Origin of the sequence: Mesorhizobium sp. CA13 (assembly GCF_020165235.1) — a bacterium.
Lineage (GTDB): Bacteria > Pseudomonadota > Alphaproteobacteria > Rhizobiales > Rhizobiaceae > Mesorhizobium.
In genome coordinates, this window is sequence record NZ_JAIUHS010000004.1 from 54,672 (window position 1) to 110,957 (window position 56,286).

Sequence of the window (56,286 nt, forward strand, 5' to 3'; positions counted from 1 at the left end):
AGGGCTCCGCCCGCTCGATGGGTCTGGAAGTGGTGGGCTGAGATCATGGCAAAGATTGCAAAGCGTGTATCGAAGACCCGCGAAGGCATCGATCCCAACAAGGCTTATACCTTGGGTGACGCGCTGAAGCTGCTCAAGGATCGCTCTACGGTCAAGTTCGACGAGACGATCGAAGTCGCGATGAATCTCGGCGTTGATCCTCGCCATGCCGACCAGATGGTCCGCGGCGTGGTCAACCTGCCGAACGGCACCGGCCGCTCAGTCCGCGTCGCCGTGTTTGCCCGTGGCGACAAGGCCGAGGAAGCCAAGGCCGCCGGCGCCGACATCGTCGGCGCGGAGGACCTGGTCGACATCGTCCAGAAGGGCACGATCGATTTCGATCGCTGCATCGCCACGCCGGACATGATGCCGCTCGTCGGCCGTCTGGGCAAGGTGCTCGGCCCGCGCGGCATGATGCCGAACCCGAAGGTCGGTACCGTCACCACCGACGTTGCGGCCGCCGTCAAGGCATCGAAGGGCGGCGCTGTGGAGTTCCGCGTCGAGAAGGCCGGCATCGTTCACGCCGGCGTCGGCAAGGTTTCGTTCGATGTCAAGGCGCTGGAAGAAAACGTTCGCGCCTTCGCCGATGCGGTGACCAAGGCGAAGCCGGCTGGCGCCAAGGGCAACTACGTCAAGAAGGTGTCGGTCACCTCGACGATGGGCCCGGGCCTCAAGCTCGATGTCTCGACGCTCGCAGCGTCCTGATTAAGACGATCTGGATCGGCCGCTGAAAGGTCGATCCGCAAGTGAATTCCGGGCCCGGATCGTTCTGGGCCCGGTACCGGGAGCCGAAAGGCTTCCGGACATCCTGTCCGAGATTGCAGGCGGCCCGGCCTTTATTGAAAAGGGGGGCCTTAATTCATGTGGGCCTGCATGAGACGGGTGAAGACCTGACAGCGGAGCAAGTGCTCCAATGAAAGGTTCGAACCGTGTTTGCCTTTTGTCTGCGCATCGTCCGGCTTGCCGGCGATGTGGCGAAAGGGGGCAGGATCCTCGAGCGCTGTTCGGGAGATCCGTTACTGGATGGCCCGGCCGGCAAAAGGCAACCCGACGCCTGTCCTCGTGAATGGGAATGTTCCCGTTAGCAGGATGGGGGTCAACTGGAGATAGGCAGTGGACAGAGCGGAAAAACGCGAACTCGTCACGGGCCTGAACGATGCGTTCTCGAACGCGGGTTCAGTGGTCGTGGCCCACTATGCCGGTATCACCGTCGCGCAAATGAACGACCTCCGGTCGAAAATGCGCGCTGCCGGTGGCACCGTTAAAGTCGCGAAGAACCGTCTCGCCAAAATCGCTCTTCAGGGCACGGACTCCGCATCGATCATCGATCTGTTCAAGGGACAGACGCTGGTCGCCTATTCGGAGGATCCGATTGCGGCGCCGAAGGTCGCGTCCGATTTCGCCAAGGGGAATGACAAGCTGGTCATTCTCGGCGGCGCAATGGGCACCACCTCGCTCAACGCCGACGGTGTGAAGGCACTCGCCACACTTCCGTCGCTCGACGAGCTGCGCGCCAGGCTGGTTGGCATGATCGCCACGCCGGCAACCCGGATCGCCCAGATCGTCAATGCGCCCGCGGCTTCGGTCGCGCGTGTCATCGGCGCTTACGCCCGGAAGGACGAGGCGGCATGAGGCCGTTCCTCGCTATCACAAACACACGTTCGAACCTTATGAAGGAATACAACAATGGCTGATCTCGCAAAGATCGTAGACGACCTTTCGAAGCTGACCGTCCTCGAGGCGGCTGAGCTGTCGAAGCTTCTGGAAGAAAAGTGGGGCGTTTCGGCTGCTGCTCCGGTGGCGGTTGCCGCTGCCGGCGGCGCTGCCGCTGCTGCTGCTCCGGTCGAGGAAAAGACGGAATTCGACGTCGTCCTCACCGACGCCGGCGCCCAGAAGATCAACGTCATCAAGGAAGTCCGCGCCATCACCGGCCTTGGCCTCAAGGAAGCCAAGGACCTGGTCGAAGCGGCTCCGAAGCCGGTCAAGGAAGCCGTTTCCAAGGCCGACGCCGACAAGTTCAAGGCCCAGCTGGAAGCAGCCGGCGCCAAGGTCGAGCTGAAGTAAGCGTAACAAGCGGCGGACGGCCTCGCGCCGTCCGCCACTCCCCCGGGTGACCTTGGGGAGGCTGCGTAGCGCGAGATGTACGAAAACCTCTTTCCTGAGGGCCGGAAACCGGCTCTCAGGAAACGGGTTTTCTCCCGTTTTAGCCGGCCGCCGCCAAGTAGTTTGGTAATGGGGCCGGAGAACAGACAGAGAGCCGCTGCCCAGGCGGTTCGGATGCAAGGCGAGCCGCGGCGAGGCTCGCCCCGAGTTTAGAGCTAAGGAGCGACGATGGCCCAGACCCAGACTTTCAATGGCCGCAGACGCGTACGCAAGTTCTTCGGAAAGATCCCGGAAGTTGCGGAGATGCCGAACCTCATCGAGGTTCAGAAGGCATCCTATGACCAGTTCCTGATGGTGGACGAGCCCAAGGGTGGACGTCCGGACGAGGGACTGCAGGCTGTTTTCAAGTCGGTCTTCCCGATCTCCGATTTTTCCGGCTCCTCGATGCTGGAGTTCGTGAAGTACGAGTTCGAAGGACCGAAATTCGACGTTGACGAATGCCGTCAGCGCGACCTCACCTATGCCGCGCCGCTGAAGGTGACGCTGCGCCTGATCGTGTTCGATATCGACGAGGATACCGGCGCGAAGTCGATCAAGGACATCAAGGAGCAGGACGTCTACATGGGCGACATGCCGCTCATGACCTCGAACGGTACCTTCATCGTCAACGGCACCGAGCGCGTCATCGTCTCGCAGATGCACCGCTCGCCGGGCGTCTTCTTCGACCATGACAAGGGCAAGTCGCACTCGTCGGGCAAGCTCCTGTTTGCCGCGCGCGTCATCCCTTATCGCGGTTCGTGGCTCGACATCGAGTTCGATTCCAAGGACGTCGTGCACGCCCGCATCGACCGTCGCCGCAAGATTCCGGTGACGTCGCTGCTGATGGCGCTCGGCATGGACGGCGAAGAGATCCTGTCGACCTTCTACAACAAGATCACCTACAAGCGCGCCGGCGATCACTGGCGCATTCCGTTCAACGTCGATCGTTTCCGCGGCCTGAAGGCTGTCGGCGACCTGGTCGACGCCGATACGGGTGAGGTTGTTGTCGAGGCCGGCAAGAAGATCACCGCCCGCCAGGCTCGCCAGCTCGGCGAAAAGGGCCTGAAGGCGATCAAGGCGACCGACGAGGACCTGCTTGGCAACTATCTCGCCGAGGACATCGTCAACTACGCCACCGGCGAGATCTTCCTCGAAGCCGGCGACGAGATCGACGACAAGACGCTGAAGGTGCTGCTCGGCACCGGCGAGGACGAGATCCAGATCCTTGACATCGACCACGTCAATGTCGGCGCCTACATCAGAAACACGCTCGCCGTCGACAAGAACGAGAGCCGCCAGGACGCGCTGTTCGACATCTACCGTGTCATGCGCCCGGGCGAGCCGCCGACGCTCGAAACCGCCGAAGCCATGTTCAACTCGCTGTTCTTCGACAGCGAGCGCTACGACCTGTCCGCCGTTGGCCGCGTCAAGATGAACATGCGCCTCGAACTCAAGGCCGAGGATACCGTGCGCGTGCTGCGCAAGGACGACATCCTGGCCGTGGTCAAGACACTGGTCGAACTGCGTGACGGCAAGGGCGAGATCGACGACATCGACAATCTCGGCAATCGCCGCGTGCGTTCGGTCGGCGAGCTGATGGAAAACCAGTACCGCGTCGGCCTGCTGCGCATGGAGCGCGCGATCAAGGAGCGTATGTCCTCGATCGAGATCGACACGGTCATGCCGCAGGACCTGATCAACGCCAAGCCGGCGGCTGCCGCCGTGCGCGAGTTCTTCGGTTCCTCCCAGCTGTCGCAGTTCATGGACCAGACCAACCCGCTGTCGGAGATCACCCACAAGCGCCGTCTCTCCGCGCTTGGACCGGGCGGTCTGACCCGCGAGCGCGCCGGCTTCGAGGTGCGCGACGTGCACCCGACGCATTACGGCCGCATCTGCCCGATCGAGACGCCGGAAGGCCCGAATATCGGCCTGATCAACTCGCTCGCCACCTTCGCGCGCGTCAACAAGTACGGCTTCATCGAGAGCCCGTACCGCAAGATCGTCGACGGCAAGCTGACCAATGACGTCGTCTATCTGTCGGCGATGGAAGAGGCCAAGCACCATGTCGCGCAGGCCAATGCCGAGCTCGACAAGGATGGCCGCTTTGTCGACGAATTCGTCATTTGCCGCAGTGCCGGCGAAGTGATGATGGCGCCCCGCGAAAACGTCGACCTTATGGACGTTTCGCCCAAGCAGATGGTGTCGGTGGCCGCGGCCCTGATCCCGTTCCTTGAGAACGACGACGCCAACCGCGCGCTGATGGGCTCGAACATGCAGCGCCAGGCCGTGCCGCTGGTGCGCGCCGAAGCGCCGTTCGTCGGCACCGGCATGGAGCCGATCGTCGCCCGCGATTCGGGCGCCGCCATCGGCGCCCGCCGCGGCGGCATCGTCGACCAGGTGGACGCGACGCGTATCGTCATCCGCGCAACGGAAGATCTTGATCCGGGCAAGTCCGGCGTCGACATCTACCGGCTGATGAAGTTCCAGCGTTCGAACCAGAACACCTGCATCAACCAGCGTCCGCTGGTGCGCATGGGCGACCGGGTCAACAAGGGCGACATCATCGCGGACGGTCCTTCGACCGAGCTCGGCGATCTGGCTCTCGGCCGCAACGTGCTGGTCGCGTTCATGCCGTGGAACGGCTACAACTACGAGGACTCGATCCTCCTGTCCGAGCGCATCGTCGCCGACGACGTCTTCACCTCGATCCACATCGAGGAGTTCGAGGTCATGGCGCGCGACACCAAGCTCGGACCGGAGGAAATCACGCGCGACATTCCGAACGTCTCGGAAGAAGCGCTGAAGAACCTCGATGAAGCCGGCATCGTCTATATCGGTGCCGAAGTTCAGCCGGGCGATATCCTGGTCGGCAAGATCACGCCGAAGGGCGAAAGCCCGATGACGCCGGAAGAAAAGCTTCTGCGCGCCATCTTCGGCGAAAAGGCATCCGATGTGCGCGACACCTCGATGCGCATGCCTCCGGGCACCTTCGGCACCGTCGTCGAGGTGCGCGTGTTCAATCGCCACGGTGTGGAGAAGGACGAGCGCGCCATGGCGATCGAGCGCGAGGAGATCGAACGCCTCGCCAAGGACCGTGACGACGAGCAGGCGATCCTGGATCGCAACGTCTACGCGCGCCTTTCCGACGTGCTCGTCGGCAAGGAAGCGATCGCCGGACCGAAGGGCTTCAAGAAGGGCTCGACGCTGTCGAAGGACACGCTCGACGAGTATCCGCGTTCGCAGTGGTGGCAGTTCGCCGTGGAGAACGAAAAGCTCCAGAGCGAACTGGAAGCCCTGCGCGGCCAGTACGACGATTCCAAGAAGGCGCTCGAACAGCGCTTCATGGACAAGGTCGAGAAGGTGCAGCGCGGCGACGAAATGCCTCCGGGCGTCATGAAGATGGTCAAGGTCTTCGTGGCGGTGAAGCGCAAGATGCAGCCGGGCGACAAGATGGCCGGCCGTCACGGCAACAAGGGTGTCGTGTCGCGCATCGTTCCGGTCGAGGACATGCCTTTCCTCGAGGACGGCACGCATGCCGATATCGTGCTCAACCCGCTGGGTGTGCCGAGCCGCATGAATGTCGGCCAGATCCTGGAAACGCATCTGGGCTGGGCTTGCGCCGGAATGGGCAGGAAGATCGGCGAGATGATCGACGCCTACAAGTCTGCCGGCGACATCAAGCCGCTGCGCAAGACGCTGGAGAGCTTCATGCCCGCCAACGACCGCAACGAGCCGGTCCGCGAGTATGACGACGAGAGCATCGTTCGCCTGAGCGAGCAGATGCGCCGCGGCGTCTCGATCGCGACCCCGGTGTTCGACGGCGCGCACGAGGCCGACATCAACGTCATGCTGCAGCAGGCGGGCCTGCACACCAGCGGTCAGTCGCAGCTCTATGACGGACGCACCGGCGAGCCGTTCGATCGCAAGGTGACGATGGGCTACATCTACATGCTCAAGCTTCACCACCTCGTGGACGACAAGATCCACGCGCGCTCGATCGGTCCGTACTCGCTCGTCACCCAGCAGCCGCTGGGCGGCAAGGCGCAGTTCGGCGGCCAGCGCTTCGGCGAAATGGAGGTCTGGGCACTGGAAGCCTACGGCGCCGCCTACACGCTGCAGGAAATGCTGACGGTGAAGTCGGACGACGTCGCCGGCCGCACCAAGGTCTACGAGGCGATCGTCCGCGGTGACGACACCTTCGAGGCCGGCATTCCCGAGAGCTTCAACGTTCTCGTCAAGGAGATGCGGTCGCTCGGCCTCAACGTCGAATTGGAGAACACCAAGCTCGACGAAGCCCCGGTTCGGCTGCCCGACGCAGCGGAATAAACAAGACACCCGGTCGCGGGAGAGGCTTCCGCGACCGGGTGCGCCAAATTCTTCGGCCGGTGGGCCGACCACTCAGCGGGCATTCGCCCCGCATCAGATGCAAGGGGTTTTCGAGGACCCCGAAAGGAGAACGGCATGAACCAAGAGGTCATGAATCTCTTCAATCCCCAGGCGCCGGCGCAGGTGTTCGATTCCATCCGGATATCGCTTGCCAGCCCTGAGAAGATTCTGTCCTGGTCGTTCGGCGAGATCAAGAAGCCGGAGACCATCAACTACCGCACCTTCAAGCCGGAGCGTGACGGTCTGTTCTGCGCGCGCATTTTTGGCCCGATCAAGGACTACGAATGCCTGTGCGGCAAGTACAAGCGCATGAAGTACAAGGGCGTCATCTGCGAAAAGTGCGGCGTCGAAGTCACGCTGTCGCGCGTTCGCCGCGAGCGCATGGGCCATATCGAGCTGGCGGCGCCCGTCGCCCATATCTGGTTCCTGAAGTCGCTGCCCTCGCGCATCGGCACGCTGCTCGACATGACCTTGAAGGACATCGAGCGCGTTCTCTACTTCGAGAACTACATCGTCACCGAACCCGGCCTCACCGCGCTGAAGGAGCACCAGCTGCTCAGCGAGGAAGAGTACATGATCGCCGTCGACGAATATGGCGAGGATAGCTTCACCGCCATGATCGGCGCCGAGGCCATTCATGACCTTCTGGCCGGCATGGACCTGGAGAAGATCGCCGGCGACCTGCGTTCGGAGCTGGCTTCGACCACGTCCGAGCTGAAGCAGAAGAAGTATCTGAAGCGGCTCAAGGTCGTCGAGAACTTCATGGAGTCCGGCAACCGTCCGGAATGGATGATCATGAAGGTGGTTCCGGTGATCCCGCCGGACCTGCGCCCGCTCGTCCCGCTGGACGGCGGACGTTTCGCGACGTCGGACCTCAACGATCTCTATCGCCGCGTCATCAACCGCAACAACCGTCTGAAGCGGCTGATCGAGCTGCGTGCCCCCGGCATCATCGTGCGCAATGAAAAGCGCATGCTGCAGGAAGCCGTCGACGCGCTGTTCGACAACGGCCGCCGCGGCCGCGTCATCACCGGCGCCAACAAGCGTCCGCTGAAGTCGCTGTCGGACATGCTCAAGGGCAAGCAGGGCCGGTTCCGCCAGAACCTGCTCGGCAAGCGCGTCGACTATTCCGGCCGTTCGGTCATCGTCACCGGTCCGGAGCTCAAGCTGCACCAGTGCGGCCTGCCCAAGAAGATGGCGCTCGAACTGTTCAAGCCCTTCATCTACGCCCGCCTCGACGCCAAGGGTTACTCCTCGACCGTCAAGCAGGCCAAGAAGCTGGTCGAGAAGGAGCGTCCGGAAGTCTGGGATATCCTCGACGAGGTCATCCGCGAGCATCCGGTGCTCTTGAATCGCGCGCCGACGCTGCACCGCCTCGGCATCCAGGCGTTCGAGCCGATCCTGATCGAAGGCAAGGCGATCCAGCTGCATCCGCTGGTCTGCACGGCCTTCAACGCCGACTTCGACGGCGACCAGATGGCGGTTCACGTGCCGCTGTCGCTGGAAGCGCAGTTGGAAGCCCGCGTGCTGATGATGTCGACCAACAACATCCTGCACCCGGCTTCCGGCGCGCCGATCATCGTGCCGTCGCAGGACATGGTTCTGGGTCTCTACTATCTCTCGATCGTCAACCAGAACGAGCCGGGCGAGGGCATGGTGTTTGCCGACATGGGCGAACTCCAGCACGCGCTCGAGACCAAGGCGGTGACCCTGCACGCCAAGATCAAGGGCCGCTTCCGCTCGGTCGACGCCGAGGGCAAGGTCGTGTCGAAGATCTACGACACCACGCCTGGCCGCATGATCATCGGCGAGCTTCTGCCGAAGAACGTCAACGTGCCTTACGAGACCGCCAACCAGGAGATGACCAAGAAGAACATCTCCAAGATGATCGACACCGTCTACCGCCATTGCGGTCAGAAGGAGACGGTCATTTTCTGCGATCGCATCATGGCGCTCGGTTTCGCTCATGCCTGCCGCGCCGGCATTTCGTTCGGCAAAGACGACATGCTGATTCCGGACACCAAGATCAAGCTGGTGTCGGACACCGAGGCCTTGGCCAAGGAATACGAGCAGCAGTACAATGACGGACTGATCACGCAGGGCGAGAAGTACAACAAGGTCGTCGACGCCTGGGCCAAGTGCTCGGAAAAGGTCGCCGACGAAATGATGGCCCGCATCAAGGCGGTCGAGTTCGAGGACAATGGCCGTCAGAAGCCGATGAACTCGATCTACATGATGTCGCACTCCGGTGCGCGTGGCTCGCCCACCCAGATGCGCCAGCTCGCCGGCATGCGCGGCCTGATGGCCAAGCCGTCGGGTGAAATCATCGAGACGCCGATCATCTCGAACTTCAAGGAAGGCCTGACCGTGCTCGAGTACTTCAACTCGACCCACGGCGCCCGCAAGGGTCTGGCAGACACCGCCTTGAAGACGGCGAACTCGGGCTACCTCACTCGTCGTCTGGTCGACGTGGCGCAGGACTGCATCGTCAACTCCGTGGATTGCGGCACCGACAAGGGCCTCACCATGCAGCCGATCGTCGATGCCGGTCAGGTCGTCGCTTCGGTCGGCCAGCGCGTGCTGGGCCGCACCGCGCTCGACGACATCAACCATCCGGTGACCGGCGAATTGCTGGTCAAGGCCGGAACGCTGATGGACGAGCGCGACGTGGAACAGATCGAGAAGGCCGGCGTGCAGTCGGTCCGCATCCGCTCGGCGCTGACTTGCGAAGTCAGGGTCGGCGTCTGCGCGGTCTGCTACGGACGCGATCTGGCCCGGGGCACCCCGGTCAACCAGGGCGAGGCCGTCGGCGTCATCGCGGCGCAGTCGATCGGCGAGCCGGGCACCCAGCTCACCATGCGTACCTTCCACATGGGCGGTACGGCGCAGGTGGTGGATAGCTCGTTCCTTGAAGCCTCCTATGAGGGCAAGGTCGAGATCCGCAACCGCAACGTGGTGCGCAACTCGGACGGCCAGCAGATGGTCATGGGCCGTAACATGGCGGTGCTGATCCTCGACGAGGCCGGCAAGGAGCGCGCCACGCACCGCGTCACCTATGGTTCGCGCATCTTCGTGGACGATGGCGACAAGGTGAAGCGCGGCCAGCGCATCGCCGAGTGGGATCCTTACACCCGCCCGATCCTCACCGAAATCGAGGGCAAGGTGGCTTTCGAGGATCTGGTCGACGGCATTTCCGTCCAGGAAACGGCCGACGAGTCGACCGGCATCACCAAGCGCGAGGTCATCGACTGGCGTTCGACGCCGCGCGGCAACGACTTGAAGCCGGCGATCGTGGTTCAGGACGCCAAGGGCAAGGTCGGCAAGCTGTCGAAGGGCGGCGATGCCCGCTTCCTGCTCTCGGTCGAGGCCATTCTCTCGGTCGAGCCGGGTGCTCAGGTTCGCCCCGGCGACGTCCTGGCGCGTATCCCGATGGAAAGCGCCAAGACCAAGGACATCACCGGCGGTCTGCCGCGTGTTGCCGAGCTGTTCGAGGCTCGTCGTCCGAAGGATCACGCCATCATCGCAGAGATCGATGGCACGATCCGCTTCGGCCGCGACTACAAGAACAAGCGCCGCATCATCATCGAGCCGCATGACTCGACGCTTGAGCCGGTCGAATACCTGATCCCGAAGGGCAAGCCGTTCCATCTCCAGGACGGCGACGTCATCGAGAAGGGCGACTATATCCTCGACGGCAATCCGGCGCCGCACGACATCCTGGCGATCAAGGGCGTGGAGGCGCTTGCGTCCTACCTCGTCAACGAGATCCAGGAGGTCTACCGGCTGCAGGGCGTGTCGATCAACGACAAGCACATCGAGGTGATCGTTCGCCAGATGCTGCAGAAGGTCGAGATCACCACGCAGGGCGACTCGACCTATATTCCGGGCGACCACGTCGACGTGATCGAACTGGAAGAGGTCAACGAGCGCCTGATCGAGGACGGCAAGAAGCCGGCCGAAGGCCAGCCGGTGCTGCTCGGCATCACCAAGGCCTCGCTGCAGACGCCGTCCTTCATCTCGGCCGCCTCCTTCCAGGAGACGACCAGGGTGCTGACGGAAGCCGCGGTTGCCGGCAAGACCGACATGCTGCAGGGCCTGAAGGAAAACGTCATCGTCGGCCGGCTGATCCCGGCCGGTACCGGCGGCACGATGAGCCAGATCCGCCGCATCGCCACCTCGCGCGACGAACTGATCATCGACGAGCGCCGCAAGGCCTCCGGTGTCGAGGTCGCCGAGCCGATGCTGGCGGACATGACAACCGCCGCGCAATAAGCGCGGCGGCAAGAAATCTCAGGCAACAAGGCCGCCGGGGCAACCCGGCGGCTTTTTCGTTTCAACGAACGAGAGAGGAAGGCAGATGAACACGAAAACCTGGACGGCTGTCGACAACTACATCGTTTCCTCGCTCTTCGAGGCGGATCCCGTTCTCGACGCGGTCCTGGCGGCCAACCGCGACCATGGCCTGCCGGCGATCGACGTCTCGGCGGCGCAGGGAAAGCTGCTCTCGCTGCTGGTGCGCATCAGCAGTGCGAAAAAGGTGCTCGAGATTGGCACTCTGGGCGGCTATTCCACCATCTGGATGGCGCGGGGATTGCCAGCCGGCGGCAAGATCGTGACGCTCGAACTCGATCCGCACCATGCCAAGGTCGCGCGTTCGAATTTCGAGCGGGCAGGGGTTTCCGAACGGGTCGATCTGCGGGTCGGGCCGGCGCTGCAATCGCTCGCTGCGCTGGGTGCCCAGAATGCCGGGCCGTTCGACCTCGTTTTCATCGACGCCGACAAGCCGAACAACCCCAACTATCTCTCCTGGGCCATGCGGCTGTCGCGCTCGGGGACGGTCATCGTCTGCGACAACGTCATCCGTGACGGCGCGGTGCTCGATGAGGATGGCAACGACGCCAACGTCGAAGGTGCACGCGCGGCGTTCGCCTTCATCGGCGGCGACAAGCGCCTGGACGGCACCGCGATCCAGACCGTCGGTGCCAAGGGCTATGACGGGTTTGCCATAGCGATTGTCGATTGAGTTGTTGCGATGGCGGCCGGCTCCGAGATCGGGCGACGGCCGCCTTTTCAATCGAAGAACGCCTCGACCACATTGCGCTTGCCCAGCATGAAGGCGTCGGCGACATGCTGGAGCGGTGCCAGGTCGACATCGGAGATACCGGCGCGCACGATTTCGGCGAAACGCCTGTAGAGCATCGGATATTCCGCTTCCGGTTCTTCATGGACGACGCGGCCGTCGACGGCGAGTTTCGAGCCGCCGCCCGAAAGCACCATCTTGCCTGCATCCGTGTCGACGAGAATGTCCCAGCTCTGCGGTCCGGTCTGGAGCCAGTCGAGATCCATCGTCACCGCCGAACCGTTCGCCGCGCGGAAGGCGACCTGGGCTGCGATCGGCGCGTCGCGGTTCTCCGGGAAGTCGAGCGCGGCCGAGGTGATGTACATGGCGGGCAGGATGTAGGTCGCGATCGACAGCGCGTTGATGCCGGGATCGAAGACGCCGAAGCCGCCAGGCTGCCAGATCCAGTCCTGGTTCGGGTGCCAGCGGCGCACATCTTCCTTCCAGACGATTGCCGCTGATCTGATCTTCGTCGAGGCCAAGAATGTCCGCGCCGCTTCCACCGCCGGCGCATAGCGCGAATGCCAGCTGGCGAACAGCGAAACGCCCTGTTTCGTCGCCAGCACCTTCAGGTCCTCGACCTCGCTGACCGTGGCGCCGGGCGGCTTTTCCAGGAACACGTGCTTCTTCGCCTCGAGCGCGGCGCGCGCCGCAGCGTAGCGGAATTGCGGCGGCATGCAGAGCGAGACGGCGTCGAGCTCGGGAACCGCGCCAAGCATCGTCTCGATATCGGGAAAATTTGCGATGCCGTCCACCTTGCCGTGGCGGCTGGCCGCCGCGATCAGCCGGTAGTCCCGGTCCTTGGCGAGCGCCGGAAGGTGCTGGTCGCGCACGATCTTGCCGACACCGACAATGCCTATCTTGATGGGCTGGGACACGGCCGCTCCGTCTGTTGGATGATGGTGAGCGCTTCTTATCAGAACACTTGCCCCGGGCAAGCCGAAGTCGAAAGGTCAACTCCGGCTTTGCTGGAACCGCAACGCCGGCCTCTCACCGTTGGAGGGCTTCAGCGCCGATTCGAAAGGCGAGGGCCGGTACGATTTCAGATTGGCACGTCGAAGGTCACGATCGACACTTCGCCTTCGAGCGCGCCCTGGAAGGCCGAAAGATGCGGCTCCTCGTCGGGCTCGCCCTCCATGTCGCCGATCTGGTCGAGCTCGGCTTCGGCGTAACCCTCCGCCGCCAGCGATTCGAGCGCACGGCGCACCGCCGAATCGTCATCGGGCGCAACCAGCATGACGTGCACGCCTTCCGGCTTGCCGCCTTTTCTCTTCCACACCCGGCCGGTGATGATGGTGACCGGGCGTTCCTCGTTGTCGTTCACGGGCCGATTCCTTCGCGGCGAGGGGCTTTGACTGTTCATGCGGCTTTTTCGCATGAAGCCGCGCCGCGCAACAGCCAAAAGCCATTCACTTTGCTAAAGGCTTGGCATTTTCTTCCTCGCCCTTGCAAAATGACGAAAGAAAATTACATGCGGTTTACGCATGGCTGCCAAGCCCCGGCTTCATTGCAATATTTGCCGCTCCGGGGTTGACGGTACGCGGGCTTGCGAGTAGAAGCCGCCCAGTCAGAACCGATGTGAGGCTCTCCCTTCCGAAGCGACACGCTTTGGAGTTTGCCTCAAACAGGGTTCGTTTTACGAGCGAAAAGACATTTCCGGCGTGCACGAAGCGGTTTCCGCTTCCTCTGCGATTTGTTCGGGCAAGACCGCAAGGCGCGGTTTGTGGCCCGAATTTGCGTATGGAAATGACGCTTTGAGCGAGCCTTGACCGGCACGAGACACGGAATTGAGAGACAAGAGGGTTTAATGCCTACCGTCAACCAGCTGATCCGCAAGCCGCGCATTGCGCCGGTGAAGCGCAACAAGGTCCCGGCCATGCAGCAGAACCCGCAGAAGCGGGGCGTCTGCACGCGCGTCTACACAACGACGCCGAAGAAGCCGAACTCGGCGCTGCGCAAGGTGGCCAAGATCCGCCTGACCAATGGTTTCGAGGTGATCGGTTACATTCCCGGCGAAGGTCACAACCTTCAGGAGCACTCCGTGGTCATGATCCGCGGCGGCCGCGTCAAGGACCTTCCGGGTGTCCGCTACCACATCATCCGCGGCGTGCTCGACACGCAGGGTGTGAAGAACCGCAAGCAGCGCCGTTCGAAATACGGTGCCAAGCGTCCGAAGTAAGGTTTTCCGGCTTCGGCGCTTTTTGACTGCGCCGGGCTATGAGAGATTGAGAGACAAAAGCCATGTCCCGTCGTCACAGTGCAGAAAAGCGTGAGATCAATCCGGACCCCAAGTTCGGCGATCTGATCGTCACCAAGTTCATGAACGCCGTCATGTATGACGGCAAGAAGTCGGTTGCCGAGACCATCGTCTACGGCGCGCTCGACCAGGTCCAGTCGAAGACCAAGCAGGAGCCGGTCACCGTCTTCCATCAGGCGCTCGACAATGTCGCGCCGCATGTGGAAGTGCGTTCGCGTCGCGTCGGCGGCGCCACCTACCAGGTTCCGGTCGACGTGCGCCCCGAGCGCCGTCAGGCGTTGGCCATCCGCTGGCTGATCGCCGCGGCCCGCAACCGCAACGAGACCACCATGGTCGACCGCCTCTCCGGCGAACTGATGGACGCGGCCAACAACCGCGGCACCGCCGTGAAGAAGCGTGAAGACACCCACAAGATGGCTGAAGCCAACCGCGCCTTCGCGCACTACCGCTGGTAAAGCGCGAACGAGACTGAGAGGCAGTTACGATGGCCCGCGAATATAAAATCGAAGACTACCGCAATTTCGGTATCATGGCGCATATCGACGCCGGCAAGACGACGACCACCGAGCGCGTCCTCTATTATACGGGCAAGTCGCACAAGATCGGCGAAGTGCACGACGGCGCCGCGACCATGGACTGGATGGAGCAGGAGCAGGAGCGCGGCATCACGATCACGTCGGCCGCGACCACGACCTTCTGGAAGGGCCGTGACGGCAAGATGCACCGCTTCAACATCATCGACACGCCCGGACACGTCGACTTCACCATCGAGGTCGAGCGTTCGCTGCGCGTGCTCGACGGCGCCATCGCGCTGCTCGACGCCAATGCCGGTGTGGAGCCGCAGACGGAAACCGTCTGGCGCCAGGCCGACAAGTACCGCGTGCCGCGCATGATCTTCTGCAACAAGATGGACAAGACCGGCGCCGACTTCTATCGCTCGGTCGAGATGATCGGCTCGCGCCTCGGTGCGCAGGCTGTCGTCATGCAGCTGCCGATCGGCGCCGAGACCGAGTTCAAGGGCGTCGTCGACCTGGTCGAGATGAACGCGCTTGTCTGGCGCGACGAGACGCTGGGCGCTGCCTGGGACGTCGTCGAGATCCCGGCCGACCTCAAGGCCCGCGCCGAGGAATACCGCGAGAAGATGATCGAGGCCGCCGTCGAGATGGACGAGACGGCGCTCGAAAACTACCTCGAAGGCAAGATGCCTGACAATGACGAGATCCGCGCGCTGATCCGCAAGGGCACCATCGCGGTAAAGTTCTTCCCGATGTTCTGCGGCTCGGCATTCAAGAACAAGGGCGTGCAGCCTCTGCTCGACGCCGTCGTGGAATACCTGCCGTCGCCGGCCGATGTGCCCGCGATCAAGGGTGTCGATGCCAAGACCGACGCCGAGATCGAGCGTCACGCCGACGACAACGAGCCGCTGTCGATGCTGGCGTTCAAGATCATGAACGACCCGTTCGTCGGTTCGCTGACCTTTGCCCGCATCTATTCGGGCAAGCTCACCAAGGGCATCTCGGTCGACAACACCGTGAAGGGCAAGAAAGAGCGCATCGGCCGCATGCTGCAGATGCATGCTAATTCCCGTGCCGACGTTGAAGAGGCCTATGCTGGCGACATCGTCGCTCTCGCAGGTCTCAAGGACACGACCACCGGTGACACGTTGTGCGATCCGCTGCATCCGGTCATCCTCGAGCGTATGGAGTTCCCCGATCCGGTCATCCAGATCGCCATCGAGCCGAAGACCAAGAACGACCAGGAAAAGATGGGCCTCGCGCTGCATCGCCTGGCTGCCGAGGATCCGTCCTTCCGCGTCAAGACCGACGAGGAAAGCGGCCAGACCATCATCTCGGGCATGGGCGAGTTGCACCTCGACATCATCGTCGACCGCATGCGCCGCGAGTTCAAGGTCGAGGCCAATGTCGGTGCGCCGCAGGTGGCTTATCGCGAGACGATCACCCGCAGGCACGAGCAGGACTACACGCACAAGAAGCAGACCGGCGGTACCGGGCAGTTCGCCCGCGTGAAGATCGTGTTCGAGCCGAACCCCGAGGGCGAGGATTTTGTGTTCGAATCCAAGATCGTCGGCGGCGCTGTGCCGAAGGAATACATCCCGGGTGTCGAGAAGGGCCTGCTGAGCAAGATGGGTTCCGGCCCGTTTGCCGGTTTCCCGATGATCGGCGTCAAGGCTACCCTGATCGACGGCGCTTTCCACGACGTCGACTCTTCGGTGCTCGCATTCGAAATCGCTTCCCGCGCTTGCTTTATGGAAGCTTCGCCGAAGCTCGGCGTGCAGCTGCTCGAGCCGATCATGAAGGTCGAGGTCGTGACGCCGGAAGATTATGTCGGCGGTGTCATCGGTGACCTCAACGGCCGTCGTGGCCAGATCCAGGGCCAGGAAGCCCGCGGCGTGGCGGTCGTCATCAACGCGATGGTGCCGCTCGCCAACATGTTCAAGTACGTCGACAACCTGCGCTCGATGAGCCAGGGCCGCGCGGCCTACACGATGCAGTTCGATCATTACGAGCCGGTCCCGACCGCGGTCGCCCAGGAAGTCCAGAAGAAATACGCGTAACCCGGCAGGGTGCTGCGGCAACTTAATTAAGAGCCCGTACGGGCGAGCAGGAATGGAGACATCACATGGCAAAAGGTAAATTCGAGCGCACCAAGCCGCATGTGAACATCGGCACGATTGGCCACGTTGATCATGGCAAGACGTCTTTGACGGCAGCGATCACCAAGTATTTTGGCGAATACAAGCGCTATGACCAGATTGACGCGGCGCCGGAAGAGAAGGCGCGCGGCATCACCATTTCGACGGCTCACGTTGAGTACGAGACGGAGAACCGTCACTACGCCCACGTCGACTGCCCCGGCCACGCCGACTATGTGAAGAACATGATCACCGGTGCCGCGCAGATGGACGGCGCGATCCTGGTCGTGTCGGCCGCCGACGGCCCGATGCCGCAGACCCGCGAGCACATTCTTCTGGCCCGCCAGGTCGGCGTGCCGTCGATCGTGGTGTTCTTGAACAAGGTCGACCAGGTCGACGATGCCGAGCTGCTTGAGCTGGTCGAGCTCGAGGTTCGCGAATTGCTGACCAAGAACGAGTTCCCCGGCGACGACATTCCGATCGTCAAGGGTTCGGCGCTGGCGGCTTTGGAAGATTCGGACAAGAAGATCGGCGAGGACGCGATCCGCGAGCTGATGGCTCAGGTCGACGCCTACATCCCGACGCCTGTTCGTCCGCTCGACAAGCCGTTCCTGATGCCGATCGAGGACGTGTTCTCGATCTCGGGCCGCGGCACGGTTGTGACCGGGCGCGTCGAGCGCGGCGTGGTCAAGGTCGGCGAGGAGCTGGAGATCATCGGCATCCGTCCGACGACCAAGACGACCTGCACGGGCGTTGAGATGTTCCGCAAGCTGCTCGACCAGGGCCAGGCCGGCGACAACATCGGCGCGCTGCTGCGCGGCGTCGACCGTGAAGGTGTCGAGCGCGGCCAGGTTCTGGCCAAGCCCGGTTCGGTGAAGCCGCACAAGAAGTTCGTGGCCGAAGCCTACATCCTGACCAAGGACGAGGGTGGCCGTCACACGCCGTTCTTCACCAACTACCGTCCGCAGTTCTACTTCCGCACCACCGACGTGACCGGCATCGTGTCGCTGCCGGCCGGCACCGAGATGGTGATGCCTGGCGACAACATCACGGTCGACGTCGAGCTGATCGTGCCGATCGCCATGGAAGAGAAGCTGCGCTTCGCCATCCGTGAAGGCGGCCGCACCGTCGGTGCCGGCATCGTCGTCACCATCAAAGAGTAATTTGGACTTAAACCGATCTGTCGCGGGCGCGGGTGCCCGCGCCGCGCCAGAACAAGGAAGTGACGCATGAACGGACAGAATATCCGCATCCGCCTGAAGGCGTTTGATCACCGGGTGCTCGACGCCTCGACGCGCGAAATCGTGTCGACGGCCAAGCGCACCGGTGCCAACGTCCGCGGCCCCATTCCGCTGCCGACGCGGATCGAAAAGTTCACGGTCAACCGGTCGCCTCACGTCGACAAGAAGAGCCGCGAGCAGTTCGAGATGCGCACGCACAAGCGTCTGCTCGATATCGTCGATCCGACCCCGCAGACCGTCGATGCTTTGATGAAGCTCGATCTGGCCGCCGGTGTCGACGTCGAGATCAAGCTCTAAGGGAATGAGAGCGCGGTAAGGGGCGATGCCCCTGGCCCGGAACTCTAAAGGAATTGAACCGATGCGTTCAGGTGTGATTGCAAAGAAGGTGGGAATGACCCGCATCTACAACGATGCCGGGGAACATGTTCCCGTCACCGTTCTCCAGATGGAGAACTGCCAAGTCGTGGCGCAGCGCACGCAGGAGAAGAATGGCTACACCGCCGTTCAGCTCGGCGTTGGCCTTGCCAAGGTGAAGAACACGTCGAAGGCGATGCGCGGCCATTTCGCGACCGCTTCCGTCGAGCCGAAGGCCAAGCTTGCCGAGTTCCGCGTCTCCGCCGACAACATGATCGATGTCGGCGCCGAGATCACCGTCGAGCATTTCGTCGCCGGCCAGAAGGTCGACGTCACCGGCACGACGATCGGCAAGGGTTTCCAGGGCGTCATCAAGCGCCACCACATGGGTGGTGGCCGCGCGACCCACGGTAACTCGGTCTCGCACCGCACGCACGGCTCGACCGGCCAGCGCCAGGACCCCGGCAAGGTGTTCAAGGGCAAGAAGATGGCCGGCCACATGGGCGACACGCGCGTCACCACGCAGAACGTCGAGATCGTCTCGACCGATGCCGACCGCGGCCTGATCCTGATCCGCGGCGCGGTTCCCGGGTCGAAGGGCGCCTGGATCCTGGTTCGCGACGCCGCCAAGGTGGCGCTTCCGGCCAATGCGCCGAAGCCCGCCGCGATCCGCCCAGTTGCTGCCGACATGGGCACGAAGAATGAGGCTCCGGCCACAGAGGGAGCGGAATAATGGATCTCAAGATCACAACGCTGGGCGGCAAGGACGCCGGCAAGGTGAAACTCTCCGAGGAGATTTTCGGCCTTGATCCGCGCGAGGACATTTTGCAGCGCGTCGTGCGCTGGCAGCTCGCCAAGAAGCAGCAGGGCACGCACAAGGCCAAGGGCCGCGCCGAGATCGCGCGCACCGGCGCCAAGATGTACAAGCAGAAGGGTACGGGCCGCGCCCGTCACCATTCGGCACGCGCTCCGCAGTTCCGCGGCGGCGGCAAGGCTCACGGCCCGGTCGTCCGCAGTCACGAGCATGAGCTGCCGAAGAAGGTCCGGGCGCTCGGCCTCAAGCATGCTCTCTCGGCCAAGGCCAAGAGCGCGTCGATCATCGTCATCGACGAGCTGAAGCTGACCGAGGCAAAGACCAAGGCGCTGATCGCGAATTTCGCGACGCTGGGCCTGACGAACGCCCTGGTGATTGGTGGCGCCGAGCTCGACCGGAACTTCAAGCTGGCCGCGACCAACATCCCGAACATCGACGTGCTGCCCATCCAGGGCATCAACGTCTACGACATTCTGCGCCGCGGCACGCTGGTCCTTTCGAAGGCCGCCGTCGAGGCTCTCGAGGAGCGCTTTAAATGACCGACCTTCGTCACTACGACGTAATCGTCAGCCCGGCGATCACCGAAAAGTCGACCATGGCTTCCGAGCAGAACCAGGTCGTCTTCAACGTCGCCAAGAAGGCGTCGAAGCCGGAAATCAAGGCCGCCGTCGAAGCGCTGTTCGGCGTCAAGGTGATGGCCGTGAACACGCTTGTCCGCAAGGGCAAGATCAAGCGCTTCCGCGGCACGATCGGCCGCCAGAGCGACGTCAAGAAGGCGGTAGTGACGCTGGCCGATGGCCAGTCGATCGACGTCGCGACGGGTCTCTGAGCAAGGCCGCGAGGACAGGACAATGGCACTTAAAAAATTCAACCCGATAACGCCGAGCACCCGTCAGCTGGTCATCGTCGACCGCTCGGGCCTCTACAAGGGCAAGCCCGTCAAGGGCCTGACCGAGGGCCTGACCAAGTCGGGCGGCCGTAACAATTACGGCCGCATCACTGCCCGCTTCATCGGCGGCGGTCACAAGCGTTCGTACCGCATCATCGATTTCAAGCGCCGCAAGTTCGACGTCGTCGGCACGGTCGAGCGCATTGAATACGATCCGAACCGCACCGCCTTCATCGCGCTGATCAAGTATGACGATGGCGAGCTGTCCTACATCATCGCTCCGCAGCGCCTTGCCGCCGGCGACAAGATCGTGTCCGGCGAAGCGGTCGACGTGAAGCCGGGCAATGCGATGCCGCTGGCCTCGATGCCGGTCGGCACGATCGTCCACAACATCGAGCTGAAGCCGGGCAAAGGCGCCCAGGTCGCCCGTTCGGCTGGTGGTTACGCCCAGCTCGTCGGCCGCGACCAGGGCATGGCGATCCTGCGCCTCAACTCGGGCGAGCAGCGTGTCGTTCACGGCTCCTGCATGGCCACCGTCGGTGCCGTGTCCAACCCGGACCACGGCAACATCAACGACGGCAAGGCCGGCCGCACGGTTTGGCGCGGCAAGCGCCCGCACAATCGCGGCGTGACCATGAACCCGGTCGACCACCCGCATGGCGGTGGTGAAGGCCGCACCTCCGGTGGCCGCCATCCGGTCTCGCCGTGGGGCAAGCCGACCAAGGGAAAGAAGACGCGGTCCAACAAGGCGACCGACAAGTTCATCCTGCGCTCGCGCCATCAGCGCAAGAGCTAAGAAGAGGTAACGCCAAGTGACTCGTTCTATTTGGAAAGGCCCCTTCATCGACGGCTACCTTCTCAAGAAGGTGGACAAGGTTCGTGAAGGTGGTCGCAATGAGGTGATCAAGATGTGGAGCCGTCGCTCTACCATCCTGCCGCAGTTCGTCGGCTTCACCTTCGGTGTCTACAACGGCCAGAAGCATGTTCCCGTCTCGGTGAACGAGGACATGGTCGGTCACAAGTTCGGTGAATTCGCTCCGACGCGGACCTATTACGGTCACGGCGCGGATAAGAAGGCGAAGAGGAAATAATCATGGGCAAGGCCAAAGCTCCGCGCAGGCTTGCTGACAACGAAGCGCGCGCCGTTCTGCGCACGATCCGTATCAGCCCGCAGAAGCTGAACCTGGTTGCCGCGCTGATCCGCGGCAAGAAGGTCGCGACAGCGCTTTCCGACCTGGAATTCTCGGCCAAGCGGATTTCCGGCACGGTCAAGAAGACGCTGGAATCGGCGATCGCCAACGCGGAAAACAACCACGACCTTGACGTCGATGCGCTGATCGTGGCGGAAGCCTATGTCGGCAAGTCGATCGTCATGAAGCGGTTCCATGCCCGGGGCCGTGGTCGCGCCAGCCGTATCGAGAAGCCGTTCTCGCACCTCACGATCGTCGTTCGTGAAGTCGAAGAAAAAGGGGAGGCCGCATAATGGGCCAGAAAGTCAATCCGATCGGTCTTCGCCTCGGCATCAACCGCACCTGGGATTCGCGCTGGTTCGCGAACACCGGCGAGTACGGCAAGCTGCTGCATGAGGACATCAAGATCCGCAAGTACCTCGAGAAGGAGCTCAAGCAGGCTGCCATCTCCAAGGTCGTGATCGAGCGTCCGCACAAGAAGTGCCGCGTCACCATCCATGCCGCGCGCCCGGGTCTGATCATCGGCAAGAAGGGCGCCGACATCGAGAAGCTTCGCAAGAAGCTGATGGAGATGACCAAGTCCGAGACGCACCTCAACATCGTCGAAGTGCGCAAGCCGGAGATCGACGCGACCCTGGTCGCCCAGTCGATCGCCCAGCAGCTCGAGCGCCGCATCGCGTTCCGCCGCGCCATGAAGCGTGCCGTGCAGTCGGCGATGCGCCTCGGTGCCGAAGGCATCCGCATCAACTGCTCGGGCCGTCTCGGCGGCGCCGAAATCGCGCGCATGGAATGGTACCGCGAAGGCCGCGTGCCGCTGCACACGCTGCGCGCCGATGTCGACTACGGCACGGCCGAGGCGAATACGGCGTACGGCATTTGCGGCGTCAAGGTCTGGGTGTTCAAGGGCGAGATCCTCGAGCACGACCCGATGGCTTCGGAGCGCCGCGCGACCGAGGGCGATCATGCGCATGGCGGTGGTGGTGGTGATCGCGAACGCGGTCGTCGTCGCGAAAACGCCTGAGACATTTAGGAATTTGGAGTTAGAACGATGCTGCAGCCAAAGCGCACAAAGTTCCGTAAGCAGTTCAAGGGCCGCATCCACGGTACCGCCAAGGGCGGCACCAATCTGGATTTCGGTGGTTTCGGGCTGAAGGCGCTTGAGCCGAACCGCGTCACCGCGCGCGAGATCGAGGCGGCTCGCCGCGCGATCACCCGCGAGATGAAGCGCGCCGGCCGTGTCTGGATCCGTATTTTCCCGGATCTGCCGGTCACCTCGAAGCCGACCGAAGTCCGCATGGGCAAGGGCAAGGGCGCGGTCGACTATTGGGCGGCGCGCGTCAAGCCGGGCCGGATCATGTTCGAGATCGACGGCGTCAATGAAGAAACCGCCCGTGAGGCACTGCGTCTCGGCGCGGCCAAGCTCTCGGTCAGGACGCGCTTCGTACAGCGCATCGCAGAATAAGGACGGGCTGATCATGAAAGCCGAAGACATCCGGACCAAGACCCAGGACCAGCTGACCGACGACCTGGCCAGCCTGAAGAAGGAGCAGTTCAACCTACGCTTCCAGAAGGCGACCGGCCAGCTCGAAAAGACCGCGCGCGTGAGGCAGGTCCGCAAGGACATTGCGCGTATCAAGACCATCGCTGCGGAAAAGTCCGCGGCTAAGAAGGCTTAAGGACGAAAACCATGCCAAAGCGCATTCTGCAGGGCACCGTCGTCAGCGACAAGAACGAGAAGACGGTTGTCGTCAAGGTCGAACGGCGCTTCACGCATCCCGTGATGAAGAAGACCGTGCGCATGACCAAAAAGTACAAGGCGCACGACGAGAACAACGCCCACAAGGTCGGCGATCAGGTGTTCATCCAGGAATCGAAGCCGATTTCCAAGGACAAGCGCTGGATCGTCGTGTCTTCGGACCAAGCCTGATCTCTGGACGTAAACAAACGAATTTTGGACAGACCGGGGAAGGGTGAAGAACCCGTCCCGTTAGAAAAGAAGAAGGCGGCCAGTCATGATTCAGATGCAAACAAACCTCGACGTCGCGGACAATTCCGGCGCCCGTCGTGTCATGTGCATCAAGGTGCTGGGCGGCTCGAAGCGGAAATACGCTTCCGTAGGCGACATCATCGTGGTGTCGATCAAGGAAGCCATCCCGCGCGGCCGCGTGAAGAAGGGCGATGTGATGAAGGCGGTCGTGGTTCGCACGGCCAAGGACATCCGCCGCCCGGACGGCAGCGTGATCCGTTTCGACAAGAACGCGGCCGTTCTCGTCGACAACAAGAAAGAGCCGATCGGCACGCGTATCTTCGGACCGGTTCCGCGCGAACTCCGCGCCAAGAACCATATGAAGATCATCTCGCTCGCGCCTGAAGTGCTGTAAGGAGCCGGACCAATGCAGAAGATTAGAAAAGGCGACAAGGTCGTCGTGCTGGCTGGCAAGGACAAGGGCCGTTCGGGCGAAGTCCTGTCGGTTCAGCCGAAGGACGACACCGCGCTGGTGCGCGGCGTCAACATGATCCGTCGTCACCAGAAGCAGTCCCAGTCCCAAGAGGGCGGGATCATCACCAAGGAAGCGCCGATCCAGCTGTCGAACATCGCGCTGGCCGACCCCAAGGATGGCAAGCCGACCCGCGTCGGCTTCATCTTCCAGAAGGACGGCAAGAAGGTGCGCGTCGCCAAGCGCTCGGGAGAAGTCATCAATGGCTAAGGCTCAAACCAAGCAGGCGACCGCCCAGAACACGCCGCGCCTCAAGCAGGTCTACAACGAGACCATCCGCAAGGCCCTGCAGGAGCAGTTCGGCTACGAGAACGAGATGCAGGTTCCGCGCATCGACAAGATCGTGCTGAACATGGGTGTTGGTGAAGCGACCGGCGATTCGAAGAAGCCTTCGATCGCGGCCGAGGATCTGGCGATGATCGCCGGCCAGAAGGCCGTCGTCACCCGCGCCCGCAATTCGATCGCTGGCTTCAAGGTCCGCGAGAAGATGCCGATCGGCGCCAAGGTCACGCTGCGCAAGGAACGCATGTACGAGTTCCTCGACCGCCTCGTGAACATCGCGTTGCCGCGCGTCCGCGACTTCCGCGGCCTGAATCCGAAGAGCTTCGATGGCCGTGGCAACTACGCCATGGGCATCAAGGAACACATCGTGTTCCCGGAGATCAACTACGACAAGGTTGATCAGATCTGGGGCATGGACGTCATCGTTTGTACGACTGCGAAGACGGACGACGAAGCCAGGGCACTGCTCAAGGCCTTCAACTTCCCCTTCCGCCAGTAACGGCAGCGAGAAAAGGAAAAATCTGAAATGGCAAAGACCAGCTCAGTCGAAAAGAACAACAGGCGCCGCAAGCTTGCCGACCAGTACGGTCCCAAGCGCGCTGCCCTGAAGGCGATCATCATGGACCAGTCCAAGCCGATGGAAGAGCGCTTCCGCGCTCAGCTCAAGCTTGCTGCCCTGCCGCGCAACTCGGCCAAGATCCGCATCCGCAACCGCTGCGAAGTCACCGGCCGCCCGCGCGCCTACTATCGCAAGCTCAAAGTATCGCGCATCGCGCTTCGTGATCTCGGCAATAACGGCCAGATCCCGGGCCTGGTCAAGTCGAGCTGGTAAGGAGGACATAACATGTCATTGAGCGATCCTCTCGGCGATATGCTGACCCGCATCCGCAACGCCTACGGCCGCAAGAAGTCGAGCGTGTCCACGCCGGCCTCGCGTCTGCGCACCCGTGTCCTCGACGTTCTGAAGGCTGAAGGCTATATCCGCGACTACAGCCAGACTGATTTCGACAACGGCAAGTCCGAAATCGAGATCGAGTTGAAGTATTTCGACGGAGCGCCGGTGGTGCGCGAAATCGCCCGCGTCTCGAAGCCGGGCCGCCGCGTTTACGTTTCGGCAAAGTCGATCCCGCATGTCGCCAACGGCCTCGGTATCGCCATCCTTTCGACGCCCAAGGGCGTGATGGCCGACCACGAAGCGCGCGAACAGAACGTCGGTGGCGAGATCCTCTGCCAGATCTTCTGATCCGGCAGCGTGATCCCGAAAAAATGGAATCCGGTCTTCGGATCGTTCCGAAGACAGAGACCTGAAACAAGAGAAGTGACGAGGACAACAAAATGTCTCGTATTGGAAAGAAACCCGTTTCGCTGCCGCAGGGCGTGACCGCGACCGTCAACGGCCAGACCGTGACGGCGAAGGGCCCCAAGGGCGAGCTGAAGTTCGTGGTCAACGACGAAGTGCTGGTCAAGATGGAAGGCAGCGAGATCGCTGTCGAGCCGCGCGACCAGTCCAAGACCGCCCGCTCCAAGTGGGGCATGTCGCGCACGCAGATCGTCAACATCCTGCAGGGTGTGAAGGACGGCTTCGAGAAGAAGCTCGAGATCACCGGCGTCGGCTATCGCGCCGCCTTGCAGGGCAAGAACCTGCAGCTGGCGCTCGGCTTCAGCCACGATGTCGTTTACGAGACGCCGCAAGGCATCACCATCACCGTGCCGAAGCCGACCGAAATCACCGTGGCCGGCATCGACAAGCAGCAGGTTGGCCAGGTGGCCGCGGAGATCCGCGAATACCGTGGTCCCGAGCCCTACAAGGGCAAGGGCGTCCGCTATGCAGGCGAGAAGATCGTCCGCAAGGAAGGCAAGAAGAAGTAGTGGGTTTGGTCCCGAGAAGGTGCAGACTTTCGGAAGGGGGCCAAGCCAGGAAGTGTAACGCCGCGGGGAGCGGTCGCGGGAGGCGCTTTCGCCTGCCGCACAGGGCGGCCCCCGTTTTCTGAAGGCAAGGAAGACCGTCATGGGTACCAAGGAAGCAACTCAGCGCCGCGCGCAGCGCGTCCGCCGCCAGATCAGGAAGGTCGCCGGCGAGCGTCCGCGCCTGTCGGTTCACCGCACGTCGAAGAACATCTACGTCCAGGTCATCGACGACGCCAAGGGCCACACCATCGCTGCCGCCTCGACACTTGAGAAGGACCTCAAGGGTTCGCTCAAGACCGGTGCCGATACCGCTGCCGCTGCCGCGATCGGCAAGCTGATCGCCGAGCGCGCCGCCAAGGCGGGCGTCAAGGAAGTCGTCTTCGACCGCGGCCCGTACATCTATCACGGCCGGGTCAAGGCGCTGGCCGAGGCCGCTCGCGAAGGCGGCTTGAGCTTCTAAGCCTGATCCGGACCGAAGGTCGGCAGAAAGTTGCAGACTTTTCGGAAAGGATCATGCAAGGGAGTGATGATTTTCACCGTCGGCGACCCGCAATGAGGCGTCGGCATTCAGCAACCCGTGCTTCCGGAAAAGAACAAGGAACAGGATATGGCACAGGAACGTAGGGATGGCGGCCGCGGCCGCGATCGTGAAGAGCGCGATGACGGCATGGTGGACAAGCTCGTCCACATCAACCGTGTCGCCAAGGTCGTCAAGGGCGGCCGCCGCTTCGGTTTTGCAGCACTCGTCGTCGTCGGCGACCAGAAGGGCCGTGTCGGCTTCGGTCACGGCAAGGCGCGCGAAGTGCCGGAAGCCATCCGTAAGGCGACCGAATCGGCCAAGCGCGACATGATCTTCGTGCCGCTGCGCTCGGGCCGTACGCTGCACCACGACGTCGAGGGGCGCTGGGGCGCAGGCCGCGTTCTGCTGCGCGCCGCCAAGCAGGGTACCGGCATCATCGCCGGCGGCCCGATGCGCGCCGTCTTCGAGACGCTCGGCATGCATGACGTGGTCGCCAAGTCGATGGGTTCGTCGAACCCCTACAACATGGTTCGCGCCACCTTCGACGCGCTGAAGAGCCAGATGCATCCCAAGGATGTGGCTGCCGCGCGCGGCATCAAGTATTCGACCCTTCAGGCCCGCCGCGGCACCGCCGTCGCGGCTGAAGAATAGTCGATCTGACCAGGGATTTTGACCATGGCCAAGAAAGCAACCAAGACCATCACCGTTGAGCAGATCGGTTCGCCGATCCGCCGCCCGAAGGAGCAGCGCGCGACGCTGGTCGGCCTCGGCCTCAACAAGATGCACAAGCAGCGCACGCTGGAAGATACGCCTTCCGTGCGCGGCATGATCGCTGCCGTCCAGCATCTCGTCCGCGTCGTGGACGAGGGCTGAGCACAGGCGCAGGAGAAGCAAGATGAAACTCAACGATCTGCGTGACAAGGACGGCGCGACGCATTCGAAGAAGCGTCTCGGCCGCGGCATCGGCTCCGGTTCCGGCAAGACCGCCGGTCGCGGCGTCAAGGGCCAGAAGGCGCGCTCCGGCGTTGCCGTCAACGGTTTCGAGGGTGGCCAGATGCCGCTCTATCGGCGCCTGCCGAAGCGTGGCTTCAACAACATCTTCGCCAAGAGCTTCACCGTCGTCTCGCTGGCCCGTATCCAGGCCGCTGTGGACGCTAAGAAGCTCGACGCGAAGGCGACCGTGACGGCCGAGGCGCTGGTCGCCGCCGGCGTCATCCGTCGCGTGAAGGACGGCGTGCGTGTGCTGTCGGACGGCGATCTCAAGGCAAAGCTCGCCTTTGACGTCGCCGGCGCTTCCAAGGCCGCGATCGAGAAGATCGAAAAGGCCGGCGGCTCGGTCAAGCTGCCGCAAGAGGCGGCCGCCGAGTAACAGTAATTTGAAGCGCGGTCGGCAAGGCCGGATCCGGTTTTGCTTTCGATCGCGCTTCGACCTGTTCAATATGGCGGCCGCGTCAACGCGGCCGCTTGCATGTTTACAGTCCGGAGCTTATCTCGTGAGCTTCGGTGACACGCGCCGCCTGACCTTAGGGCCATCAAGCGTGACCAAGCGGAGAATCGGGCATGGCTTCGGCTGCTGAACAACTAGCCTCGAATCTGAATTTCTCGGCCTTCGCCAAAGCGGAGGACCTGAAGAAACGAATCTGGTTCACCGTCGGCGCGCTGCTCGTCTACCGCCTCGGCACCTACATCCCGCTTCCCGGCATCAATCCCGACGCCTTCGCCCAGGCCTTCTCTTCGCAGAGCAAGGGCGTGCTCGGCATGTTCAACATGTTCGCTGGCGGCGCCGTGCAACGCATGGCGATCTTCGCGCTCGGCATCATGCCTTACATTTCCGCCTCCATCATCATGCAGCTGATGACCTCGGTCATCCCGTCGCTGGAAGCGCTGAAGAAGGAAGGCGAGCAGGGCCGCAAGGTCATCAACCAGTACACGCGCTACGGCACGGTGCTCCTGGCGCTGGTGCAGGCCTATGGTATTTCGGTTGGGCTTGAAGGCGGCAACGGCATCGTCAGCGATCCCGGCATGTTCTTCCGCATCTCGACCGTCGTCACGCTGGTCGGCGGCACCATGTTCCTGATGTGGCTCGGCGAGCAGATCACCGCGCGCGGCATCGGCAACGGCATTTCGCTAATCATCTTCTCCGGCATCGTCGCAGGCTTGCCGCATGCCATCTCCGGCACGCTGGAACTCGGCCGCACCGGAGCGCTGTCGACCGGACTGATCCTGGCGATCATCGTGCTGGCCATCGTCGTCATCGCGCTCATCGTCTTCTTCGAGCGCGCCCAGCGGCGTCTGCTGATCCAGTATCCGAAGCGCCAGGTCGGCAACCGCATGTTCCAGGGCGACACCTCGCACCTGCCGCTCAAGCTCAACACGTCGGGCGTGATCCCGCCGATCTTTGCCTCGTCGCTGCTCTTGCTGCCGGCGACCGTCGCCGGCTTCTCGCAGACCACGAACATGCCGGCCTGGGCCAGCACCGTCCTGGCCTCGCTCGGCCATGGCCAGCCGCTCTATATGTTGTTCTACGCCGCGATGATCGTGTTTTTCGCCTTCTTCTACACCGCGATCGTCTTCAACCCGAAGGACACCGCCGACCAGCTCAAGAAGCATTCCGGCTTCATCCCCGGCTACCGTCCGGGCGAGCGCACCGCCGACTACATCGACTACGTTCTTACCCGCATCACTGTCGTCGGCGCCATCTATCTGGTGCTGGTCTGTCTGCTGCCGGAGTTCCTGATCTCGGCGACTGGCGTACCATTCTACCTCGGTGGCACATCGCTTCTGATCGTGGTCAGTGTCACGCTCGACACGGTTGCGCAGATTCAGGGCCACCTGATCGCGCACCAGTATGAAGGCCTGATCAAGAAGTCGAAGCTGCGCGGGGGGAAGAAAGCCAGATGAGGTTGATTTTGCTTGGGCCGCCAGGAGCGGGCAAGGGGACACAAGCACAAAGACTGGTAGAGAGACACGGCATACCCCAGCTTTCCACGGGCGACATGCTGCGCGCCGCGGTTCAGGCCGGTACCGAAGTCGGCAAGCGCGCCAAGGCGGTCATGGATGCCGGCGAGCTGGTCTCGGATGCCATCGTCAACGCCATCGTGGCCGAGCGCATCGACCAGCCCGATTGCGCCAATGGTTTCATCCTCGACGGCTACCCGCGTACGCTGGTGCAGGCTGATGCGGTTGAATCGATGCTTGACGAACGTGGCATCGGGCTCGACACCGTCATCGAGCTTGTCGTCGACGACAAGGCGCTGGTCGGCCGTATCGTCAAGCGAGCCGATGAGGCCAAGGCAGCCGGTCAGCCGGTGCGCAAGGACGACAATCCGGCGGTGTTCGAGGAGCGCCTGCGGGAATATTACAAGAAGACCGCTCCGCTGATCGGCTATTATTATGCCAAGCGCCGGCTGAAGAGCGTGGACGGCATGGCTGGTATCGATGCCGTGACGTCGGAGATCGAAGCCGTGCTCGCGGCGACGGTGAAAGAGGCCGCCGCGGCCAAATAGAGATTGTGCTTGACTGAAGCGGTCCGCTGGGGTATGGCGGCCCGTCTTCCTGTCAGGCATGGAGTTTGCTTGCCCGCAAGGGCAGGGCAGCCGTTTTTGACCAGGAAACTCCCGCAAGGGCCGGCCTCCACCGGACGCGGGGCAACGCAGACAACGCCGGCTTGTCCGGCCCACATGGAGATGAGAAGAACATGGCTCGTATAGCCGGCGTCAACATTCCGACCAACAAGCGCGTTGTCATCGCGCTTCAGTACATTCACGGCATCGGCAAGAAGTTCGCCCAGGAAATCGTCGACAAGGTCGGCATCCCGGCCGAGCGCCGCGTCAACCAGCTGACCGACGCGGAAGTACTGCAGATCCGCGAGACGATCGACCGCGACTACCAGGTCGAGGGCGACCTGCGCCGCGAAGTGTCGATGAATATCAAGCGGCTCATGGACCTTGGCTGCTACCGCGGCCTGCGTCACCGTCGCTCGCTGCCGGTTCGCGGCCAGCGTACGCACACGAATGCCCGCACCCGCAAGGGCCCGGCCAAGTCGATCGCCGGCAAGAAGAAGTAATTTAGGGGAGTAAGGGAATAGGGCAGTAAGGCAGTAGGGATCGTTTTCCCTATTCCCTTACTGCCTTACTCCCTACTGCCTTTCCTAGGTGGAGCCGCTGGCATTACGGCGGTGTAGAGATCAACTGAAAGGAATACCATGGCCAAGGAAGCCGCTCGTGTTCGCCGTCGCGAACGCAAGAACATCTCGTCGGGCGTTGCCCACGTCAATTCGACCTTCAACAACACCATGATCACCATCACCGATGCGCAGGGCAATTCGATCGCCTGGTCGTCGGCTGGTGCCCAGGGCTTCAAGGGTTCGCGCAAGTCGACCCCCTTCGCCGCCCAGATGGCTGCCGAGGATGTTGCCAAGAAGGCCCAGGAACACGGCATGCGCATGCTCGAGGTCGAGGTCTGCGGACCGGGCTCGGGCCGTGAATCGGCGCTGCGCGCCCTGCAGGCGGCCGGCTTCACCATCACCTCGATCCGTGATGTGACGCCGATCCCGCACAATGGCTGCCGCCCGCGCAAGAAGCGCCGCGTCTAAGGAATTACCGAACGCCGCGTGAACGCCAGAAGCGTTCCTCCGCGGTTTTCCAGGTCGCCCGCCACGATTGGATGGTGGCGGGTCAACGGAAGGAAAGCATCATGATCCAGAAAAATTGGCAGGAACTGATCAAGCCGAACAAGATCGAGTTCTCGTCGAAGAAGAAGACGCTGACCACGCTGGTGGCCGAGCCGCTCGAACGCGGCTTCGGCCTCACGCTCGGCAACGCGTTGCGTCGCGTGCTTCTGTCTTCGCTGCGCGGGGCGGCAGTCACGGCCGTACAGATCGACGGCGTTCTGCATGAATTCTCGTCCATCGCCGGCGTGCGCGAGGACGTGACCGACATCGTCCTCAACATCAAGGAAATCGCCATCCGCATGGAAGGCGACGGCCCCAAGCGCATGGTCGTGCGCAAGCAGGGCCCGGGTGCGGTTCTCGCCGGCGACATCCAGACGGTGGGCGACGTCGAGATCCTCAATCCCGACCACGTCATCTGCACGCTGGACGAAGGCGCTGAAATCCGTATGGAATTCACCGTCGACACCGGCAAGGGTTACGTGCCGGCCGACCGCAACCGCGCCGAGGATGCGCCGATCGGCCTGATCCCGGTCGACAGCCTCTATTCGCCGGTCAAGAAGGTCTCCTACAAGGTCGAGAACACCCGTGAGGGCCAGGTCCTCGACTACGACAAGCTGACCATGACCATTGAGACCGACGGTTCGATCTCGGGCGAGGACGCGGTGGCTTTCGCCGCCCGTATCCTGCAGGACCAGCTTGGCCTGTTCGTCAATTTCGACGAGCCGCAGAAGGAAGTCGCCACCGAAGCCGTCACCGAGCTCGCCTTCAACCCGGCGCTGCTCAAGAAGGTCGACGAACTCGAGCTTTCGGTGCGTTCGGCCAACTGCCTGAAGAACGACAACATCGTCTACATCGGCGATCTCATCCAGAAGACCGAAGCCGAGATGCTGCGCACCCCGAACTTCGGCCGCAAGTCGCTGAACGAGATCAAGGAAGTCCTGGCGGCGATGGGCCTGCACCTCGGCATGGAAGTGCCGGACTGGCCACCGGAAAACATCGAAGACCTCGCCAAGCGTTACGAAGACCAATATTGAGCATGAATTCCAAGGATCGGCGGCGTGAGCCGCTCGATCCGACGGTCATGCGGAAAACCATCAGAGGCCGTGGCCTCTTGAACAACTGAAGAAGGAAAAGAGCCATGCGCCACGGTTTTAAAGGCCGTCGCTTCGCCCGCAGCGTAAGCCACCGCAAGTCAATGTTCGCCAACCTCGCCGTGTCGCTGCTCGAACACGAGCAGATCGTCACCACCTTGCCGAAGGCGAAGGACCTGCGTCCGATCGTCGAGAAGTTGGTGACGCTCGGCAAGCGCGGCGACCTGCACGCCCGCCGCCAGGTGATCGCGCAGATCGGCAATGAAGGCGTCGTCAAGCGCCTGTTCGACACCATCGCGCCGCGCTACGCCACCCGCAACGGCGGCTATCTGCGCATCATGAAGGCGGGCTTCCGCCACGGCGACAATGCCGCGATGGCGGTCATCGAGTTCGTCGACCGCGACACGGACGCCAAGGGTGCCGGCGACCGCGCTCGCCTCGAAGCCGAAGGCGCCAACGAGGAAGCCGCGGCCGCGTAAGGCTTCGTCTTTCCCAAGTGATTTAAAGGGGCCCGCGGGCCCCTTTTGCTTGTCTAAGTGTGTCAGGCGCGCTCGTACTGGGCTGCCGGCGTGAAAATATTCGGATTTCAGCGGCTTAGCCTTTTATTTTGCACATTCGTCGGGACAATGCGCCCGAACTCGCTCGGAGGATTCGCAATGCGCGCTAAAAGACTGTCCCTGGTTCTGCTCTGCGCCTTCATGGTGTTCGCAACCATGCCGACAGTCCGGCAGGCTCTGGCCGAGGATGCCCCCAAGGCCGATCCGGGTCTCTCCGACGTACTGACCGACCTGCTGCACGGCGTCGAGGGTGAAAACGCCACCTCAGGTCCCGACAAGCGCGTGCCGTTCGGCCGTGAGGAAGTGCAGTTGTCGTTCGCGCCATTGGTCAAGCAGACGGCGCCGGCCGTGGTCAATGTCTATGCCTCGCAAACGGCCAAGGTCGTTTCGCCCTTCGAAGGGGATCCGTTCTTCGAAGAATTCTTCGGTCGCGCGCAGCCGCGCGCGCAGTCCTCGCTGGGCTCGGGCGTGCTTGTCGATCCGAGCGGCGTCATCGTCACCAATTTCCACGTCATCAAGGATGCCGACGAGGTGAAGGTCGCGACCGCCGACGGGCGCGAATTCACCAGCAAGGTGATGCTCAAGGACGAGACGCTCGATCTTGCCGTGCTCAAGATCGAATCCGACAAGCCATTCCCGGTCATCGCCATCGGCGATTCGGATGCGCTCGACGTCGGCGACCTGGTGCTGGCCATCGGCAATCCTTTCGGCGTCGGGCAGACCACCACCAGCGGCATCGTTTCCGCACTTGCCCGCAGCCATATAGGCGTTTCGGATTCGGGTTATTTCATCCAGACGGACGCTGCCATCAATCCCGGCAATTCCGGCGGCGCGCTGATCAACATGGGCGGCCAGCTGGTCGGCATCAACACTGCCATCTTCAGCCGCAGCGGCGGCTCGATCGGCATCGGCTTTGCCATTCCCGCCAACATGGTGCGCGCTTTCGCCGATGCCGCCAAGGCCGGTCTCGATTTCTTCGAGCGGCCTTACATCGGGGCCGAGTTCGAAGCAGTGACGCCGCAAATCGCTGAATCGCTCGGCATGGAAAAGCCGGCCGGCGCGCTGGTCTCGTCCGTGGACGAGGCCGGACCAGCCGGCAAGGCCGGATTGAAGCCTGGCGACGTCGTCCTGCAGATCAACGGCAAGCCGGTCGAGAGCATCGAGGCACTGGACTATCGCATGGCGACGCTGTCGATCGGTACCAAGGCCAATTTCGCGGTGCTGACCAAAGGCCAGCAGGCGGCGATGGACATCGCGCTGGAACGCGCGCCCGAGGGTGCAAAACCCTCGGAGGTGACGCTGCATGGCCGCAGCCCGTTCTCGGGCGCCAAGGTTGCGGAATTATCGCCGCGGCTGGCTCAGAAGCTCGGCCTGCGCACCGACATCAAGGGCGTCACCGTGGTCGACATCAATCGCGATTCGCCGGCCGCCGATTTCGGTTTCCAGCCGGGCGACATCGTGCGCGAGGTCAACGGCACGACAATCGATACGGCGGCGACGCTGGCGCAGGCTTCCCAGCAGGATACACGCTGGTGGCGCTTTACCGTCGAGCGCGGCGGGCAGATACTGCGCCAGGTGTTGCGTTACTGAGCCCGGTCGCTGAAGGGATCGCGCTCCAAACCCAAAAGAAGTGCATGGCCGATCTGTTCAGTGTCGATGAACCGGAAAAGGCGCCGCCAGGCCGGCCGCTGGCAGACAGGCTGCGCCCGAAAAACCTTGGCGAGGTCGTCGGCCAGGAGCATCTGACCGGCCCCGATGGCGCGCTGACCCGGCTGATTAATTCCGGTTCGCTCGGCTCCATGATTTTCTGGGGGCCGCCCGGCACCGGCAAGACCACGGTGGCGCGTCTGCTCGCCGGTGAAACGAGCCTCGCCTTCGAGCAGATTTCGGCGGTTTTCTCCGGCGTGGCCGACCTGAAGAAAGTGTTCGAGGCGGCCAAGCTGCGCCGCGCCAATGGCCGCCAGACCCTGCTGTTCGTCGACGAGATCCACCGCTTCAACCGCGCCCAGCAGGATGGTTTCCTGCCGGTCATGGAAGACGGCACCGTCGTGCTCGTCGGCGCCACCACCGAAAATCCGTCCTTCGAGCTCAATGCAGCTCTGCTGTCGCGTGCGCGCGTGCTGGTCTTCCATTCGCTCGGCGAGGAAAGCATAGCAAAGCTTCTGGCCAGGGCCGAGGAGACGGAGGGCAGGGCGCTGCCACTCGATGATGAGGCGCGGGCGATGCTCATCCGCATGAGCGACGGCGATGGTCGGGCTTCGCTGACGCTGGCGGAAGAAGTGTGGCGCGCCGCCAAAGCAGGCGAGATGTTCGGCCCCGAAGGCTTGCAGCGCATCATTCAGCGTAGGGCGCCGATCTACGACAAGGGCCAGGACGGTCATTACAATTTGATCTCGGCGCTGCACAAATCCGTGCGAGGTTCTGATCCCGACGCCGCGCTCTACTATCTCGCGCGCATGTTCGACGCCGGCGAGGATCCGCTCTATCTCGGCCGCCGGCTGGTGCGCATGGCGATGGAGGACATCGGGCTGGCCGATCCGCAGGCGCTGGTCGTCGCCAACGCGGCCAAGGACGCCTACGATTATCTGGGTTCGCCCGAGGGCGAACTCGCCTTCGCCGAGGCCACCGTCTATCTCGCCACCGCGCCCAAATCCAACGCCATCTACACCGCCTTCAAAGCCGCCACGCGTGCCGCCAAGGAGCACGGCTCGCTGCTGCCGCCCAAGCACATCCTCAACGCGCCGACCAAGTTGATGAAGGAGGAAGACTACGGGGCCGGCTACCGCTACGACCATGACGAACCTGACGCGTTTTCCGGCCAGGATTATTTTCCGGAAAAGATGGGCCGTCAGACCTTCTACGACCCACCCGAACGCGGCTTCGAGCGCGACATCAGGAAGCGGCTCGACTACTGGGCAAAGCTGCGCAAAGAGCGGGAATAGCCGGCTTGCGGCGACCGATAGCGGTTGCGGTCCGAAACGAGGCTTCGCCTTGGGGCATCTCCACGTCGGTTCTTCTGCACGCGCTGCTCGCGGCCACGATTGTATCGATACCAATGCCGAAAGCCCCGAGCGGGCCGGTGGAAGAGCGGGTGACGGTCGACATCCTGACCCCGCGACAGTTCGAGGCCTCGACAAGGCCGCTGCCGCCGCTGGAGCCGGAGGTATCGGCCGCGCCGACTCCCGAACCGCCGGCGCCCGTTCCAACCGCTGTTCAGCCTCGACCTTCTGCGCCAGCCATGATCCGCCCGACGCAGATGCTGTCGGCCAGGACGCTCGCCGACCCGCGCAGCCGGCAGGCGCGCGCCGATCTCAAAACCTTCGCCTCGGATGAGCGCATGATGCAGCTGTGCAATCTCGAGGCCATGGATCAGATCCGTCAATGGCGCGCGGATTTCCAGCCGGATCGGGTGGTGCCTTATGCGTCGGCACAGGAAAAGGTCACCGGCACGACAATCGCCGCAAATGGTGCGGCTTTCCGCAGTCGCGGAAAATGGTATGGTCTGAAATTCAGATGCCAACTGGCTGGGGGCGGCGAAAGCGTCGTCGGCTTTGAATTCCTCGTTGGCGATCCCGTGCCCAGGGAAAAATGGGATGAGCTTGGCTTGCCGGCGGTGCGTTGAGCCCAATCCGGCAAGCTTGACAAGGCAGCCAGCCGGCCGCGATGCCGTGGCCGTTGTGTGGCAACCCAAAAGACCTTATCAAGGCGCACGGCCGGGCGGTGGTCGTTGTCGTGATTTTGGCACTATTCGTTCGCAACAGGATCGCGCTCGGCGCGTGGAAAAATGACAAAAAACCTTCGCAAAACCCTTCGCAAATTCGCCATTGCCATCCCGCTCCTTGCCCTTGGCTTCTATTTCATCCCGATCCTCACGACGATTTTCATCGTTTGTGGCCTGATCGACGTGCTGCGCAACGACCGCAAGAATCTGTCCTTGTTCAGCGGCTATTTCCTGGGCAATGGCATCTTCACCTGGCTGCTTTCGCCATTCAACCTGCTGGTCGACCTCCTGTGCTACAGAAATCCGGGCGTGTGGAAGCTGGAGCAGTTCCCGGAGGATTATCAGCGCGAAGTCAACGAGGTCTTGGATGTCTTCAAGGCGCGCAAAGCCGAAATCATCGCCGACATCGACGCCAATTTCGGCGCCGGCCGGCGCGGCATGTATGTCTATCAATGGTATGGCAAGCACAGGATAGATAACGTCGCCGAGTTCAACAGGGATTTCAAATACATCAAGACTATAGCCGTCTCCGTCTTCAGCAAGCGTGAATCGACTTCCTGGCACTTCGGGCCGCTGCGGCTCAGCCTGCGCATCCTCTACAACCTCATTCCGGTGAAGTCAGAGATCTTCGTCGAGTGCGGCAACGTCAAGAACTACTGGCACGACAATCCGCTGTTCATTTTCGACGACACGCTGCTGCACCGCTCGGTCAACGAGTATGACGGCCGCCGCTACTGCGTGTTCATGGACATTATCAGGCCGTCCCCGGTCCCCAGGCTTATCGCCGGCCTTCTCGCCATCGTCTCGGTGAGCGTCGAGCGAATCAATTCGATGTTCTACAAGAATTGGAAGATGATCGGCTCGACCAAGCCGAAAAAGGTCGAAACCACCTGAGCTGAAATTCATCAACGCTGCCGACGATGCCGGCAGCGTTCCGGCGCTTGCTTACGTGAGTTCGCCCATTCATTGCGGGCCGCTGGTGTGCCGTTCGCTTGCGGCGGTCGCCTGTTCAAGTGTACATCTTTCTCGAGCTCTCAATAGTCCATCCTATTAATCTCGTGGGGTCCCATTTCGTCGGACGGCTTGGCTGCATGAGCGCTTTCGAATTTGATCGCGACGGTTCTATCCCTTCCTCTCCTGGCGGCCTCACGTGACAAGTGATAAAATCTTCGGATTCTGGACGGCGGCCTACATAGGTACTGTGTTGCTGGGCGTTACTCTCTGCTCCGTCTACATAAGCCTCGAAGACTCCGTCTACTATTGGGACTTCGCCGCTTATTTCAATACGTTCAACCGAGAGGGAACGCTCCTGGTCAAGAGCCCTCTGGAATGGCTGAGCCATTTAGGCACTTCCATCGAAATCGACGACTACAGCGCGGCTATTCTGGTGCCTCTGATGCCGTTTCAAATATTATTTGGCGGCTCACGGTTTTCCTACATAGCCGGGATAGTGACAGTCTATCTGGTCCCCACGGCTCTCCTCATAGGAAGAATGAGCTACCTCGAAGCGGTCTCCGGGATGTCTTCATCCCGAGGCTGGTTTGCTATCTGGATCGCGGTCTTTCTCTATACGCCGTTCTGGGCGGCAACGCTTCGCGGACTGCCGGACATTGGCGGCTGTTTCGCACTTGCCGCGGCAAGCTGGTTTCTTTGGAAGTCGAAGTTCCTGACCCGTGAACCCGTGATCAGTGCGATATGCGTCGGCGCATCCCTGTGGTTGGCGTTTATGCTGCGCCGCTGGTATGCCTATGGCGTGATAGGGGTCGCAATTTCTGCTGCGCTCTTTTGTCTGCTGCAGGTCGCAAGAGATCGGGATTTTTCCGCGCTCCGGAAAGCGATGCTGGGGAGCGTGTGCGCAATCGCCGTTATTTTGGGCAGCGCATGGAATTTCCAGCTTCCGCTGATCGCCAGGATTCTGAACACCAGCTATGGCGATCTTTACAGTGGATATCGGACGGATCTTGTCACCCAGCTTGGCGACATGGGCTCTAGGCTCAGCTGTGTAAATTGGCTCTTAATCTTGTTGGGCCTCTATTTCTCTGTGGCGCGGGGCAACAGATTTGCCCTGTTTTGCGCGGTCGCCTCGGTACTCACCTTCTTCCTTTTTACCCGGACGCAGGACCCGGACCGGCACCATTCCATGCCGATGTTTCTGTGGCTCTTTCCTGCCTATGCCCAGGCGATCGTTGCAATAGTTTCGATGCCGGCGCTGAGAGCGCGATGGTCAACCGCCATCATAGCCATCGTCGCTGGATTGGCGTTTCTGGGCACCTTCTTCCCGATCGGTCGTCAATTACTGTCGCCCGTCAGCGTCGTTTTTGCCAGGGAAGCAACACTCCCTCTGCACCTTGACAATCTCCCTGAGTACAGACGCCTTATTGCTGACCTCGTTGGCAAGATGGGAGCTAAGGACCGCTTTTCCGTCTTTGCCTCAGGTCCGATCATGAGCGATTCGCTGCTGTTCGGCATGAATCGAGGCCTTTTTCCTTACGTCGGATGGTCTTGCCAGGTGGACAGCCGCGATCAATTCGTGCCGGAAGTATTGAAATCCAGATATGTGGTCGTCACCGACCGGCCGGTCACTCATTTGCAATCAGGCGCGCAGTTGTGTGTCACAATACCTAACCACCAAATTTTCGAAGGAACCGGCATCGGTGCTGCTTACAAGCGGATCGACACCTACCGCCTGTCCAGCGGCGTTACCGGCTACCTCTATGAACAGGTGCGTCCGGTCAGTAAATCGGAACTCGACGCCCTATATAGCGAATTCAAGAAGAAGTATCCGGGCTGGACGACACCGGAATGGTAACGTTCGAGGTTCGACTCCTGACGCGCTCGGCCGTTTGTGTCTCCCGCAAACAATTGGGATTGACCGCCGCGCCCTTGCGAGGGCAGTAAGCCCCATGTTCAATCTGCTTCTCGTGATGGCCGGCGGCGGGATTGGCGCCGGCATTCGCCATCTGACCAATATGGGCTCGCTGCGCCTTGTCGGCCCCAACTATCCCTGGGGCACGATGGCGATCAACATCGTCGGTTCGTTCGCAATGGGCCTGTTCATCGCCACCCTGGCGCGCCGCGGCGGGTCTAACGAAGTCAGGCTGTTTGTCGCCACCGGCATCTTAGGCGGCTTCACGACCTTTTCCGCCTTTTCGCTCGATTTCGCGACTTTGTGGGAGCGGGGAGCCACCTTGCCGGCGTTTGGATATGCGCTGGCCAGCGTGATTGGCGCCATCGTTGCACTGTTTTTGGGTCTTTGGCTCGCAAGAAGCCTGCCTTAATGCTATTGCCGCGCCGAGAGCAGGCCCGGGCCTGCCAGGAAACGGATAAGCGAAACAATATGGCAGGCGTTGAACAGATCACGGTGGAGGCTGGCGAGGCGGGCATGCGGCTCGATCGCTGGTTCAAGACCCATTTCCCGGGCCTTGGCTTTGGTCATCTCCAGAAACTGCTGCGTTCCGGTCAGATCCGCGTCGACGGCGGCCGCGCCAAGGCCGACACCCGAGTCGAGCCTGGCCAGACGGTGCGCGTTCCACCGCTGGAGGTGGACAAGAAGGGCGAAAGCCCGCTGACCGGCCACTCGATCCGCAACCAGGGCGACGCCGACGTCCTGGCAAAAATGCTGATCCATGAGGATCCGAAGGTCTTCGTCTTCAACAAGCCGGCTGGTCTTGCCGTGCAGGGCGGCTCGGGCGTCACCCGTAACGTCGACGACATGTTGGAAGCCTGGCGCAACCAAAAGGGCGAGAAGCCGCGGCTGGTGCACCGGCTCGATCGCGACACGTCTGGCGTGCTGGTCGTCGCCCGCACCCGGCTAGCGGCGATGAAACTCTCCGAGGCGTTTCGCGCCCGCGAAACCAAGAAGACCTATTGGGCCTTGGTCAAGGGCGTGCCGCCCAAGCGCGAGGACAAGATCTCGACCTGGCTGATCAAGGAGCCGACCGAGGATGGCGACCGTGTTCGGGTCGCCGCGCATGGTGAAAAAGGCGCCGACCACGCCGTGTCCTACTACCGTATCATCGAGCAGGCGGCGCAGACCATGACGTGGCTGGAGATGGAGCCTTATACGGGCCGCACCCACCAGCTTCGCGTCCATGCCGCCTATATCGGCTGCCCGATCATCGGCGACCCGAAATATTTCGAGGCCGACACCAACTGGGATTTCCCCGGCGGCATCCAGAACCGCCTGCATCTGCATGCGCGCCGCATCATCATTCCCCATCCCGACAAGGGCGTCATCGACGTCACCGCGCCTATGCCGCCGCATATGCGCCAGAGCTGGAACCTGATCGGTTTCGACGACGCCAGCGCGGAGGATTGACATGAGCGGCGCTGCCGATGCGCTCGACCGTCGCGATGCGGTCGACATGGCGGCCGCCGCCATAATGGTCGGCCTGACGTTCTCCTGGGGCCTGAATTACGTCGCCGCCAAGATCTCCTATGCTGGCTATGATCCGGTTTTCCTGTCGATCGCACGCTCGGTTATTGGCGGGTTCTGCGTCTTCCTCTGGTGCCGCTGGCGCGGCGTTGCGCTTTTCAAGAGAGACGGGACATTGCTCGCGGGCGTTGCAGTGGGCGTGCTCTTCGGCATCGAGTTCCTCTGCCTCTATGTCGGGCTGGAGCACACCACGGTCGCCCGCAACACGCTGCTGGTCAACACCATGCCGTTCTGGATGCTGCTGGGCGGCCATTTCCTGCTCGGCGAGCCGATCAGCCTGCGCAAATCCCTTGGCCTTCTGCTTGCCTTTGCCGGCCTCGCAGCGGTCTTTTCCGACAAGCTCGGCGGCAGCGGGGACATGCTGTTCGGCGATCTGCTGAGCCTTGGCTCCGGATTCGTCTGGGCCTTGACCAATATCCTCATCAAGCGCTCGAAGCTGGTTGAGACGAGCGCCGAAAAGCTGCTGCTCTATCAACTCTCCGGCGCTGCGATCGTCGGCGTCCTGGTGTTGCCTCTGGCGGGGCCCTCCGTGCGCGATCCTGCGCTGTTGCCGACGTTAGCCCTGCTTTTCCAGGCGCTCTATATCGTCGCCTTCACCTATGTTTTGTGGTTCTGGCTGCTGCGGCGCTATCCCGCCTCGAGCCTGTCGAGTTTCACGTTCCTGTCGCCGGTCTTCGGCGTGCTGTGCGGCGCCCTGTTCTTGAACGAGCCGCTGACCATACGCATTTTTCTGGCACTTGGTCTCATTGCCGCCGGTCTGGTGATCGTCAACAGGCCGCCGCGCGAGCAGACGGCCGAAGGAGGCTGACATGCGCGATATCCTCAGCGATCTCGAAGCGGGGAAACTGCTCTCCGACCCCGATCCGGTGCGCCGCGCCCAAATCCAGATGAAGAAGCCGCTGCCGAGGCGTTTTTACAAGACCGTTTCGGTCGCGCCCGCCGATGCCGGCTTTGCCGTCCATCTCGACGGCAAGCCGGTGCGTACGCCGGGCAAGGCGCTGCTGACGCTGCCGACCGAGAAGGCGGCATCGCTGGTCGCCGATGAATTCGCCGCCCAGGGCGAGACCATCGATCCGGTATCGATGCCGGTGATGCGTCTCGTCAACACCGCGCTCGACGGCGTCGCTAGCGATCCGCAGGCGGTGCTGGAGGACATACTACGCTTTGCCTCGTCGGATCTGCTCTGTTATCGCGCCGACGCACCACAAGGCTTGGTCGAGCGGCAGAACGAGCTGTGGGATCCTGTCCTCGATTGGGCGCAGGCAACACTTGGCGCTCGCTTCAACCTTGCCGAGAGCATCATCCACGTCGAGCAACCGCGCGAAACCATTGCCGTGCTGGGTGTGCATCTTGCCCAGCGCGCCGAGCCGCTGCGTCTGGCAGCGATCCACGTCATGACCTCGCTGACCGGTTCGGCGCTGCTGGCGTTGGCCGTGGAGTTCGGCGAACTCGGCGGTGAGGCGGCCTGGACTGCGGGCCATGTCGACGAGGATTGGCAGATCGAGCATTGGGGACAGGATGCGGAAGCTGTCGCGCGCCGCTCCGCTCGCAAGTGCGACATGATGGCTGCCGTCGGTCTTATCGAGGCGCTCGAAGGCTGACCGGCCACCGCACCGCACCTAATACCAAAGTCATAATCCCAAAGTCATCTGCCGTTGGCAGGCGCTTTCTGTCATTTTTCCCGTGATTGCTGCCGCGAGTCTGCGTTCGGAGGAGAATGCGAACGCAAGGGCGCTGCATCGAGCACAAGGGTCTCACGGGAGGAGCATCTCAATGGCTATCGCATCGACCGCCAGCGGAAAGAGCCGCGGCATGACGCGAGAGGAGAAGAAAGTCATCTTCGCTTCTTCGCTCGGCACCGTTTTCGAATGGTACGATTTTTATCTCTACGGGTCGCTCGCGGCCTTTATCGGTTCGACCTTTTTCAGCCCGACCATTCCGGAAGCGACGCGCAATATTTTCGCGCTGCTGGCTTTCGCCGCCGGCTTCCTCGTCCGTCCGTTCGGCGCTTTGCTGTTCGGCCGCATCGGCGACCTTGTCGGCCGCAAATATACCTTCCTCGTCACCATGACGATCATGGGCCTGTCGACCTTCCTCGTGGGCTTGCTGCCTGGCTATGCGAGCCTCGGCATCGCGGCTCCGGTGATCCTGATCATCCTGCGCATGCTCCAGGGCTTGGCACTGGGCGGCGAATATGGCGGTGCGGCCACCTATGTCGCCGAGCATGCGCCGGACGACCGGCGCGGCTACTATACGTCGTGGATCCAGACGACCGCCACACTCGGCCTGTTCCTGTCGCTGATCGTCATCCTGATCGTCCAGGGCTCGATGAGCAAGGAAACCTATGCCGCCTGGGGCTGGCGCGTTCCTTTCATCGTGTCATTCCTGTTGCTCGGCATTTCCATCTGGATCCGGCTATCGCTTTCCGAATCGCCCACCTTCCAGCGCATGAAGGAAGAGGGCAAGGGTTCCAAGGCACCGCTCTCGGAAGCCTTCGGCCAGTGGAAGAACGCCAAGATCGCGCTGCTGGCACTGCTCGGCCTGACGGCCGGCCAAGCCGTGGTCTGGTATAACGGCCAGTTCTACGCCCTGTTCTTCCTCCAGAACGTTTTGAAGCTGGACGCCCAGTCGGTCAACATCATGATCGCCATCGCGCTTGCGCTGGGCTCCATCTTCTTCGTCGTGTTCGGCTGGCTATCCGACAAGATCGGTCGCAAGCCGATCATCATGGCCGGGCTCGCACTGGCGATCGTCTGCACCTTCCCGCTGTTCAAGGCATTGACCTGGGCCGCCAATCCGGCCCTTGCCGAGGCACAGCAGAGCACCCGCGCGACGGTGACCGCGGCACCCGGCGACTGCAGGTTCCAGTTCAATCCGGTGGGTACCGCGAAGTTCACGACGTCTTGCGACATCGCGACCTCGTTCCTGACCAAGAACTCGGTGCCCTATGACGTCGTCTCCACGGCGGCACCGGGTACGGCTGCTTCGGTCAAGATCGGCAATGAGACGGTGGCATCCTACGATGCTGTCGCCGCGGGCGACCAGGCCAAGGCCAAGGAGGCCGCCTTCGTCAAGGCCGTCAACATGTCGCTGCAGGACGGCGGATATCCGCTGAAGCGTGCTGCGATCAAGATACCGGACCAGAAGCTCGACGCGTTTGTCGCTGCCAATCCCGAACTGAAGCTCGACGCCGCCGCCATCCGCGCCGGCGAGAAGGCGACGGTTCCTACCGATCAGGCGATCAAGGACAAGCTTTTGACCGCCGACGAGGCTGCCGGTGCGCCTGAGGTCACCGTCTACAACATACCTGGCGGCGGTGCCTTCGCCATGTTCGCTGACCCTGCGGCCGTGAACTGGCCAATGACGATCGCTATCCTGTTCGTCCTCGTCCTGTTCGTGACCATGGTCTACGGTCCGATCGCGGCCATCCTGGTCGAGATGTTCCCGACCCGCATCCGCTATACCGGCATGTCGCTGCCCTACCATATCGGCAATGGCTGGTTCGGCGGGTTGCTGCCGGCGACCGTGTTCGCGCTCAGTGCCTACAGGGGCGACATCTATTATGGCCTCTGGTATCCCGTGATAATCGCGGCGATGTCGCTCGTCATCGGCATGATCTTCATCAAGGACACGCTGGGCACGAACCTGGACACCAAGCAGTAACAGATCGAATCGGCATGCATAAGTAACCCGGCGCGAGCGATCGCGCCGGGTTTTCATATCGAGGCTGAATATGCGTTCAGCTCTTCGGCTGCTGGTTTTCTTCCTCGACAGCGGCCTCGTGATACCAGCCATCGAAATCGGCATGCGTGTTACGCAGCGAGGCAAGCTCTGCCGCGAACTTGGCCTTCGCGCCTAAATTTGAGGCAGATACGCGGCCCGCAAGCGGGAACATCAGGATCTTTGCCGACGGACGGGCGAGGGTGGCTTCCATTGGCTGTCTCCTTTCTTCTCCGAGGTCAGTCGATTCAGCTTTCCCACAAGATAGGCCTTGCGATTCTTTTAGGCAATATGCCTACGAAAAGAACAGCAAATGCCTAATATTTATGCGCAATCCGCATTTGACTGATATGAGCCCAGTGATGAGGCGGCTCAGCAAAATTCGACGCGATATCACTGCATTTTGCCGCACCTGCCGAAGTCCGAGTGGCACACGAATTGCATTTCAGGGATCGGCAGCGCCGGCTGCCGACGGCTGATGCATGTCGACGCCGTTTGGTGTTCGGTGAACAAGCAACGAGAGGCTCTAGAATGACCAAATACAAGCTCGAGTATATCTGGCTCGACGGATACACCCCGGCCCCCAATCTTCGCGGCAAGACCCAGATCAAGGATTATGCCGAGTTCCCGACGCTCGACCAGCTGCCGCTGTGGGGCTTCGACGGCTCGTCCACCCTGCAGGCCGAGGGCCGCAGCTCCGATTGCGTCTTGAAGCCGGTCGCGCTTTATCCCGATCCGGCCCGCACCAACGGCGTTCTCGTCATGTGCGAAGTCATGATGCCCGATGGCGTCACGCCGCACGTGTCCAACAGCCGCGCGACCATTCTCGACGACGAGGATGCCTGGTTCGGCTTCGAGCAGGAATACTTCTTCTACAAGGACGGCCGTCCGCTCGGGTTCCCCGAGAGCGGTTATCCCGCCCCGCAGGGCCCGTACTACACCGGCGTCGGCTATTCGAACGTCGGCAGCATCGCCCGCCAGATCGTCGAAGAGCATCTCGACCTCTGCCTCGCCGCCGGCATCAACCATGAAGGCATCAACGCCGAAGTGGCCAAAGGCCAGTGGGAATTCCAGATTTTCGGCAAGGGCTCCAAGAAGGCCGCCGATCAGATGTGGATGGCCCGCTACCTGCTTCAGCGCCTCACCGAAAAGTACGGCATCGATATCGAGTTCCACTGCAAGCCGCTCGGCGACACCGACTGGAACGGCTCGGGCATGCATTGCAACTTCTCGACCAAATATATGCGCGAGGTCGGCGGCAAGGCCTATTTCGAGGCCCTGATGGCGCAGTTCGAAAAGAACCTGATGGACCATATCGCCGTGTACGGCCCGGACAACGACAAGCGTCTGACCGGCAAGCACGAGACGGCACCCTGGAACAAGTTCAGCTACGGCATCGCCGACCGCGGCGCCTCGATCCGCGTGCCGCATTCCTTCGTCAAGAATGACTACAAGGGTTATCTGGAAGACCGCCGCCCGAACTCGCAGGGCGACCCCTACCAGATCGCTTCCCAGGTCCTGAAGACGATCTCGCAGGTTTCGACCGGCGCATCGGTTTCGGCCGCTGCTTGATATTTCACGTCGGGCCTCAAGATCCCCGACAACCATGACGCGAGCCCCGGCGGAAATTGCCGGGGCTTTTTCGTATGACGACGGCGGGCACTATCGCATGCCGCTGGTCCCGTTCGCCGATCCTCGCCTTCCTGGCTCCTGGGCCTGGCAAAGCAAATTCCCCCAAAAAAAGTCAGGTTGAAAAGGGCGGTTCAAACCCATCCCTTCAAGGCGGCTTTGGGCTGACGAAAGCATGCCTTGGCGCTGGCCGCAGGCTTCGAAATCCTCGAAAAAGCCCGGAAATCCGGCCATTCCGACAAGAATGCCTGTCGACCGATCCTTTCATAAGCCCCTGTTCATGCACCAAAATCGAACCTCTCGACGCCCGGCAGGCGACATTGACAGGCTGCGGCGCAACATGCGTATTCGCAGGCATTGGGGGATACGCCAAGCGGTGCTGTTCGAACGGGGCGGGGTTTCTTGAACGACAGCATTGGCGGGGGCGCCGGACGAGCGGGCATTGCAGCCTGAGGCAGTGTGCCGCTCGCTCCTGGCTTATCTCTTCCCTTGCAAAAAGCGCGTGCCGGCTCGCCTGTCAGCCCAGCTTGGCTGGCTCAAGCCGACCAGTGCAGCGCAATCGACACGTGTGACGTGACGTGACCAGCCGACAGAACCTCAGCAGCCGGTGCGCCTTTCCAGTCGCTAGATCGGGCAGCATCCGATCGAACGCGTCAGTGTCCGCGGATTTGGCTGAATGGAAGCCGCGATATGTGCAAACAAAAGGGCCGGAAGAGGTTCATCTTCCGGCCCCGCATTGCAGGCTGAATTGAAGCCACTGGATCCGGGTTACGCCGGGTCCAGGGAGATCAAAAATCAGACCGAATAGTACATGTCGTATTCGACGGGATGCGGTGTCATTTCGAAGCGCATCACCTCGGCCATCTTCAACTCGATGTAGCTGTCGATCTGGTCGTCGTCGAAGACGCCGCCGGCCTTCAGGAAGCCGCGGTCCTTGTCGAGGCTCTGGAGCGCTTCACGCAGCGAGCCGCAGACGGTCGGGATCTTCTTCAACTCCTTCGGCGGCAAATCGTAGAGATCCTTGTCCATCGGCTGGCCGGGATGGATCTTGTTCTTGATACCGTCGAGGCCGGCCATCAGCATGGCGGCAAACGCGAGATAGGGGTTCGCGCCCGGATCGGGGAAGCGGACCTCGACGCGCTTCGACTTTGGCGACGAGCCGAACGGGATACGGCAGGAGGCCGAGCGGTTGCGCGCCGAATAGGCGAGCAGCACCGGCGCCTCGTAGCCCGGCACCAGACGCTTGTAGGAGTTGGTCAGCGGGTTGGTGAAGGCGTTGATGGCCTTGGCGTGCTTGATGATGCCGCCGATATAGAACAGGCAGCTTTCCGACAGGCCGGCATACTCGTTGCCGGCGAAGGTCGGCTTGCCACCTTTCCAGATCGACTGGTGGACATGCATGCCCGAGCCGTTGTCGCCGAAGATCGGCTTCGGCATGAAGGTGGCGGTCTTGCCATAGGCATTGGCGACCTGATGCACGACATATTTGTAGATCAGCATCTTGTCGGCGTTGCGGACCAGCGTGTCGAACTTGATGCCGAGTTCGTGCTGTGCCGCGGCCACCTCGTGGTGATGCTTCTCGACCCGCACGCCCATCTCGGCGAGCACGGTCAGCATCTCGGAACGCATGTCTTGCGCCGAATCGATCGGCGGCACCGGGAAATAACCGCCTTTGATGCGCGGACGGTGGCCGAGATTGCCGGTTTCGTAGTCGGTGTCGTCATTGGACGGCAGTTCGGTGGAATCGAGCCTGAAGCCGGTGTTGTAGGGATCGGCTTTGTACTTGACGTCGTCGAAGACGAAGAACTCGGCTTCCGGGCCGACATAGATGGTGTCGCCGATGCCTTCCGACTTCATGTAGGCCTCCGCCTTCTTGGCAGTGCCGCGCGGGTCGCGGTTGTAGGATTCGCCCGAAACCGGATCGAGGATGTCGCACAGGATGACCATGGTCGACTGCGCGAAAAACGGATCCATGTGGACCGTTTCAGGATCGGGCATCAGCACCATGTCGGACTCGTTGATCGCCTTCCAGCCGGCGATCGAAGATCCATCGAACATCACGCCATCGGCGAACATGTCTTCCTCGACCTCGATGACATCCATCGTCACGTGCTGCAGCTTGCCTTTCGGGTCGGTGAAGCGCAGGTCAACGAATTTCACATCGTTGTCCTTGATCTGCTTCATGATGTCTTTGGCTGTCGTCATGTCGTGTATCCCTGTGTGACGTTTTTTTAATAATGACGTTTCGGAAGGTGGACGAGGTGTCAGACGGCATCCATGCCGGTTTCGCCGGTGCGGATGCGCACGACTTCCTCGATGTTCGAGACGAAGATCTTGCCGTCGCCGATGCGCCCGGTCTGGGCCGCCTTGCGGATGGCTTCGATGGCGCCTTCGACGGCATCGTCGCCGAGCACGACCTCGATCTTCACCTTGGGCAGGAAGTCGACGACATATTCAGCGCCGCGATAGAGCTCGGTGTGGCCCTTCTGGCGTCCAAAGCCCTTGGCCTCGGTCACGGTGATGCCTTGCAGCCCGGCCTCCTGAAGCGCTTCCTTCACTTCGTCCAGCTTGAATGGCTTGATGATCGCTTCGATCTTTTTCATGTAAAAAGTGGCCTCCACTGCCAAAAAAACGGGTTGTGAGCCCCCGCTTGCGCCTCCATCAAGCACGAATTGTGCCAATTGGCGGGATTTCAAGCGGTGTCATTCGATTCCAGAACCATGCCGCACCAAGATGCAAATTCGCATCGTTCACCGCATCCAGCGCGCGACGGATGGCTGCAACCTACGCGGCGTCGGTGTTTATGTCTGCCCGATATTTAGGCCTATTGCTTACTTGGTGGGCATTGCTCAGCTTGGCTGGGACCGCGCCAACTCCTCTGCGTTTGCGTCGAGCCGAAAACTGGACAATGCTTGATCGAATGCGGATCGGCAATCCATGAGCAACGAACTTCTTACTCCCGGGGAGATGAGCGAGGCGGATCGGTTGACGATTGCCGCCGGCGCAATCGACGGCATCGGCCTGATGCGCCGTGCAGGCGAAGCCGTCGCGGCCGAAATTTTCAGGCGCTATCCGGCGGCGAAGCGGGTCCATGTGCTTTGCGGTCCCGGCAACAATGGCGGCGATGGCTATGCCGCGGCACGCAGCCTGGCAGCCGCTGGTGTCGATACGATGGTCTGGGCGTCGGGCGCGCCGAAGCCGGGCAGCGATGCCGCGCTCGCCGCCGGTGAATGTCCTGTGAAGCCTCGATCGCTGGCGAATTTCGCGGCCGAGGCCGGCGCTGTCGTCGTCGACGCCCTTTACGGCGCAGGGCTGTCCAAACCGCTATCGGGTGATGCGGCGAGAGCGGTTGGCGTTGTGGCAAGCCTGGCCTTGCCGGTCGTCGCGGTCGATCTGCCATCGGGCGTTTCCGGAGACAGCGGCCAAGTGCTCGGCCATGCTTTTCGGGCTGGGGTCACCGTAACCTTCGCGCGCAAAAAACCTGGCCATCTTTTGCTGCCCGGGCGCGAGATGTGCGGGGAGATCGTGCTCGCCGACATCGGCATCACCGATGGTCTCATTGCGCGGATTCGGCCCCAGGCCTTCGAGAACTCGCCGGCGCTTTGGCTTAGCGCCTTTCCGATTCCAGGCGTCGATACGCACAAATACAAGCGCGGCCATGTCGGCGTCTTTTCCGGCGGCCCGAGCGCCACCGGCGCGGCGCGGCTTGCGGCGCTTGCCGCAGCGCGTAGCGGGGCAGGGGCGGTCACCGTCCTGTCCCCGGCGAACGCCATGCAGGTCAATGCCGCGCATCTGACCTCGATCATGCTGCGCAAGGCCAATGACAGCGCCGACATCGAGGCCTTCATCGGCGAACGCCGGCCCTCCGCCTTTGTGCTGGGGCCTGGCTTCGGCGTCGGTGAAAGAGCGCAGAATTTTGCGCTCACGCTGCTCGCCGCTGGCCAGCACCGGAACATTTCCGCCCGGGTCGATGGCCTGGTGTTCGACGCCGACGCGATCACCTCGTTTCGCGAGGCGCCGGACGTCCTGTTCGAAGCCGCGCGCCAGCCGGGCGCACCGCCGCTGGTGATGACGCCGCATGAGGGGGAATTTGCCAGGCTGTTTGCTGACATTGCGGGCGGCGCCGTTTCGTCCAAGCTGAGCAGGGCCCGTATGGCCGCCACCCGTGCCAACGCCGTGATCTTCTACAAGGGCGCGGACACCGTAATCGCTGCTCCCGATGGCAGGGCTGCGATAAACTCCAATGGCGCGCCATGGTTGGCAACCGCCGGTTCGGGCGACGTGCTCTCGGGGCTCGTGGCCGGCTTCCTGGCGCAAGGCATGCCGGCCTTCGAGGCGGCATGCGCGGCGGCGTGGATCCATGCCGAGGCCGGCAGCCGATTCGGGCCGGGGCTGATCGCCGAGGACTTGCCGCTGGCGCTGGTGCCTGTGCTGCGTGAACTGGTGGCGGCTCGCGGCGCGCGCTGACCGGCCGCGACATTCAGCTCACAGCGGAATGTTGTCGTGCTTTTTCCAGGGGTTCTGCATGTCCTTGTTGCGCAGCATCCGCAGCGCCCGGGCAATGCGGCGGCGGGTCGAATGCGGCATGATCACCTCGTCGACATAGCCGCGCTCGGCGGCGACGAAGGGCGACAGGAAGCGGTCTTCGTAAGCCTTTGTATGGGCTGCGATCTTTTCGGCGTCGCCGATGTCCTTGCGATAGATGATCTCGACCGCGCCCCTGGCGCCCATCACGGCGATCTGCGCCGTCGGCCAGGCATAGTTCATATCGCCGCGCAGGTGTTTCGAAGCCATCACGTCATAGGCGCCGCCATAGGCTTTTCTGGTGATGACGGTGATCTTCGGCACGGTCGCTTCGGCATAGGCGAAGAGCAGTTTGGCGCCGTGCTTGATCAGCCCGCCATATTCCTGCGCCGTTCCCGGCAGGAAGCCCGGAACGTCGACGAAGGTGACGATTGGAATCGAAAAGCAGTCACAGAAGCGTACGAAGCGCGCCGCCTTGCGGCTGGCGTCGGAATCGAGCACGCCGGCCAGCACCATGGGCTGGTTGGCGACGAAGCCGACCGTGCGGCCTTCGATGCGTCCGAAGCCGGTGACGATGTTCTTGGCGAAGCTTTGCTGGATCTCGAAGAAATCGCCCTCGTCGGCGACTTTCAGGATCAGCTCCTTGATATCGTAAGGCTTGTTGGCGTTGTCGGGTATCAGACGGTCGAGCGACAGATCGTGATCGGTGACCGACTGGTAGCATTCGATCTCGGGAATCTCCGATGTGTTCGAAGCCGGCAGCAGGTCGACCAGCCGGCGCATTTGCAGCAGCGCCTCGACGTCATTGTCATAGGCGCCGTCGGCGATCGAGGATTTCGTCGTGTGGACGGAAGCGCCGCCGAGGCTCTCGGCGGTCACCGTCTCGTTGGTGACCGTCTTCACCACGTCCGGCCCGGTGACGAACATGTAGGAGGTATCGCGCACCATGAAGATGAAGTCGGTCATGGCCGGCGAATAGACGTCGCCGCCGGCGCAAGGTCCCATGATCACGGAAATCTGCGGAATGACGCCCGACGCCAGCACATTGCGCTGAAAGATCTCGGCATAGCCGCCGAGTGCGGCCACGCCCTCCTGGATGCGGGCGCCACCGGCATCGTAGAGGCCGATGATCGGCGCGCGGTTGCGCAGCGCCATCTCCTGCACTTTGATGACTTTCTCGGCATGCGCTTCCGACAGCGAGCCGCCGAACACGGTGAAATCCTTGGCGAAGAGATAGACCGGACGGCCGTTGACGGTTCCCCAGCCGGTGACGACGCCGTCGCCGGCGATCTTGGTCTTTTCCATGCCGAAGTCGGTCGAACGGTGCTCGACATACATGTCGAACTCCTCGAACGAGCCCTCGTCGAGAAACACCTCGATGCGTTCGCGGGCGGTCAGCTTGCCCTTCTTGTGCTGGGCATCGATTCGGGCCTGCCCCCCGCCCATGCGGGCGATCTCGCGACGACGCTCGAGTTCCTTCAGCACGTCCTTCATTCTCGATCTCCTGCGCGGGCTGATTTGTGGTAATGATGCCCGCAGGCGAGCGCAAGCGTCGCTTTTTCGAGGCGTTTTGTTGCGCTGCAACATGATGCCCTTGCATTTCGGAGTGAACTCAGCCATATGCACGGCATAGGCGCTTGGGCCGGACTGATCCGGCCTTCTCCTCGAATGAGACTGGTTGCGTCTGTTTTCCCTCTTTCCTGCTGATCGGCCCCGATTGGTTAGCAAGGTGGCGAAAAAGCCCCGTGGCATGATGCCTGCGGGCACGACAGCGCAGCCGCGCGGACGGACACGTCCGCCGCCTTGTCGTTCCATAACAATTGTCCGACGGCAGGTTGCGCCCTGCCGCCATTGATGTTTGCGGCCAGAGGCCGTGTGAAAGAAGAATATTTTGACCAACGAAAACACTTTGCCCGGCAACGACACTGGAGAACTCTCCGGTTTCGCGGCACTGGGAATTACGGGTGCGCTGCTCAAGGCCACCCATGCCGCCGGCTTCGCCGATCCGAAACCGATCCAGGTCCAGGCTATCCCGCCGCAGATGGAAGGCCGTGACATTTTCGGCATCGCCCAGACCGGCTCCGGCAAGACAGCGGCTTTCGCTCTGCCGATTCTCTCCAAGATCATCGCGCTCGGCACCAAACGGCGTGCCAAGACGACCCGCGCGCTGATCCTGGCGCCGACTCGTGAGCTCGCCGTGCAGATCGAAGACACCATCAAGATCCTCGCCAAGGGCGCGCATGTCTCGACGGCGCTCGTGCTGGGCGGCGTCTCGCGCTTCAGCCAGGTGAAGAAGATTGCTCCCGGCGTCGATGTACTGATTGCCACGCCCGGCCGGTTGACCGACCTGGTGCGTGAGGGCGACCTCATCCTCTCCGACACCAAATGGCTGGTGCTCGACGAGGGCGACCGCATGCTCGACATGGGCTTCATCAACGATGTCAAGCGCATCGCCAAGGCGACCGCGCCCGATCGCCAGACGGCGCTGTTTTCGGCGACGATGCCGAACGAGATCGCCGAGCTTGCCAAGGGTCTGTTGAAGAGCCCGGTTCGCGTCGAAGTCGCGCCACAGAGCACGACGGCGGCCGAGATCGTGCAGAGCGTCGTCCTTGCCCGCACCAAGCAGAAGCGCCAGGTGCTGTCGACGATGCTCGCCGACGAGGCGATGAAGTCCGTCATCATCTTTTCGCGCACAAAGCACGGCGCCGACCGGGTGACCAAGGACCTCGAGCGCGACGGCTTCAAGGCCGCCGTCATCCACGGCAACAAGTCGCAGAATGCACGCCAGAAGGCGCTCAATGATTTCCGCGACGGCGCGGTGCGCATTCTGGTGGCCACCGACATCGCCGCGCGCGGCATCGACGTGCCCGGCATCAGCCATGTCGTGAATTTCGACCTGCCTGATGAGGCGGAGAGCTATGTCCACCGCATCGGCCGCACCGGCCGCAACGGCCGGGACGGCATTGCGATTACGCTCTGCGATCCGTCCGAGAACAGCAAGCTGCGCCAGGTCGAGCGCATCATCCGCGCCAAGCTGCCTGTTGTCGCCGACCATCTCGGCAGTCCCGATCCGCAGCGCAACCCGGCTGAGAAGAACGAGCGCTTCGAGCCTGCCAATGACCGAAACGACCGCAATGGCCGTCGCGACGGCAGGCGGCCGGGCGGCCAGAACAACGGCTCCGGTAAGAAGCGCTTCGGTGAAAAGCCGGCCTTCGCTGGCGACCGTAAACCGGAAGGCGCCAAACCCTTCAAGGGCAACAATAAACGCCGCTTCGGCGGCAAGCGTCCTGCGGCGCGGGCTGCGTAGACAGGCCGCTTCGTATTGGTCGGGCATTTGCGTGCCCGGCTGGCCACCAGTAACATAAAGGGCGACCGCGGTGAGGCTGCGGTCGCCCTTTCCGTATGGAAGCTCGGGCTACTTCGCGACCGCCTCGATCCAGACGGCAATTCTTTGTGCAAGGAAGGTTGTGGTCGATGGCGACAGGGCGTCGCCGGCGATGACGTGGTTGTCGGGATCGCCGGTGTCATCGACCGGAACCAGTTCGTGCGGCGCGCCCCAACGCCCGGCGATTTCACGCGTGCGGTCAGACCGTACCACGCTGTCCGAATCCGAAAAGATGAAGAGGGCAGGGACCTTCGCTTTCTCCACCGGCGCGCCATAGGCAAGTTCCGTCAGCGCTTGCATCGGCAGCGTCGCGGCAAGGGGATATCTGGTGGTCCAGAACGTCTCGTGCAGCGCGTTGCGCGGCATGAAACTGCGCTCTTTACCAGCGACGAGTTCGGCGATTTGTTTGCCCCACGGCATCGTCAGGACCTCGGCGCCGGACGCCTTGACGCCGAAATTCGGCGAGATGAACGCGATCGCCGCCACGCCGTCCGAAGCGCCCGGCTGTGTTGCCGCCCAGGCAGCCAGCGAGCCGCCGGTCGAGGTGGAGATGACGATCACCTTGTCGCCGATGGCCCGGCCGATCGCGAGCGCCTCCTCATAATCGTTGATCCAGGCATTGACGCTGCCTTGCGTCATGGCCGCGCCATTCTGCCCGTGGCCGGTGAGGCGGGTGAAGAACAGATTGGCGTCGAGCTGGTCGGCAACCTCGTCGGGCAGCGGACGGACCTCGCCTTTCGACGCCGAAAAGCCGTGGATATAGACGATGGACAGCCGTGTCCTGGCATGCACCATCGGATTGGCCCAGATGATCTCCTTCTCCAGCCCGTCGCGGATTCCGGATATGGCCGCTTCCTCCTTGGCCACATAGGCCTGCGGATCGTCGCTGATGGCGGAAGGATCGAAGCGGATCGTGGTGTCGACGGGAACACGCGGGCCAAGCACGAAGGCCAGTGCGAGGATGGCGATTAACCCCAGCACAGCAAGCACGATTCGTCGCCCCATCGCAGACTCCAAACGCAACAACAACAAACCCACCGGGTGGCCGGGAACAGGCAACGACCGGCCCGGCGATGAAGCCGCCGATCCGGCGGCTTCTATTCGCTCGGCGGCTTGCGGTCGTAATTCAGCGGCCGTGCCTTCCAGCTCGTCATGAGGCTGATCACGCCTCGATACACCGGTCTCGGCAATAGGCTGAGCAGCTTCAGGGGCCAGCTCGTCCGGCGCGGGAACGTGACCTCGAAGCCGCCGGATTTGATACCCCGCACCATGCGCCGCGTCGCCCGGCTGACCGGCATCAGCCCCGGCATGGGCAGCATGTTTTTCTCGGTCAGCGGTGTGTCTATGAAGCCCGGATTCATGACCTGGACGCGCACGTTCATCTTGTCGAAATCGTATTTCAGCGATTCGGCCAGAATGTTGATCGCCGCTTTGGTGCCGCCATAAGCAGCCGTCGTCGGCCAGCCGAAATAAGCGGTAACCGAGCCGACCAGCACGACATGGCCGCGCGCCCGCACGCGCATGCGTTCGACGACCGGCACCAGCCCGTTGATGATGCCGAAATAGTTGACCTCGAAAGAGCGGCGAAAATCGCTGACGACGAGAGCCTCGCCAGGCGTGGAAATGTAATTGCCCGCGTTTAAGACGGCGAGCACAATGGGGCCAAGCTCGTTCTCGATCGCAGCGACGGTTCTCGCCATGCGCGGCTCGTCGGTGACATCGCAGGGAAAAGCCTTCACCTTGCCTGGCATCTGCGCGGTCTCGACAATCAGCGTGTCGATCGGATCGCCATCGGGTGCCGTTACGGCCACCGCATAGCCCTGGGACGCAAGATCCCTGGCCAGCGAACGGCCGATGCCGCTGCTGCCTCCCGTGACCCAGGCGACGCCATGCTTCGGGTCGGCCCGATAGAGTGTCATCCTGCGCCCCCGTCGAATTGTTCTTGGCTTTTGCTCTAGCCGCGAAGAAATCGAATGAAAAGAGCGGTTTTCGATGCCGGCCGCAAATGAACAGCGTGGATACGCCCGGCACCAGGGAGACGCCGGCGCAAATGCAGTACGGAAAATGCGACTGGACCAGGCAAATTCTTGCCTTGAAACCGAAGCTTCGGGTTTCTAGGGTTTCGCCGCAGCTACACAAGGACTCCCGAATGCCCCGCTCCGTGATCGACGCTATCGGCAACACGCCATTGATCCGCCTCAACAGGGCTTCGGAAGAAACCGGCTGCGAGATCCTGGGCAAGGCCGAATTCATGAATCCA

60 protein-coding genes (2 of these 60 running past the window's edge) are annotated in these 56,286 nt (G+C 62.2%); 52 read left to right on the forward strand and 8 right to left on the reverse strand.

All coding sequences use genetic code 11. From position 1 onward, the window contains the following. The 7 genes from rplK to LB566_RS11725 all read left to right on the forward strand — a co-directional run. Window positions 1-41: the 3' portion of a 50S ribosomal protein L11 gene (gene rplK, locus LB566_RS11695; RefSeq protein WP_140501622.1), read on the forward strand. The gene continues 388 nt to the left of window position 1, outside the view; only the last 41 of its 429 coding nucleotides appear in the window; the start codon falls outside the window, past its left edge; the stop codon is at window positions 39-41. 4 nt (window positions 42-45) lie between these two features. Then, window positions 46-744, forward strand: coding sequence for a 50S ribosomal protein L1 (gene rplA, locus LB566_RS11700; protein ID WP_140501624.1), 699 nt, complete (start codon window positions 46-48; stop codon window positions 742-744). A gap of 408 nt (window positions 745-1,152) precedes the next feature. Beyond that, complete coding sequence (rplJ, locus tag LB566_RS11705; RefSeq protein ID WP_140515456.1) at window positions 1,153-1,671, forward strand: 50S ribosomal protein L10; 519 nt, start codon at window positions 1,153-1,155, stop codon at window positions 1,669-1,671. Between the two features lie 54 nt (window positions 1,672-1,725). Then, window positions 1,726-2,103, forward strand: coding sequence for a 50S ribosomal protein L7/L12 (gene rplL / locus LB566_RS11710; protein WP_027146630.1), 378 nt, complete (start codon window positions 1,726-1,728; stop codon window positions 2,101-2,103). Between the two features lie 267 nt (window positions 2,104-2,370). Then, window positions 2,371-6,507: a DNA-directed RNA polymerase subunit beta gene (gene rpoB, locus LB566_RS11715; RefSeq protein WP_224624529.1), complete on the forward strand. Its 4,137-nt coding sequence runs from the start codon at window positions 2,371-2,373 to the stop codon at window positions 6,505-6,507. Window positions 6,508-6,642: 135 nt separating this feature from the next. After that, window positions 6,643-10,839: a DNA-directed RNA polymerase subunit beta' gene (gene rpoC / locus LB566_RS11720; protein ID WP_140501630.1), complete on the forward strand. Its 4,197-nt coding sequence runs from the start codon at window positions 6,643-6,645 to the stop codon at window positions 10,837-10,839. A gap of 85 nt (window positions 10,840-10,924) precedes the next feature. After that, entirely contained in the window at window positions 10,925-11,590 is a 666-nt protein-coding gene (locus tag LB566_RS11725; protein WP_224624530.1) for an O-methyltransferase, read from the forward strand. 47 nt (window positions 11,591-11,637) lie between these two features. On the opposite strand, the gene LB566_RS11730 is transcribed toward LB566_RS11725, so the two are convergent. Continuing rightward, window positions 11,638-12,564 (reverse strand): Gfo/Idh/MocA family protein, encoded by a 927-nt coding sequence (locus tag LB566_RS11730; protein ID WP_224624531.1) that lies wholly within the window; start codon window positions 12,562-12,564, stop codon window positions 11,638-11,640. Window positions 12,565-12,728: 164 nt separating this feature from the next. Continuing rightward, window positions 12,729-13,010: a transcriptional regulator gene (locus tag LB566_RS11735; protein WP_140501636.1), complete on the reverse strand. Its 282-nt coding sequence runs from the start codon at window positions 13,008-13,010 to the stop codon at window positions 12,729-12,731. 483 nt (window positions 13,011-13,493) lie between these two features. Between LB566_RS11735 and rpsL the strand changes: the two genes are divergently transcribed. The 41 genes from rpsL (at window position 13,494) to LB566_RS11940 (ending at window position 44,431) form a co-directional block, all read left to right on the forward strand. Next, complete coding sequence (gene rpsL / locus LB566_RS11740) at window positions 13,494-13,865, forward strand: 30S ribosomal protein S12 (protein WP_006333356.1); 372 nt, start codon at window positions 13,494-13,496, stop codon at window positions 13,863-13,865. 62 nt (window positions 13,866-13,927) lie between these two features. Further along, a complete protein-coding gene (gene rpsG / locus LB566_RS11745; RefSeq protein ID WP_008875664.1) occupies window positions 13,928-14,398 on the forward strand; it encodes a 30S ribosomal protein S7 in 471 nt (156 codons plus the stop codon). A gap of 29 nt (window positions 14,399-14,427) precedes the next feature. Beyond that, window positions 14,428-16,518, forward strand: coding sequence for an elongation factor G (fusA, locus tag LB566_RS11750; RefSeq protein WP_140548665.1), 2,091 nt, complete (start codon window positions 14,428-14,430; stop codon window positions 16,516-16,518). A 65-nt stretch (window positions 16,519-16,583) separates the two neighbouring features. After that, window positions 16,584-17,759 carry an elongation factor Tu gene (gene tuf / locus LB566_RS11755; RefSeq protein WP_140515452.1) on the forward strand — a complete coding sequence of 392 codons (1,176 nt, stop codon included), beginning with the start codon at window positions 16,584-16,586 and terminating at the stop codon, window positions 17,757-17,759. A gap of 66 nt (window positions 17,760-17,825) precedes the next feature. Next, on the forward strand, window positions 17,826-18,134 hold the full coding sequence (gene rpsJ / locus LB566_RS11760) for a 30S ribosomal protein S10 (RefSeq protein WP_006205468.1): 309 nt from the start codon (window positions 17,826-17,828) through the stop codon (window positions 18,132-18,134). Between the two features lie 61 nt (window positions 18,135-18,195). Further along, a complete protein-coding gene (gene rplC / locus LB566_RS11765; protein WP_224624532.1) occupies window positions 18,196-18,924 on the forward strand; it encodes a 50S ribosomal protein L3 in 729 nt (242 codons plus the stop codon). Next, on the forward strand, window positions 18,924-19,544 hold the full coding sequence (gene rplD, locus LB566_RS11770; RefSeq protein WP_140501259.1) for a 50S ribosomal protein L4: 621 nt from the start codon (window positions 18,924-18,926) through the stop codon (window positions 19,542-19,544). The genes rplC and rplD overlap by 1 nt, the downstream gene beginning before the upstream one ends. Next, complete coding sequence (locus LB566_RS11775; RefSeq protein ID WP_006205465.1) at window positions 19,541-19,834, forward strand: 50S ribosomal protein L23; 294 nt, start codon at window positions 19,541-19,543, stop codon at window positions 19,832-19,834. Before rplD ends, LB566_RS11775 begins: the two co-directional genes overlap by 4 nt. A 22-nt stretch (window positions 19,835-19,856) precedes the next feature. Beyond that, window positions 19,857-20,690: a 50S ribosomal protein L2 gene (rplB, locus tag LB566_RS11780; RefSeq protein ID WP_140548661.1), complete on the forward strand. Its 834-nt coding sequence runs from the start codon at window positions 19,857-19,859 to the stop codon at window positions 20,688-20,690. Between the two features lie 16 nt (window positions 20,691-20,706). Continuing rightward, window positions 20,707-20,985 carry a 30S ribosomal protein S19 gene (rpsS, locus tag LB566_RS11785; RefSeq protein WP_006205463.1) on the forward strand — a complete coding sequence of 93 codons (279 nt, stop codon included), beginning with the start codon at window positions 20,707-20,709 and terminating at the stop codon, window positions 20,983-20,985. 2 nt (window positions 20,986-20,987) lie between these two features. Then, on the forward strand, window positions 20,988-21,377 hold the full coding sequence (gene rplV, locus LB566_RS11790; RefSeq protein ID WP_006205462.1) for a 50S ribosomal protein L22: 390 nt from the start codon (window positions 20,988-20,990) through the stop codon (window positions 21,375-21,377). Next, on the forward strand, window positions 21,377-22,105 hold the full coding sequence (rpsC, locus tag LB566_RS11795; protein ID WP_140501263.1) for a 30S ribosomal protein S3: 729 nt from the start codon (window positions 21,377-21,379) through the stop codon (window positions 22,103-22,105). Before rplV ends, rpsC begins: the two co-directional genes overlap by 1 nt. A gap of 27 nt (window positions 22,106-22,132) precedes the next feature. Further along, window positions 22,133-22,546, forward strand: a complete 414-nt coding sequence (rplP, locus tag LB566_RS11800) for a 50S ribosomal protein L16 (RefSeq protein ID WP_027026963.1) — start codon at window positions 22,133-22,135, stop codon at window positions 22,544-22,546. Between the two features lie 13 nt (window positions 22,547-22,559). Further along, the gene (gene rpmC, locus LB566_RS11805) at window positions 22,560-22,760 is read left to right on the forward strand and encodes a 50S ribosomal protein L29 (RefSeq protein WP_006205459.1); all 201 of its coding nucleotides are present in this window, start codon (window positions 22,560-22,562) and stop codon (window positions 22,758-22,760) included. 11 nt (window positions 22,761-22,771) lie between these two features. Further along, window positions 22,772-23,011, forward strand: a complete 240-nt coding sequence (gene rpsQ, locus LB566_RS11810) for a 30S ribosomal protein S17 (protein WP_010909280.1) — start codon at window positions 22,772-22,774, stop codon at window positions 23,009-23,011. A gap of 85 nt (window positions 23,012-23,096) precedes the next feature. Beyond that, the gene (gene rplN / locus LB566_RS11815; RefSeq protein ID WP_006205457.1) at window positions 23,097-23,465 is read left to right on the forward strand and encodes a 50S ribosomal protein L14; all 369 of its coding nucleotides are present in this window, start codon (window positions 23,097-23,099) and stop codon (window positions 23,463-23,465) included. Window positions 23,466-23,477: 12 nt separating this feature from the next. Further along, entirely contained in the window at window positions 23,478-23,792 is a 315-nt protein-coding gene (rplX, locus tag LB566_RS11820) for a 50S ribosomal protein L24 (RefSeq protein WP_006205456.1), read from the forward strand. Then, window positions 23,785-24,363, forward strand: coding sequence for a 50S ribosomal protein L5 (gene rplE, locus LB566_RS11825; RefSeq protein ID WP_008875670.1), 579 nt, complete (start codon window positions 23,785-23,787; stop codon window positions 24,361-24,363). Before rplX ends, rplE begins: the two co-directional genes overlap by 8 nt. A 27-nt stretch (window positions 24,364-24,390) precedes the next feature. Next, window positions 24,391-24,696: a 30S ribosomal protein S14 gene (rpsN, locus tag LB566_RS11830; RefSeq protein ID WP_010909282.1), complete on the forward strand. Its 306-nt coding sequence runs from the start codon at window positions 24,391-24,393 to the stop codon at window positions 24,694-24,696. 12 nt (window positions 24,697-24,708) lie between these two features. Beyond that, entirely contained in the window at window positions 24,709-25,107 is a 399-nt protein-coding gene (gene rpsH, locus LB566_RS11835) for a 30S ribosomal protein S8 (RefSeq protein ID WP_006205453.1), read from the forward strand. Between the two features lie 92 nt (window positions 25,108-25,199). Continuing rightward, window positions 25,200-25,733, forward strand: coding sequence for a 50S ribosomal protein L6 (gene rplF, locus LB566_RS11840; protein WP_140501269.1), 534 nt, complete (start codon window positions 25,200-25,202; stop codon window positions 25,731-25,733). A gap of 139 nt (window positions 25,734-25,872) precedes the next feature. Further along, entirely contained in the window at window positions 25,873-26,232 is a 360-nt protein-coding gene (gene rplR, locus LB566_RS11845; protein ID WP_224624533.1) for a 50S ribosomal protein L18, read from the forward strand. Window positions 26,233-26,379: 147 nt separating this feature from the next. After that, window positions 26,380-26,943 carry a 30S ribosomal protein S5 gene (gene rpsE / locus LB566_RS11850; RefSeq protein ID WP_006333394.1) on the forward strand — a complete coding sequence of 188 codons (564 nt, stop codon included), beginning with the start codon at window positions 26,380-26,382 and terminating at the stop codon, window positions 26,941-26,943. A gap of 24 nt (window positions 26,944-26,967) precedes the next feature. Beyond that, a complete protein-coding gene (gene rpmD / locus LB566_RS11855) occupies window positions 26,968-27,165 on the forward strand; it encodes a 50S ribosomal protein L30 (RefSeq protein WP_006205449.1) in 198 nt (65 codons plus the stop codon). A 22-nt stretch (window positions 27,166-27,187) separates the two neighbouring features. Continuing rightward, on the forward strand, window positions 27,188-27,661 hold the full coding sequence (gene rplO, locus LB566_RS11860; protein ID WP_140501273.1) for a 50S ribosomal protein L15: 474 nt from the start codon (window positions 27,188-27,190) through the stop codon (window positions 27,659-27,661). A 191-nt stretch (window positions 27,662-27,852) separates the two neighbouring features. Continuing rightward, a complete protein-coding gene (gene secY, locus LB566_RS11865; RefSeq protein ID WP_140548657.1) occupies window positions 27,853-29,193 on the forward strand; it encodes a preprotein translocase subunit SecY in 1,341 nt (446 codons plus the stop codon). Continuing rightward, a complete protein-coding gene (locus LB566_RS11870; RefSeq protein ID WP_140548655.1) occupies window positions 29,190-29,798 on the forward strand; it encodes an adenylate kinase in 609 nt (202 codons plus the stop codon). Before secY ends, LB566_RS11870 begins: the two co-directional genes overlap by 4 nt. 191 nt (window positions 29,799-29,989) lie before the next feature. After that, window positions 29,990-30,358: a 30S ribosomal protein S13 gene (gene rpsM, locus LB566_RS11875; RefSeq protein WP_006205445.1), complete on the forward strand. Its 369-nt coding sequence runs from the start codon at window positions 29,990-29,992 to the stop codon at window positions 30,356-30,358. A gap of 138 nt (window positions 30,359-30,496) precedes the next feature. After that, window positions 30,497-30,886 (forward strand): 30S ribosomal protein S11, encoded by a 390-nt coding sequence (gene rpsK, locus LB566_RS11880; RefSeq protein WP_006205444.1) that lies wholly within the window; start codon window positions 30,497-30,499, stop codon window positions 30,884-30,886. A gap of 101 nt (window positions 30,887-30,987) precedes the next feature. Further along, window positions 30,988-31,998, forward strand: coding sequence for a DNA-directed RNA polymerase subunit alpha (locus tag LB566_RS11885; protein ID WP_023682599.1), 1,011 nt, complete (start codon window positions 30,988-30,990; stop codon window positions 31,996-31,998). A gap of 104 nt (window positions 31,999-32,102) precedes the next feature. Beyond that, on the forward strand, window positions 32,103-32,534 hold the full coding sequence (gene rplQ, locus LB566_RS11890) for a 50S ribosomal protein L17 (protein WP_140548653.1): 432 nt from the start codon (window positions 32,103-32,105) through the stop codon (window positions 32,532-32,534). Window positions 32,535-32,711: 177 nt separating this feature from the next. Continuing rightward, complete coding sequence (locus LB566_RS11895) at window positions 32,712-34,202, forward strand: DegQ family serine endoprotease (RefSeq protein WP_224624534.1); 1,491 nt, start codon at window positions 32,712-32,714, stop codon at window positions 34,200-34,202. A 44-nt stretch (window positions 34,203-34,246) separates the two neighbouring features. Continuing rightward, window positions 34,247-35,554 (forward strand): replication-associated recombination protein A, encoded by a 1,308-nt coding sequence (locus LB566_RS11900; protein ID WP_224624535.1) that lies wholly within the window; start codon window positions 34,247-34,249, stop codon window positions 35,552-35,554. 113 nt (window positions 35,555-35,667) lie between these two features. Further along, the gene (locus LB566_RS11905) at window positions 35,668-36,234 is read left to right on the forward strand and encodes a DUF930 domain-containing protein (RefSeq protein WP_224624536.1); all 567 of its coding nucleotides are present in this window, start codon (window positions 35,668-35,670) and stop codon (window positions 36,232-36,234) included. A gap of 162 nt (window positions 36,235-36,396) precedes the next feature. Then, the gene (locus tag LB566_RS11910; RefSeq protein ID WP_224624537.1) at window positions 36,397-37,227 is read left to right on the forward strand and encodes an aspartyl/asparaginyl beta-hydroxylase domain-containing protein; all 831 of its coding nucleotides are present in this window, start codon (window positions 36,397-36,399) and stop codon (window positions 37,225-37,227) included. A gap of 256 nt (window positions 37,228-37,483) precedes the next feature. Beyond that, window positions 37,484-39,142, forward strand: a complete 1,659-nt coding sequence (locus LB566_RS11915) for a hypothetical protein (RefSeq protein ID WP_224624538.1) — start codon at window positions 37,484-37,486, stop codon at window positions 39,140-39,142. A 94-nt stretch (window positions 39,143-39,236) separates the two neighbouring features. After that, window positions 39,237-39,611 (forward strand): fluoride efflux transporter CrcB, encoded by a 375-nt coding sequence (gene crcB, locus LB566_RS11920; protein ID WP_224624539.1) that lies wholly within the window; start codon window positions 39,237-39,239, stop codon window positions 39,609-39,611. Between the two features lie 59 nt (window positions 39,612-39,670). Then, entirely contained in the window at window positions 39,671-40,651 is a 981-nt protein-coding gene (locus LB566_RS11925; protein WP_224624540.1) for an RluA family pseudouridine synthase, read from the forward strand. Window position 40,652: 1 nt separating this feature from the next. Then, complete coding sequence (locus LB566_RS11930) at window positions 40,653-41,576, forward strand: DMT family transporter (protein WP_224624541.1); 924 nt, start codon at window positions 40,653-40,655, stop codon at window positions 41,574-41,576. A gap of 1 nt (window position 41,577) precedes the next feature. Next, window positions 41,578-42,369 carry an ATP12 family chaperone protein gene (locus tag LB566_RS11935; protein WP_224624542.1) on the forward strand — a complete coding sequence of 264 codons (792 nt, stop codon included), beginning with the start codon at window positions 41,578-41,580 and terminating at the stop codon, window positions 42,367-42,369. A gap of 172 nt (window positions 42,370-42,541) precedes the next feature. Continuing rightward, the gene (locus LB566_RS11940) at window positions 42,542-44,431 is read left to right on the forward strand and encodes an MFS transporter (RefSeq protein ID WP_140548635.1); all 1,890 of its coding nucleotides are present in this window, start codon (window positions 42,542-42,544) and stop codon (window positions 44,429-44,431) included. Between the two features lie 76 nt (window positions 44,432-44,507). Here the strand turns inward: LB566_RS11940 and LB566_RS11945 are convergent, their stop codons facing one another. Next, window positions 44,508-44,702 carry a DUF2735 domain-containing protein gene (locus tag LB566_RS11945; protein ID WP_224624543.1) on the reverse strand — a complete coding sequence of 65 codons (195 nt, stop codon included), beginning with the start codon at window positions 44,700-44,702 and terminating at the stop codon, window positions 44,508-44,510. 317 nt (window positions 44,703-45,019) lie between these two features. Here LB566_RS11945 and LB566_RS11950 point away from each other — a divergent pair, with 317 nt between their 5' ends. Further along, window positions 45,020-46,060: a glutamine synthetase beta-grasp domain-containing protein gene (locus LB566_RS11950; RefSeq protein ID WP_224624544.1), complete on the forward strand. Its 1,041-nt coding sequence runs from the start codon at window positions 45,020-45,022 to the stop codon at window positions 46,058-46,060. A gap of 852 nt (window positions 46,061-46,912) precedes the next feature. Here the strand turns inward: LB566_RS11950 and glnA are convergent. Beyond that, window positions 46,913-48,322, reverse strand: coding sequence for a type I glutamate--ammonia ligase (gene glnA / locus LB566_RS11955; RefSeq protein ID WP_140515442.1), 1,410 nt, complete (start codon window positions 48,320-48,322; stop codon window positions 46,913-46,915). Between the two features lie 59 nt (window positions 48,323-48,381). Then, entirely contained in the window at window positions 48,382-48,720 is a 339-nt protein-coding gene (locus LB566_RS11960) for a P-II family nitrogen regulator (protein ID WP_006205430.1), read from the reverse strand. 334 nt (window positions 48,721-49,054) lie between these two features. Here LB566_RS11960 and LB566_RS11965 point away from each other — a divergent pair, with 334 nt between their 5' ends. Beyond that, window positions 49,055-50,584, forward strand: a complete 1,530-nt coding sequence (locus tag LB566_RS11965) for an NAD(P)H-hydrate dehydratase (RefSeq protein WP_224624545.1) — start codon at window positions 49,055-49,057, stop codon at window positions 50,582-50,584. 18 nt (window positions 50,585-50,602) lie between these two features. Here LB566_RS11965 and LB566_RS11970 read toward each other — a convergent pair whose 3' ends face one another. Further along, the gene (locus LB566_RS11970; RefSeq protein ID WP_140515440.1) at window positions 50,603-52,135 is read right to left on the reverse strand and encodes an acyl-CoA carboxylase subunit beta; all 1,533 of its coding nucleotides are present in this window, start codon (window positions 52,133-52,135) and stop codon (window positions 50,603-50,605) included. Window positions 52,136-52,532: 397 nt separating this feature from the next. Between LB566_RS11970 and LB566_RS11975 the strand changes: the two genes are divergently transcribed. Then, window positions 52,533-53,948, forward strand: a complete 1,416-nt coding sequence (locus LB566_RS11975; RefSeq protein WP_224624546.1) for a DEAD/DEAH box helicase — start codon at window positions 52,533-52,535, stop codon at window positions 53,946-53,948. A 108-nt stretch (window positions 53,949-54,056) separates the two neighbouring features. Here LB566_RS11975 and LB566_RS11980 read toward each other — a convergent pair whose 3' ends face one another. Together LB566_RS11980 and LB566_RS11985 are read right to left on the reverse strand one after the other, a co-directional pair. Beyond that, window positions 54,057-55,031, reverse strand: coding sequence for an alpha/beta hydrolase (locus tag LB566_RS11980; protein ID WP_224624547.1), 975 nt, complete (start codon window positions 55,029-55,031; stop codon window positions 54,057-54,059). Window positions 55,032-55,123: 92 nt separating this feature from the next. Beyond that, entirely contained in the window at window positions 55,124-55,945 is an 822-nt protein-coding gene (locus tag LB566_RS11985; RefSeq protein ID WP_140548623.1) for an SDR family oxidoreductase, read from the reverse strand. 230 nt (window positions 55,946-56,175) lie between these two features. Here LB566_RS11985 and LB566_RS11990 point away from each other — a divergent pair, with 230 nt between their 5' ends. Further along, window positions 56,176-56,286 carry the beginning of a cysteine synthase A gene (locus LB566_RS11990; protein ID WP_140548621.1) on the forward strand. 924 nt of this gene lie beyond the right edge of the window, so 111 of the gene's 1,035 nt are visible here — the first part of the coding sequence; the start codon lies at window positions 56,176-56,178; its stop codon lies off the right edge, out of view.

Bases quoted from the DNA above. Each gene is read 5' to 3' on its own strand.
- rplD (WP_140501259.1), top strand. From the start codon at position 18,924: ATGGATCTCAAGATCACAACGCTGGGCGGCAAGGACGCCGGCAAGGTG.
- rplR (WP_224624533.1), top strand. From the start codon at position 25,873: ATGGGTACCAAGGAAGCAACTCAGCGCCGCGCGCAGCGCGTCCGCCGC.
- LB566_RS11885 (WP_023682599.1), top strand. From the start codon at position 30,988: ATGATCCAGAAAAATTGGCAGGAACTGATCAAGCCGAACAAGATCGAG.
- LB566_RS11930 (WP_224624541.1), top strand. From the start codon at position 40,653: ATGAGCGGCGCTGCCGATGCGCTCGACCGTCGCGATGCGGTCGACATG.
- rplA (WP_140501624.1), top strand. From the start codon at position 46: ATGGCAAAGATTGCAAAGCGTGTATCGAAGACCCGCGAAGGCATCGAT.
- LB566_RS11895 (WP_224624534.1), top strand. From the start codon at position 32,712: ATGCGCGCTAAAAGACTGTCCCTGGTTCTGCTCTGCGCCTTCATGGTG.
- LB566_RS11945 (WP_224624543.1), bottom strand. From the start codon at position 44,702: ATGGAAGCCACCCTCGCCCGTCCGTCGGCAAAGATCCTGATGTTCCCG.
- LB566_RS11985 (WP_140548623.1), bottom strand. From the start codon at position 55,945: ATGACACTCTATCGGGCCGACCCGAAGCATGGCGTCGCCTGGGTCACG.
- rplO (WP_140501273.1), top strand. From the start codon at position 27,188: ATGAAACTCAACGATCTGCGTGACAAGGACGGCGCGACGCATTCGAAG.
- rplP (WP_027026963.1), top strand. From the start codon at position 22,133: ATGCTGCAGCCAAAGCGCACAAAGTTCCGTAAGCAGTTCAAGGGCCGC.
- rpsQ (WP_010909280.1), top strand. From the start codon at position 22,772: ATGCCAAAGCGCATTCTGCAGGGCACCGTCGTCAGCGACAAGAACGAG.
- rplN (WP_006205457.1), top strand. From the start codon at position 23,097: ATGATTCAGATGCAAACAAACCTCGACGTCGCGGACAATTCCGGCGCC.
- rplE (WP_008875670.1), top strand. From the start codon at position 23,785: ATGGCTAAGGCTCAAACCAAGCAGGCGACCGCCCAGAACACGCCGCGC.
- crcB (WP_224624539.1), top strand. From the start codon at position 39,237: ATGTTCAATCTGCTTCTCGTGATGGCCGGCGGCGGGATTGGCGCCGGC.
- LB566_RS11905 (WP_224624536.1), top strand. From the start codon at position 35,668: ATGCCGAAAGCCCCGAGCGGGCCGGTGGAAGAGCGGGTGACGGTCGAC.
- rpsK (WP_006205444.1), top strand. From the start codon at position 30,497: ATGGCCAAGGAAGCCGCTCGTGTTCGCCGTCGCGAACGCAAGAACATC.
- rpsL (WP_006333356.1), top strand. From the start codon at position 13,494: ATGCCTACCGTCAACCAGCTGATCCGCAAGCCGCGCATTGCGCCGGTG.
- LB566_RS11870 (WP_140548655.1), top strand. From the start codon at position 29,190: ATGAGGTTGATTTTGCTTGGGCCGCCAGGAGCGGGCAAGGGGACACAA.
- LB566_RS11960 (WP_006205430.1), bottom strand. From the start codon at position 48,720: ATGAAAAAGATCGAAGCGATCATCAAGCCATTCAAGCTGGACGAAGTG.
- rpsE (WP_006333394.1), top strand. From the start codon at position 26,380: ATGGCACAGGAACGTAGGGATGGCGGCCGCGGCCGCGATCGTGAAGAG.
- rpmC (WP_006205459.1), top strand. From the start codon at position 22,560: ATGAAAGCCGAAGACATCCGGACCAAGACCCAGGACCAGCTGACCGAC.
- rpsJ (WP_006205468.1), top strand. From the start codon at position 17,826: ATGAACGGACAGAATATCCGCATCCGCCTGAAGGCGTTTGATCACCGG.
- LB566_RS11910 (WP_224624537.1), top strand. From the start codon at position 36,397: ATGACAAAAAACCTTCGCAAAACCCTTCGCAAATTCGCCATTGCCATC.
- LB566_RS11940 (WP_140548635.1), top strand. From the start codon at position 42,542: ATGGCTATCGCATCGACCGCCAGCGGAAAGAGCCGCGGCATGACGCGA.
- rpmD (WP_006205449.1), top strand. From the start codon at position 26,968: ATGGCCAAGAAAGCAACCAAGACCATCACCGTTGAGCAGATCGGTTCG.
- LB566_RS11950 (WP_224624544.1), top strand. From the start codon at position 45,020: ATGACCAAATACAAGCTCGAGTATATCTGGCTCGACGGATACACCCCG.
- rpsM (WP_006205445.1), top strand. From the start codon at position 29,990: ATGGCTCGTATAGCCGGCGTCAACATTCCGACCAACAAGCGCGTTGTC.
- LB566_RS11725 (WP_224624530.1), top strand. From the start codon at position 10,925: ATGAACACGAAAACCTGGACGGCTGTCGACAACTACATCGTTTCCTCG.
- rplB (WP_140548661.1), top strand. From the start codon at position 19,857: ATGGCACTTAAAAAATTCAACCCGATAACGCCGAGCACCCGTCAGCTG.
- rpsN (WP_010909282.1), top strand. From the start codon at position 24,391: ATGGCAAAGACCAGCTCAGTCGAAAAGAACAACAGGCGCCGCAAGCTT.
- rplX (WP_006205456.1), top strand. From the start codon at position 23,478: ATGCAGAAGATTAGAAAAGGCGACAAGGTCGTCGTGCTGGCTGGCAAG.
- rpsC (WP_140501263.1), top strand. From the start codon at position 21,377: ATGGGCCAGAAAGTCAATCCGATCGGTCTTCGCCTCGGCATCAACCGC.
- rplC (WP_224624532.1), top strand. From the start codon at position 18,196: ATGCGTTCAGGTGTGATTGCAAAGAAGGTGGGAATGACCCGCATCTAC.
- LB566_RS11775 (WP_006205465.1), top strand. From the start codon at position 19,541: ATGACCGACCTTCGTCACTACGACGTAATCGTCAGCCCGGCGATCACC.
- rplV (WP_006205462.1), top strand. From the start codon at position 20,988: ATGGGCAAGGCCAAAGCTCCGCGCAGGCTTGCTGACAACGAAGCGCGC.
- tuf (WP_140515452.1), top strand. From the start codon at position 16,584: ATGGCAAAAGGTAAATTCGAGCGCACCAAGCCGCATGTGAACATCGGC.
- secY (WP_140548657.1), top strand. From the start codon at position 27,853: ATGGCTTCGGCTGCTGAACAACTAGCCTCGAATCTGAATTTCTCGGCC.
- rplL (WP_027146630.1), top strand. From the start codon at position 1,726: ATGGCTGATCTCGCAAAGATCGTAGACGACCTTTCGAAGCTGACCGTC.
- LB566_RS11935 (WP_224624542.1), top strand. From the start codon at position 41,578: ATGCGCGATATCCTCAGCGATCTCGAAGCGGGGAAACTGCTCTCCGAC.
- rplQ (WP_140548653.1), top strand. From the start codon at position 32,103: ATGCGCCACGGTTTTAAAGGCCGTCGCTTCGCCCGCAGCGTAAGCCAC.
- LB566_RS11980 (WP_224624547.1), bottom strand. From the start codon at position 55,031: ATGGGGCGACGAATCGTGCTTGCTGTGCTGGGGTTAATCGCCATCCTC.
- LB566_RS11925 (WP_224624540.1), top strand. From the start codon at position 39,671: ATGGCAGGCGTTGAACAGATCACGGTGGAGGCTGGCGAGGCGGGCATG.
- glnA (WP_140515442.1), bottom strand. From the start codon at position 48,322: ATGACGACAGCCAAAGACATCATGAAGCAGATCAAGGACAACGATGTG.
- rpsG (WP_008875664.1), top strand. From the start codon at position 13,928: ATGTCCCGTCGTCACAGTGCAGAAAAGCGTGAGATCAATCCGGACCCC.
- rpoB (WP_224624529.1), top strand. From the start codon at position 2,371: ATGGCCCAGACCCAGACTTTCAATGGCCGCAGACGCGTACGCAAGTTC.
- fusA (WP_140548665.1), top strand. From the start codon at position 14,428: ATGGCCCGCGAATATAAAATCGAAGACTACCGCAATTTCGGTATCATG.
- rpsH (WP_006205453.1), top strand. From the start codon at position 24,709: ATGTCATTGAGCGATCCTCTCGGCGATATGCTGACCCGCATCCGCAAC.
- LB566_RS11965 (WP_224624545.1), top strand. From the start codon at position 49,055: ATGAGCAACGAACTTCTTACTCCCGGGGAGATGAGCGAGGCGGATCGG.
- rplF (WP_140501269.1), top strand. From the start codon at position 25,200: ATGTCTCGTATTGGAAAGAAACCCGTTTCGCTGCCGCAGGGCGTGACC.
- LB566_RS11900 (WP_224624535.1), top strand. From the start codon at position 34,247: ATGGCCGATCTGTTCAGTGTCGATGAACCGGAAAAGGCGCCGCCAGGC.
- rpoC (WP_140501630.1), top strand. From the start codon at position 6,643: ATGAACCAAGAGGTCATGAATCTCTTCAATCCCCAGGCGCCGGCGCAG.
- LB566_RS11970 (WP_140515440.1), bottom strand. From the start codon at position 52,135: ATGAAGGACGTGCTGAAGGAACTCGAGCGTCGTCGCGAGATCGCCCGC.